We start from the raw sequence: 56,008 nt of genomic DNA on the forward strand, positions 1-56,008 counted from the left end.
ACTCGCCGCCCCCGCCGTGGCGAACGCGGACGCACAGGACGGCGGCTTCAGCGCCGCACGGCTGGCCTCAGCCGGCGCATCCGTCCTGCGTGCCGACGTCGCCGGCACCGCCTGGCACGCCGACCCCGCCACCGGGACCCTGGTGGTCACCGCCGACTCCACCGTCTCGGACGCAGACCTCGCGAAAATCAAGCGCGAGGCCGGTGCCGACGCCGGCGCCCTGCGCATCGAGCGCACCCCCGGCAAACTGACCAAACTGCTCTCCGGCGGCGACGCGATCTACGCCTCCAGCTGGCGCTGCTCGCTCGGCTTCAACGTGCGCAGCGGCAGCACGTACTACATCCTCACCGCCGGTCACTGCACCGACGGTGCCGGCACCTGGTGGAGCAACTCCTCCCACACCTCCACCATCGGCACCACCGTCGGATCCAGCTTCCCGACGAACGACTACGGCCTGATCAAGTACGCCAGCAACTCCCCGGTCCCGCCGGGCACCGTCGGCAGCCAGGACATCACCAGCGCCGTCAACGCCACCGTCGGCATGTCCGTCAAGCGGCGCGGCTCCACCACCGGCACCCACAGCGGCTCGGTGACCGGCCTCAACGCCACGGTCAACTACGGCGGCGGCGACATCGTCTACGGCATGATCAAGACCAACGTGTGCGCCGAACCCGGCGACAGCGGCGGCCCGCTCTACTCGGGCACCCGCGCCGTCGGCCTCACCTCGGGCGGCAGCGGCAACTGCTCCTCGGGCGGAACCACCTACTTCCAGCCGGTGGTCGAGGCCCTCAACGCCTACGGGGTCAGCGTGTACTGACCCGCCTCGCCTGCGGCACAATCGTGAGCCCCCGCCCAACTCCCGGGCGGGGGCTCAACGTTGGCGAGGGGGAGGCACGCATGACCAGTGCACCGTCCGGTCGGGGAGGCTCCGCGGCCGATGCGCAGCGGCGGATCCGCCGCAACCGCTGGCTGTTCACCGCACCCCTGGTCCTGCTGTGCGTGCTCGGCGCCGTCCTCGTCTGGGAGATCGTCCGCGGCAACATGCCCGAGGCCTCCCGGTCCGCGTGGCCGTGGCGCCTTCAGCTGATGAGCGCCGAGCCCCTCGCGAGCCTGCTGGCCGTCTCGGCGGGTGCCGTCCTGGCGCGGGCCCAGTACGCCCGTACGGTACGGCCCGCACTGGGATGGCGGTCCGAGTTCGTGGCGGGACAGCTGCCGGGCACCGCCAAGGCCTGGAGCGTGGGGGTCCTCAACGGGGGCCAGCACAACGTGGTGGTGGACCACGTGGACTACCGGGTGGTCCTGGCCGCAGACCCCGCCGCAGACCCCGCCGACGAGCCGGACCACGAGCCGGCGCGCGGCTCATTCCTTTCCGCGAGTTCGTGGTCAAGGTGCACAGCAGATGCGATCTCGCATGCGACCACTGCTACGTCTACGAACACGCGGACCAGAGCTGGCGGCAACGGCCCGCGGTGATCTCCGAAGCGGTGGCCGAACGGATCGCGGAGCGGCTGGCCGAGCACGCCGCCGCCCACGGCCTGCCCTCGGTGACGGTCATCCTCCACGGCGGCGAGCCGCTGCTGGCCGGCCCCGCCCGGCTGCGCAGGCTGTGCGAGGCGCTCGAGCGGGGCCTCGACGGGGTGGCCGCCCTCGACCTGCGCATCCACACCAACGGCATCCGGCTGAACGAGGCCTTCCTCGACCTCTTCGGCGAGTACGGGGTCAAGGTCGGCGTGTCGCTCGACGGCGACCGCGCGGCCAACGACCGGCACCGCCGCTTCGCGAACGGCCGGACCAGCCACCCCCGGGTCCTCAAGGCTCTCGGGCTGCTCGGCCGGGAGCGCCACCGGCACTTGTACCAGGGCCTGCTCTGCACGGTGGACGTGGAGAACGACCCGCGCGCGGTGCTCGACGCGCTCACCGCGCTCGCACCGCCGCGCGTCGACTTCCTCCTGCCGCACGCGACCTGGGAGACGCCCCCGGCCCGGCCCGGAGGACGCCCCGACGCCTACGCCCGGTGGCTCCTGCGGGTCTTCGACCACTGGGACGGGCAGGGCCGGCCCGTGCCCGTCCGGCTCTTCGACTCCCTCCTGAGCACCCTGCACGGCGGGCCGAGCCTGACCGAGTCCCTGGGCCTGGCGCCCACGGACCTGGTCGTCGTCGAGACCGACGGAACCCTGGAGCAGGCCGACTCGCTCAAGACCGCCCACGAGGGTGCCGCCGCCACCGGCTTCGACGTCTTCGGGCACAGCTTCGACGAGGTGGCCGCCCACCCCGGCATCCGCGCCCGCCGGCTGGGCCTCGCCGGCGTCAGCGCGCAGTGCCGCCGGTGCCCCGTGGTGCGCTCGTGCGGGGGAGGCCTCTACGCGCACCGCTACCGGGCCGCCAACGGCTTCGACAACCCCTCCGTCTACTGCACCGACCTGAAGGCGCTCGTGGAGGGGGTCGAGCAGCGCATCGCCCCCGCCGCCGACGTGTTCGGGCCCGCCGGTACCGCTGCGCCCGCCCCGCTCGCGGCGGCACAGCAGGAGCTGACCCGGCTCCTGCTGGTCCGGCTGCACGAGGATCTGGCCGGCTCCGGCGACGAGGACTGGCAGCGTTCCTGGGAGCTGGTCGAAGCCGTCGAGGCCGAGGCGCCCGACGCGCTCGATGCCGTACTGGACCACCCGTACACCCGCACCTGGCTGCTCGGCACCCTCGACTCCCTGCGCCGGGGGTGCCCGCCGGACGAGCCGCCTGCCTCCCGGCTGGCCGCGCTGGCCGCGGCGGCCGTGGTGCGCGGGCGGCTGGACCTCCCCGTGAGCGTGGTCCTGCGGGGCGGTGAGCTGTACCTGCCGACCCTGGGGCTGCTGCGCACCGGCGGGAGCGCGGCCCGCGTCAAGGCCGCCGACGGGGGGTTCTGCGTACGGGAGGGAGAGGCCGAACGGCGTTTCGCGCGGTCCGATGCCGCTCCCGGCTGGCAGCCCGTACGGATCTGGCCGGGCGCCGAAGCGGGCGGTGCGCCGGTGGCCCTCGACGACCTCGACCCCTTCCGCGACTGCTACTCCCGGCCGCCGCGGCCGAGGCTGGACGCCGCCGGGGCGGCGGCGTGGCGGCGCCGGCTCGACGCGGCCCGGGCGCTGCTGCACCGCACGGTGCCGGATCCGGCGCGGGAGACCGCGGCCGGGCTGACCACGCTCACCCCGCTCACCGGGCCCGGGGGACCGGGCCGGTGCGGGCCCGGGGCGCTGGGCGTGCCCTACGGGGCGGGCGTCCGGGAGACCGCGCTCGCGCTGCTCGCCGGGCGCCGGCGGGCCCGGCTGCGCGAGCTGACCGAGGTGTCCGACCTGTACGTACCGGACGGGGAGCGGCTGCACGACTCCCCGTGGCGGGAGCGGCCGGTGCCGGTGTCGGAGCTGCTGGCCGATGTGGACGCGCAGGTGGCGGCCGAGGCCTACCGGCGGGCCGCCGGGGACGAGCGCGACGGCGACGCGATCGCCCGCGCCCTGGACCGGCTCTCGGACGCGCCGGAGCTCACCGTGACGGGCAGGGCGGTGGTGGCCGGACTGCGCCGGGAGTTCGAGTCGGGAGCCTGAACCGGGAATCATCCGCAGGAGGGGGCGGGCTTGTGGCCCCCTAGGGCCTGTCGTCACACTCCCGTCGTCGCCCGGAGGGCGGCGCCGCGGCGTCTGGTGCGTGCTCTCGGCGTGCCGGGGTACCGGACGTACATTCCGCCCGGTGCGGCGAGAGCACGCACCAGACGTCGCGGGGCAGACGGGAGTTTGACGACAGGCCCTAGAGCTGCGGGACGAGGAGGGCCGCCGCCGAGCGGGCCTGGGCCAGGGCCCGGGCGCGGTCCGCGCCGCGCTGGCCCAGCACCACCCGGGTGCTCAGCCCGTCCAGCAGGGCCAGCAGTTCCGAAGCCCGGGCGGGGACGTCCACGGGGGCGAAGCGGCCCTGCTCCACTCCCTTGGCCAGCAGCGCCTCCAGGTCCTGCTGCCAGCTCTCGTCGATCTCCTCCTGGGCCGCCTTCAGCGGTTCGTTGGAGGCCGTACGGGCCCACAGCTCGATCCACAGCGTCCAGCGCGGGTCCCGCGGCCCCTCGGGGAGGTAGAGCTCCAGGAACTGGTCGAGTTTGCGGGCGGCCGTCACCCGGCGGCCGAGCAGGGCCCGGCGCTCGCCGGTGAGCAGCTCCTCGCTCCAGCGCAGGGCCTCCAGCAGGAGCCGGTCCTTGCTGCCGAAGTAGTACAGGATGTGGCCGCCGCTGGTGCCGAGGCGCTCGGCCAGCGCGGACATGGTGAGCGCCGCCAGCCCGTTCTCGGCGATCGCCGCCATGGCCTCTTCCAGCATCCGCTCCTGGGCGATCTGCCCGTCGCGCCGCCGTGCCGCCCCAGCTCCCGCTCGCGCCACCGGTCCCACCCTCCGTCTCACCTGGCCCGACTTTATCCCGGCGGGGGTCTTGACGGGGGCGGGGTGCGGCCCTCATCTTGAATGCCGTTCAAGAATTTAGAACGCCGTTCAAGATCAGGGGTGCACATGGCTCAGCAGGACACGGCCGACGTCGACGAGGTGTTCCAGGTCGAGACCCACGGGATCGACCCCATCCCCGACGCGGAACGCCACGGCAGCGCCAAGGACCTCTTCTGGCTCTGGTTCGGCTCCAACCTCACCTTCACCTACGTGATCAACGGCGCCCTGGCCGTGGCCTTCGGGCTCTCCTTCTGGCAGGCCGTCGCCGTGGTCGTGATCAGCGGCCTGTCGTTCTTCGCCGTCAGCGCCGCCGGGCTCAGCGGCATCCGCACCGGGACCGCCACCCTGGTCATCTCCCGCGCCGCCTTCGGCGTCCGCGGCAACTTCCCGGCCGGCGTCCTCAACTGGGTGGTGAGCATCGGCTACACCATCGTCAACACCGTCGTCGGGACCCTCGCGCTGGAGGTCTTCTTCGCCGAAGTGGGCCTGGGCAGCGGCCGTTTCGCACGCGGCCTCGCGCTCGGCATCACCCTCGCGCTCACCTTCGCCGTCGCCATGTGGGGCCACGCCACCGTCCAGTTCGCCGAGCGCTGGATGGCCTACCTGCTCGCCGCCGGCTTCGGCGCGCTGCTCGTCTTCGTCCTGCCCGGCGCGCACACCTCCGCCACCGACCCGGCCGCCGCCCCCGGGCTGTCCGGCTGGAGCCTGGCCTTCGTCGTCATGCTCGCCGGGCCGTTCTCGTACCTGCCGATGCCCGCCGACTACACCCGCTACCTGCCCCGGACCACCTCCCTGAAGTCGATCACCTGGACGGGCGCCCTCGGCGGTTTCATCTCCTCCGTGGCCCTCGGCATCGCGGGCGTCGCCGCCGCGACCCAGACCGACATGACCGACGCGGTCGCGGGGGCCGAGAGCCTGCTGCCCGGCTGGTTCCAGCCGCTGTTCCTGGCCCTCGTACTCGGTGGCTCCGTCACCAACTCGATCATCACGCTCTACTCCTCCAGCCTGAACCTGCAGGTCCTCGGCATCCCGTGGAGCCGTGCCCGGGCCATCGTCATCAGCGCCGCCGTCACCGCGCTCGGCTCGCTCGCCGCGCTCTTCCTCACCGACTTCACCACCTCCCTGCTCTCCTTCCTCTCCCTCCTGATCATCGTGTTCGCTCCCTGGGGCGGGGTCTTCCTCGCCGACATGCTGCTGCGCCGCTGCCACTACGACTCCGACGCGCTGCACGCCGGGAGCGCGGGCGCCTACTGGTACCGCGCCGGCTACCACCCGGCCGGGATGGCCGCCCTGCTCGCCGGCATGGCCTTCGCCGCCCTGATCTGCGACTCCGAGCTGTGGACCGGGCCGCTGGTGGCCCCGCTCGGCGGCGCCGACCTCACGCTGCTCGGCTCGGCCGTCTCCGGGCTCGTCTACTGGGCCCTGGCCCGCGGCCGAGTCCCCGCGTACGCCCCCGCCGCCGCGCCCGCGGCCTGACCCTCGGCCCGACCCGACGGGCCCGACCCGACCAGCACCCCGCCCCCCGCCGCAATGGAGCACCTTCACATGGCACCCCGCCCCTTCCCCGCCGACCTGCTGCTCACCGGCGCCCGGATCCACACCGTGGACCCGCACCTGCCCGAGGCCGAGGCCCTCGCCGTCCACGAGGGGAGGATCGTCTGGCTCGGCCCGGACGCCGAGGCCGCCGCCTGGGCCGGACCGGACACCGAGCGGATCGACGCGGGCGGCAAGCTGGTCCTGCCCGGCTTCATCGACGCGCACAACCACGTACGGCTCGGCTCCGACGACGCCTGCGTACAGCTCGCCGGGGTGCGGACGCTCGACGCGGTCCTCGACCGGATCGGCGCATGGCGGGAGGCCAACCCCGACGCGGAATGGATCGAGGCCGAGGCCTTCGACTACTCCGCGATCCCCGGCGGGCGCATGCCCACCGCCGGCGACCTCGACCCCGTCACCGGGGACACCCCCGCGATCGTGCTCTCGTACGACGTGCACACGGCCTGGCTGAACACGGCGGCGATGCGGCGGCTCGGGGTCGCGAAGGACCGTACCGACCTGCCCTTCGGCACGGCCGCCGTCGACCCGGAGACCGGCGAACCCACCGGCTTCGTCAAGGACTTCGCCGTCAAGGGCCTCTCCCGCGACGGCCACCGGGCCCTGCGCGACCTCGGCGTCCCGTGGGCCTCACCGGACCGCCAGTACGGGCGCCTCGCCAAGAGCCTCGACGACGCGATCCGCTTCGGCATCACCACGGTCGTGGAGCCGCAGAACTCCCTGGACGACCTCGAACTGTACGAGCGCGCGCGGGCGGAGGGCCGGCTGCGCTCGCGGATCGTCGCCGCCCTGTTCCACCCGCGCGGCACCGGCGAGGCCGACCTGGCCGCCTTCGAGGAGGCGGCCCGGCGGTTCTCCGGGGACCGGCTGCGGGTGGGCCCGCTGAAGCTGTACATCGACGACGTGGTGGAGCCGCGCACGGCTGCGCTGCTGGAACCGTACGCGGGCTGCGGGCACCACCGGGGCGAGACCTTCTACCCGGCGGAGGAATTCGCGGAACTCCTCACCGGGCTGGACGCGCGGGGCTTCCAGTGCTTCGTGCACGCCACGGGCGACCGGGGCATCCGTACGGTCCTCGACGCCGTCGAGCACGCGCGGGCGGTCAACGGCCCGCGCGACGCCCGCCACCAGGTGGTGCACGTGGAATGCCTGGACCCCGAGGACGTACCGCGCTTCGCCGAGCTGGGCGTGGTGGCCTGCATGCAGCCCAGGCACTGCGCGCCGGAGATCGCCGGTCCGGGGCAGGACTGGGCGGAGAACGTGGGCGAGGACCGCTGGCACAAGGCGTGGCCGATGCGGAGCCTCTCCGAGGCCGGGGCGGTGCTGGCGTTCTCCAGCGACTGGAACGTGGCCGAGATGGACCCGATGATCGGCATCTACACGGCGCTGACCCGCCGCCCGCTGGACGGCGGCGACCCGTGGCAGCCGGCCGAGACGGTGTCCGTGGAGACGGCGGTGTACGGCTACACGATGGGCTCCGCCTACGCCAACTTCCTCGAGGAGGAACGCGGTTCCCTCACGGTGGGCAAGGCGGCGGACTTCGTGGTCCTGTCCCGGGACATCCTCACCGTCCCGGCGGAGCGCATCCCGGGCACGGTGGCCGAAACGGTGGTGGTGGCCGGCGAGGTGGTCCACCGGGCCGCCTGACCCCACCGGGGGCTCCGCCCCGGACCCGCGCCTCAAGCGCCGGCGGGGCTGGATGTGCCCGGCGATGGCTGAGCCGGGGCTGAACGTGCCGGGCCGGGGTCGGGGCCGGGGTGGGTGTCGTCCGGGACGGGCTTCGATGTTCGGCGCCTGATCCGAGCCGAGTTGTCGGGCGGTACCCGGCGCCGAAGTCATCTCGTTTTAGTCCCGGACGACACCCACCCCGGCCCCGACCCCGACCCTGCGCCGCCCCCGCCGCCCCCGGCGCACGGGCAGGGGTTCACCGGGCGGTGTCCGGGCCCTCGGGTGCCCCGGCCGTGAAGCGGGGGACGGACGGTGCGTCGTCGGGGAGGCCGCTGCCCACGGCGGCTCCTGGCCGGCCCCGGCGCACCACCGAGCAGGCCAGCGTGACCGCCGCGCCCGCCACCGCCCAGGCGGCGAGCACCAGCATGGGGCCGGCCGCGCCGTTGCCCTTGAAGTACGCGACCGAGCGCGCGGCGTAGGTACCGGCGCCCGGTGGCAGTGCCGGGCCGATGGCCCTCCAGAACGGCGGCAGCAGCGGATACGGGTAGGCGCCGCCCGCGCTCGGGTTGCCGAAGACCACGACCAGCAGGATCGCGAGGCCGATGCCGACCACGCCCGCCAGCCCCTGGAAGGCCAGGGTGGTCGCGCCGACGGCGAAGACGACCAGGGTGCCGAGCCCCCACAGGGCGGGGAGGGAGCCGGGCAGGGCGCCCAGGACCGGGCCCGCGATCACGGCGCCGAGCAGCCCGGCGGCGAGGGAGTACACCAGCAGGGTGCCGAGCCGGATGATCGCCCGGTGCATGTTGCCAGGCCGGGCACCGGCGCTGATCGCGAGGATCGCGGCGCACAGGTAGCCGCCCACGCACCAGCCGACGACCAGGTAGAAGGAGCTCAGGCCGCGCGCGTCGCCCGCGTCGGCCGGAGCCACGTCGGTGATCCGCAGGGTCCGCCCCTGCGCCTTCTCGGCCAGGCCGACGATCTGTTCCAGCGCCTGGGAGAGGGAGGCCCCGGCGCCGCTCGCGACCAGCAGCCGGTCGGTCGTGCCGGCCGGGTCGACGATCAGCGCGCCGTCCACGTCCCGCTCCCGGACCTGCCGGAGGGCCTCGGCCTCGTCCTTGGCCACGCGGGTGTCGAGCGGTTCGCCGCGCAGCGCGCCGAGCTGCTGCGCGGTCCGCTCGGCGACCGGCGCGACGGGGGCGGCCACGGCGATCGGGATCCGGCTCGGTTCCGGGTGGTGGAAGGCCCCGATGTACGAGGTGATGAAAGCCAGCTGCAGGGCCAGCACCCCCAGGACCAGCAGGGCTGCCCGGGTGGTCACGGCGTCTTTGATCTCGGCGAGGAAGCCGCCGGACGGTGTGGCGTGCGGGTTCCGGGCGGGCGGGGTGGGCTGGGTCATGCCTCTCACGCTCGACGCGGTGGCGGCGGGGCGCAGCAGGGGTGGGCCGGATGGATGATCGAACAAGTGTTTCGCACGGGTATTCGAATTGCTCTATGGTGGAGACGGGGGAGGTGTTGTAACGAGCGAAGCAGGAGGCCGCGGGTGCCTGGTTTTACGCATCTGCACACCGTTTCGGGGTTCTCCATGCGCTACGGAGGCTCGCACCCGGAACGGCTGGCGGAACGTGCCGTCGAGCGGGGCATGGATGCCCTCGCCCTGACCGACCGCGACACCCTGGCGGGTGCGGTGCGGTTCGCGAAGGCGGCCGCCCAGGCGGGGATCCGGCCGCTGTTCGGCGTCGACCTGGCGGTGTCACCGCCGGCCGGGCCGGCCGCATCGCCTCCCGGGTCGGGGTCGGCCGGGTCGGGGGGCTCGGCCGGCTCCGGGACGGCCGGCGCCGGCGAGGCCTCGTACCGGCGGCGCACCCCCGTCAAGGGTGGCGCCTTCATCGACGAGTCCGCCCCGCGGGCCGTGTTCCTGGCCCGGGACGGGGCCGCCGGCTGGGCCGAGCTCTGCCGGATGGTCACGGCCGCCCACGCCGGGGCCGGGCCGGAGGGGGCCGGCGGGGCCGCGCCGGCCGGGGGCCACCAGCCGGTGGTTCCCTGGGAGGCCCTGCGCGGGGAGGGCGTCTTCGTGCTGCTCGGACCCGGTTCCGAGGTGGGCCGGGCGCTCGCCGCGGGCCGTCCGGACCGGGCCGCGCGGCTGCTCGCGCCCTGGCGGGAGGTCTACGGGGACTCCCTGCGCCTGGAGGCCGTCCACCACGGCCGCACCGGCACCGGCCCCGGCTCGCTGCGGCTGGCCGCCCGTACCGTCGGCTTCGCCGCCGAGCAGGGCGTCCCGGCCGTGCTGACCAACGCCGTCCGCTACGCCGACCCGGGCCAGGGCCCGGTCGCCGACATCCTCGACGCGGCCCGCCGGCTGACCCCCGTCCGGCCGCCGTTCGACACCGGCGAGCGCTGGCTCAAGGATCCCGGCGCCATGGCCGAGACCGCCGACCGGATCGCCCTGGCCGCCGGCCTGCGCCCCGCCGACGCGCGGGGGCTGCTCGCGGAGACCCGGCGCACCGCCGAGGCCTGTGCGGTGGACCCCGAGGACGACCTCGGCATGGGCTCCGTGCACTTCCCCGAGGCCCGGCTCGTCGGCGCGGCCCACCGCACCGCCCAGCGGGTGCTCACCTCCCGCGCCACCGCGGGCATGGTGCTGCGCGGCTACGCGGACGACCCCGCGTACTGGGAGCGCATGCACCACGAGCTCGACATCATCGCCTACCACGGCTTCGCCTCCTATTTCCTGACGATCGCTCAAGTAGTGGACGATGTACGGGAGATGGGCATCCGCGTGGCCGCCCGAGGCTCCGGTGCCGGCTCCCTCGTCAACCACCTGCTCGGCATCGCGCACGCCGACCCCGTCGCGCACGGGCTGCTGATGGAGCGCTTCCTGTCCAAGCGCCGCCGCGTCCTGCCCGACATCGACATCGACGTGGAGTCCGCCCGCCGGCTGGAGGTCTACCGGCGCATCATCGGCCGGTTCGGCGCCGAGCGCGTCGCCACCGTCTCCATGCCCGAGACCTACCGGGTCCGGCACGCCATCCGCGACGTGGGCGCCGCCCTGTCCATGGACCCGGCCGTCACCGACCGGCTCGCCAAGGCCTTCCCGCACATCCGGGCCCGCGACGCCCGCGCCGCGCTGGAGGAACTACCAGAACTGCGCGGCGTACGGGGGGAGTCGTACGGGCGGCTGTGGGAGCTCGTCGAATCGCTCGACGCGCTGCCGCGCGGCATCGCCATGCACCCGTGCGGCGTCCTGCTCTCCGACGCCTCCCTGCTCGCCCGTACGCCCGTCGTCCCCACCAGCGGCGAGGGCTTCCCCATGTCCCAGTTCGACAAGGACGACGTAGAGGACCTCGGGCTGCTCAAACTCGACGTGCTGGGCGTGCGGATGCAGTCCGCGATGGCCCATGCGGTCGCTGAGATCCGGCGCGGCACCGGCAAGGAGCTCGACCTGGACGATCCGGCGCAGGTGCCGCCGGGCGACCGGGCCACGTACGAGCTGATCCGCTCGGCCGAGACGCTGGGATGCTTCCAGATCGAGTCCCCGGGCCAACGCGACCTGGTGGGGCGGCTCCAGCCGTCCACCTTCCACGACCTGGTCGTGGACATCTCCCTCTTCCGGCCGGGGCCGGTGGCCGCCGAGATGGTCCGGCCGTTCATCGAGGCCCGGCACGGGCGGGCGCCGGTGCGCTTCCCGCACCCCGACCTGGCAGACGCGCTGCGCGAGACGTACGGAGTGGTGGTCTTCCACGAGCAGATCATCGAGATCGTGCACGTCATGACCGGCTGCGGGCGGGACGAGGCGGACCGCGTCCGGCGCGGACTGTCCGACCCGGATTCGCAGGCGCGGATCAGGGTGTGGTTCGCGGCGAAGGCGGGCGAACGGGGCTACTCGGCGGAGGTGATCGGCCGGACCTGGGAGATCGTGGAGGCCTTCGGCTCGTACGGATTCTGCAAGGCGCACGCGGTGGCCTTCGCGGTGCCGACGTACCAGTCGGCGTGGCTGAAGGCGCACCACCCCGCGGCCTTCTACGCCGGGCTGCTGACCCACGATCCCGGGATGTACCCGAAGCGGCTGCTGCTGGCGGACGCGCGGCGGCGCGGCGTGCCGGTGCTGCCGCTGGACGTGAACCGGTCGGCGGTCGCCCACCGTATCGAACTGGTGTCCGATCAGAGTGTCCCGGGTGTCCCCGCCGCCGGGACGTGGGGACTGCGGCTGGGGCTGTCGGACGTCCACGGCATCAGCAAGGCGGAGGCGCTCCGGATCGCGTCCGGGCAGCCGTACGCCTCCCTGCGCGACTTCTGGGACCGGGCGCATCCGGGGCGGCCGGTGGCCGAACGGCTCGCGCAGGTCGGGGCGCTGGACTCCTTCGGCGCCAACCGGCGGGATCTGCTGCTGCACTTGACGGAACTGCACGGCGCGCAGCGCGCGGCCGGGGTGCGCGGACCCCAGCTCCCCCTGGAGGGGGGCCGGTCCACCGCCTCCGTCGGGCTGCCGGACCTCTCCGAGGCGGAACGGCTCAGCGCCGAGCTGGGCGTCCTCGGCATGGACGCCTCGCGGCACCTGATGGGGGACCACCATGACTTCCTGGCCGAGCTGGGCGTGGTTCCCGCACGGCGGCTGCGGGATGCGGGGCACGGGCAGACCGTGCTGGTCGCGGGGGCCAAGGCGGCCACCCAGACCCCGCCGATCAGGTCCGGGAAGCGGGTCATCTTCACGACGCTGGACGACGGCACGGGCCTGGTGGACCTGGCGTTCTTCGACGACAGCCACGAGCGGTGCGCGCACACCGTCTTCCACTCCTTCCTGCTGCTGGTACGGGGTGTCGTGCAGCGGCGGGGGCCGCAGAGCCTGAGCGTGGTCGGGGCGGCGGCGTGGAACCTGGCGGAGCTGGTGGAGCTCCGGGCGGCGGGCGGCCTGGACGCGGTCGCGGCCCGCCTGGCCGCCGAGCCGGTCGCCTCCGGCGGGGGAGGGGCCGGTTCCGGCTCTGATCCTGCTTCCGGTTCCGGTTCCGACCCGGACTCCGGCTCCGGCTCCGGTTCCGGGAGCGGCAGTGGGCGCCGGATCCGTATGTCCACGGGGTACGAGATGAACCCCTGGGCCGACCTCCAGCCGCCGGGCGCCGGTCCCGCGACCGGGCGCAAGCTGTGGCACTCCAGTCCGGGGAGCGCGGGATGAGCACCACCGACAGGCGAGCCGTGATGTGCCTGCGGCTGCACCCCGCCGACGGGGGGTCGCTCGGAGCCGAGGCCTACGCCGGGGTGCTCGCGCTGCTCGACGGCCTCACCCCGGCCGTGCAGGCGCTGCCGCCCGACGGGGCCCTCGCCGATGTCCGGGCCGCGCTGCGGTACTTCGGCTGCGACGCCGGCCGGCTGGCCGCCGTGGTCCGGGTCCGGTCCCTCGCCCTGTACGGCGTGGACTGCACCGTCGGCGTGGCCGGCAACCCCATGCTGGCCCGGGCCGCGGCCCGCGAGGCCCGGCCCGCGGGGACCCTGGTGATCCCCGACGAGCCCGCCGCCGTCGTGGGGTTCCTGGCCGACAAGCCCGTCACCGCCCTCGACGGGATCGGCCCCAAGGCCGCCCGCACGCTGTGCTCCTACGGCCTCGACTCCGTCGGCCGGGTCGCCGCCGCCCCGCCCGCCGCCCTGCGCCGGATCCTGGGCGCCCGCCTCGGCCGTGAGGTGCAGGAGCGTGCCCTCGGGATCGACCGGACCCCCGTCCGGCCGGGGCAAGCCGCCCGGGCCATCGCCGCGGAACGGGTTTTCGACCGGGACGAGCTGGATCCCGTACGGCACCGGCGGGCGCTGCTCTCGCTGACGGAGGAACTCGGTGCGAAGCTTCGTACACAGGAACAGGGCGGGGGGCAGGTCTGCCGGGCCCTCTCGCTCACCGTCCGCTGTGCGGACCGCACCACCCTCACGCGTACCCGCACCCTGGCCGAACCCACCGCGCATTCCGACGCGTTGACGGCCACGGCCTACGCCCTGTACGCGGCCCTGGGGCTGCAGCGGGCCCGGGTGCGCGCCCTGTCCCTGCGCGCCGAGGACCTGATCCCGGCCGAACGGGCCGCGCGGCAGCTGAGTTTCGACCCGCAGGACGACAAGGCCCGCCGGCTGGAGGCCGTCACCGACCGCGTCCGCGCCCGCTTCGGGCCGCACGTCATCGCCCGCGGCACGCTCGCGGCATAGCGGACTCCCGCACGACACGCGAGATTTTTACCGACGCGTAACTTCCCAGTTTTGCTACCCACCCGTAATTTGACGGGCAGCAGCACCCCCTTGTGATCCGGATCACGGGACGAACCCCCACCGCCCCATCCCCTTGAGTCACAACCGCAAGGAGATCACACGATGCTGCCCTGGAGACGCCTGCTCCGCCCGCTGGCCGTCCTCACCCTCGCCGCCGCCGCGCTCGTCGCCCCCACCGGCGCCGCGCAGGCCGCGTCCGCCCCCAGCAGCGGCTGGAACGACTGGTCCTGCAAACCGTCCGCCGCGCATCCGCGCCCCGTCGTCCTCGTCCACGGCACCTTCGGAAACTCGTGGGACAACTGGCTCGGCCTCGCGCCGTACCTCGTACACCGCGGGTACTGCGTCTACTCGCTCGACTACGGACAACTGCCCGGCGTCCCCCTCTTCAACGGGCTCGGACCCATCGACAAGTCCGCCGGCCAGCTCGACGTGTTCGTCGACAAGGTGCTCGCCGCCACCGGCTCCGCCAAGACCGACATCATCGGCCACTCGCAGGGCGGCATGATGCCGCGCTACTACCTGAAGTTCCTCGGCGGCGCCGCCAAGGTCAACGCCCTGGTCGGACTCGCCCCCGACAACCACGGCACCACCCTGCTCGGGCTCACCCAGCTGCTCCCGTACTTCCCGGGGGCCGAGGACCTGATCAGCAGCGCCACCCCGGGGCTGGCCGACCAGATCGCCGGATCCGCCTTCCAGAACAAGCTGAACGAGGGCGGCGACACCGTGCCCGGCGTCGCGTACACGGTCATCGCGACCAAGTACGACGAAGTGGTGACCCCGTACCGGAGTGCCTTCCTGAACGGGCCGAACGTACGCAACGTCGTACTCCAGGACCTGTGCGTCCTGGACCTCTCGGAGCACGTGGCCATCGGGCTCACCGACCGGATCGCCTGGCACGAGGCGGTCAACGCCCTCGACCCGGCGCACGCCGAACGGACCACCTGCGCCTCGGTCTTCGACTGACGCGCGGGTGGTCCGCGTGGGCGTGCGGTGAACCGGGTGAACCGGGTGCGCCGGGTGAACTAGCGGCCGTGGCGGCCCGTCGTCGAGCGGCGGCGGGCCAGCCCGAACAGCACGGCCGCGCCCGTGGCCAGGACGCCGGCCCCGGCGATCGCGATCACCGGGGTGGCGCTGCTGCCGCCCGTCTCGGCGAGGTTGGGGTTCTGCGCGGACTGCGACGGGACCGGGGCGCCGGCCTGTGCGTTCGTCTTCGGGTCGTTGTCGCCGTGGCCGTTGTGCTCCACGCTGGACTTGCCGGCGCCCGCGGCGATCTGCTGGTCCGTCGGGGCCTGGGGCCGCGCCTCGGCCGGCTTGCCGGTGGACGGCTCGGCGCTCGGCTTCGCGCTGGGCTTGCCGCTCGGGACGGTGGCCGTGCCGCCGTTGCCCCCGTGACCGCCAGTGCCGCCGCTGCCGCCCCCGTTGTCCTTGCCGAAGACCACGTCCGAGCAGGTGTAGAAGGCCTCCGGGCTGTCCGAGCGCTGCCAGATGCTGTAGATCAGGTGGCGTCCGGACTTGTTCGGGACCGTGCCGGAGAACACGTAGTCGCCGTTCTGCATGCCCGGGTCGGTGACCTTGGCGAAGGGGGCGGGCTCCAGGTCGGACCACTTGAGCGGCTGCGTCGGGTCGTAGCCGTCCTTCGTCACGTACAGCTCGAAGGAACCCCTGTGGGGAGCGGTCCCCTTGTAGCGGAAGGTGTGCGCGCCCGCCGTCATCGGGCTGGCCGGCCAGTCGGCGCGCGCCAGGTCCAGTCCCTGGTACTTGTCGTTGCCGGCGGAGCAGAGCTGGCCGTTCGGGATCAACGCCCGGTGGTTCCCGGCGGCGTTGGCGATGTTCACCGCGTTCCAGTCGTAGAACGCCTGCGCCCCGCTCGCCCCGACGGCCGCCTTGCACGCCGCCGACTTCGGCGACTCCGGGCCCTCCGCGTAGCACGCAGCCACCCGGCTGACCGGGTCCGTCATCGAACCGTGTGCCACCGCGGGCGCGGCGGCGTACGCGGCCACCGCGAGGGGGGCGAGGCCGGCGGAGGCGATACGGGTCAGCGTCACGGTGCGGCGGCGTGCGGGCATGGAGTGACTCCTTCGGGCGCAAGGCAGCTGTGCGCCAGCGGTCGGAGCGGTGCGGCGCCGCCCCCCGGCGGCGCCGTTCCCGGCCCCCCGCTGGCCCCGCCAAGCTAGCTGCCCGGAACCCGTGTTCCGCCCGCTTCGGGCCCCGGAAGCTGATCCTTAGGGTCCGCTTAAGGAAGGGCTAAGCGGGCCCACAGGAAGGGCGTCGCCGTCAGCGGAGGAGAGCGGCCAGGCCGGCCGGGGTCCGGGCCTGGTCGTCCAGGGCGTCGAGGGCCCGGACGGCCTGGGCGGCGGCCTCGGGGTCGCTGCCGGCGAGGCCGCTCGCCGCGAACTCGTCCTCGTCGAGGCGCAGGACGCAGGAGCCGTCCGCCGAGACCCACAGGTCCAGGTCGAGGTCCTCGATCAGGATCTCCCCGCTCCGCACCAGGGCCGGGCGCGTGACGTCGCAGTACCAGCCCTTGAGGACCCCGTCGCCGGTCCACACCTCCTTGACCGCGTACCAGCGCGTGCGCCAGAAGTGCTCGACGAACACGTCGCCGGGCTCGAAGCGCACGAAGCCGAAGTCCCGTACGCCGTCGGCCGCCCAGGGGGCGCGGACGGAGATGCGGTCGCCGTCATCGGCGACCTGCGCGGCCGGATAGCGGATCTTGAGCTTGCCGGCCTTGGTGAGGACCACGGTCAGCTGCTGCTCGGGCACACTGCCTCCATTTTCTTCGTGAAGCGCGTTGCGGGCGCAGATCTCTTCGCGCACCGAAACGGTCATGCGGCCCACGCTACGGGCGCCGTTGTGTCCGGCGCCTCCCCTTTAACCGGCGATGGGGGACAATCACCCGCGTGACCTCGACGAACCTGAAGATCACCATCAGCGGCGCGACCGGCTCGCCCGCCCCGTACGAACAGCTGCGCGCGCAGATCGCGGACCGGGCCCGGTCGGGCCGGCTGCCGGTGGGCTTCAAACTGCCGACCGTGCGGGGCCTGGCGGAGGAGCTGGGTCTGGCCGCGAACACCGTGGCGAAGGCGTACCGGGCGCTGGAGGCGGACGGGGTGATCGAAACGCGGGGCCGCAACGGGACGTTCGTGGCGGCGGCGGGGGAGGGCGCGTCCCGCGAGGCCGCGGCTGCTGCGCAGGTGTATGCGGAGCGGGCCCACCGGCTGGGCCTGACGGAGCCGGAAGCCCTGGCCGCCGCCACCGCCGCCCTCCGGGCCCGGTACGCCGCCGGGTAACCTCCGCCGTGCGCGGGTCCGGGCGGCGCCCGGACGGCCCGGCGCAGCCGACTGACCCGCAGGACACCCCTAGAGGTAGAGGCCCGCCTCCGCCGTGTGCGGCTGGGGCGGGAGGACCGCCGCCGGTCCCGTGCCGCGGCGCAGGGCGAAGAGTTCCGCCAGGCTGGCGCCCTCGCGGGAGACGCCCTCCTCGGTGCCCAGCCAGTCCACCGCCTCCCGGTGGGTCAGCCGGCCGACCTCGATGCGGGCCAGGCAGCGCCCCGGCCGGACCACCGCCGGGTGGAGGCGCTCGAGGTCCTCGTTGGTCGTCACCCCGACCAGTACGTTGCGGCCCTGGCCCAGCAGACCGTCCGTCAGGTTGAGCAGGCGGGACAGTGCCTGACCGGCCGTGTGCCGGGCCTCGCCGCGGATCAGCTCGTCGCAGTCCTCCAGCAGCAGCAGCCGCCAGCGGCCCTTCGCCGTGCCCTCCTCCTCGCCGATCGCGATGTCCATGAGGTAGCCCACGTCGTTGAAGAGCCGCTCCGGATCCAGGACGCAGTCCACCTGGCACCAGTCCCGCCACGACCGGGCCAGCGTCCGCAGGGCGGAGGTCTTGCCCGTCCCCGGCGGCCCGTGCAGCAGGAGCAGCCGCCCCGCGATGTCGTCGGGGGTCACCTTCATCAGCCGGTCCATCGCCCCGGCCACCGGCGCGGTGTAGTTCGACCGCACCTCGTCCCAGGTCCCGGCCGCGATCTGGCGGGTCGTCCGGTACGGGCCGCGGCGCGGCGAGACGTACCAGAAGCCCATCGTCACGTTCTCCGGCTGCGGTTCGGGCTCGTCCTGCGCACCCTTCGTGGCCTCGCCGAGCACCCGCTCCGCGAGTTCGTCGCTGACCGCCGTCACCGTGACGTCCGCGCCCCGGCTCCAGCGGGAGACGAGCATGGTCCAGCCCTCGCCCTCGGCGAGGGTGGCGCTGCGGTCGCTGTCGCGCGCCGAACGCAACACGGCGGCCCCGGTTGGCAGCAGGCTGACGCCCGCCCTGACCCGGTCGATGGACACGCTGTGCGAGTACGGCTGCTCGCCGGACGCGAACCGGCCGAGGAACAGCGCGTCGACCACATCCGACGGCGAGTCGCTGTCGTCGACGTTGAGCCGGATCGGCAGCGCGTCATGCGGGTTGGCTGGCATGGCGCCCATGATCCGGCACAGCGTGCCCTCGCGCACCCGTGTTTCGCCGGATCGGGCGCAAGGTTCCCTCTTCACGGTTCCCTCTTCAAACACATCGGGCGTGAAGATTCCGGCCACAACTCTGCGCGGAATATTCTTGGCATGGACACTTCCAGTGGCCCTCGGCTCCTTGTACCACGGACTCAGCAGTAACTCCGGAGTAACCCCCACAAGGAGCCGCACCCCCATGAGCACACGTCTCGCGCGCTTTGCTGCCCTCACCTCCTCCGTCTTACTCGCCGCCGGCGCCGCCCTGCTGGGCGCGGGCCAAGCAGCCGCCGCCCAGGCCGACTTCGGCTACGTCGCTCTCGGCGACTCGTACTCCTCCGGCGTCGGCGCCGGCGGATACGACAGCGGGAGCGGCGACTGCAAGCGCACCACCCGGGCCTACCCCGCCCTGTGGGCCGCGGCCCATTCCCCGCAGAGCTTCGCCTTCACCGCCTGCTCGGGCGCCCGTACGAACGACGTCCTCGCCAACCAGCTCGCCCCGCTCAACTCCGGCACCGACCTGGTCTCCCTCACCATCGGCGGCAACGACGCCGGATTCGCGGACGTCATGACGACGTGTGTGCTGCAGTCCGAGTCCACCTGCATCAACCGGGTCAACCAGGCCAAGGCGTACGTGGACTCCACCCTCCCCGGCCGGCTCGACCAGGTCTACGACGCCATCGACAGCCGCTCCCCGAACGCCCACGTCGTCGTCCTCGGCTATCCCCGCTTCTACAAGCTGAACGGCTCCTGCGTCGCGGGCCTGACCGAAGGCGAGCGCAGCGCCATCAACGGCGCCGCCGACTACCTCAACGCCGCCATCGCCAAACGCGCCGCCGACCATGGCTTCACCTTCGCCTCGGTCGCCGGAGCCTTCACGGGCCACGAGATATGCTCCGGCGACGCGTGGCTGCACAGCCTCAACTGGCTCAACATCGGGGAGTCCTACCACCCCACGGCAGCCGGCCAGTCCGGCGGCTACCTGCCCGTCTTCACGAACGCGGCCTGACCGGGCCCCGCCGTCGGCGGGGTCGGTGACACGCTCGTGCCAGGGGAGGAGGCCCCGCCCGTCGGGGTCGCCTCCCGGCACTCCACGGAAGTCCCCACCCAGTCGGTGGTCACCTCCACCGGTCCCCGCACCTCCAGCCGGACCGCGTCCTCGAAGACCGCCCCCGGCACGTGCGTGAGCTCGGTGTGCTCCAGCCGCCGGCTCCTGGGCCCGGCCTCCTCGTACGTGACGGACTGCCAGCCGGGGCCGGACGTCTTCCCGCTCCGCGTGGCCCAGCGGTACTCCAGCACGGCCGGGAGCCGTTCCATCTCGACCGTGGCGGTGAAGGAGGGCGCACGCTCCGCGGGCGGCGGGCAACTGCCGGTGTAGACGGTCCGCACGGCATCGACGTACACCGACACGTGCTGCCCGGAAGCAGCCGAAGCCGAAGCCGAGACGGACGCCGAAGCCGACGCCGACGCCGACGCCGAAGCGGACGGGCCGGCGGAAGGGGGCGTGGTCGCGGACCGGGCGGTGGTGGTCGCCGAACCGCTCGGGCCGCCGCCGCCCCCGCCGCTCCCCTCGCCCGCACGGTCCTTCAGCAGCAGCCACCCCAGCGCGACCAGCGCCAACAGCAGCAACGCGATCCCGGCGGCCAGCACCAGCCCCGCCCCGCCGCGCCGGTCCCCGGGCGAGTGCGGCGGCCCGGCCGGTGTCGGCATCGGCGGCGTGGGCGCCCCGTACGGTGATCCCACCACGCCGTGCCGGTGGTCGCGCCGGTGGTCGGGCCCGTGGTCGCGGCGGTGGTCCTGCGCGGTGACCGCCGGGGAGTCCGGCCCCGACGCCGCCCCGCCGAAGGCCCGTACGGCCCCGCCCGCACCCACCACCCGCAGCATCCGGGCCGCCTCCGCCGCGGACAGCCGCTCGGCCGGGTCCTTGCGCAGCAGCCCCTCCAGTACGGGCTCCAGCGGCCCGGCGCGCCGCGGCGCGGGCGGTTCCCCGTCCACCACGGCCCGCAGCGTGTCCAGCGGGGTCGCCCGCCGGAAGGGCGAGACCCCCTCGACGGCCGCGTACAGCAGCACCCCCAGCGACCACAGGTCCGACTCGGGCCCCGGATCGCTCCCCAATGCCCGCTCGGGCGCCAGGAATTCGGGGGAGCCGACCACCTCGCCCGTCATGGTGATCGCCGAGGAGCCCTCCAGGCTCGCGATCCCGAAGTCGCTCAGCACCACCCGGCCGTCGTTGGCGATCAGCACGTTCGCGGGTTTGACGTCGCGGTGCAGCACCCCCGAGTCGTGCGCGGAGCGCAGCGCGGCCAGCAGCTGTTCGCCGAGGTGCGCGGCCCGCTGAGGGGTCATCGGACCCTCGGCCTCGAGCACGTCGGCCAGCGTGAGCCCGCGGACCAGTTCCATCACGATCCACGGCCGGCCGCCCTCGGAGGCCACGTCGTAGACCGTGACGACCCCGCGGTGCGAGACCCGGGCCGCCGCCCAGGCCTCCCGCTCCAGGCGCCGGTACATCCGCCGGAGTTCCGCGGGCTCCATTCCGGCCGGCGCCCGCACCTCCTTGACGGCGACCTCACGCGCCAGGACCTCATCCCTGGCGCGCCAGACGATGCCCATCCCGCCGCGGCCGAGGGGTTCCAGCAGCCGGTACCGGCCCGAGATGACACGATCGGGGCTCGATTCCCCGCTCGCACCCGACACGTTCCCACTCACACGAGCCCCCCATGTGTGTGCGCATGCGCCCCTATGTCATAAAGCGGTCACTCCAAGTTAGCGCAGAGTGCGACAAGTGGCCCCTGTCGCGACGTTGCTCGTGCCGCGAACCCCAACTGTGCCGTTTTTGTGCGGAGAGTAACGGTCGACTCCGCTGAGTAATCGTCAACTACCCGTCGCCACAGGGGTAATTCACACCACCGGGATACCCGAGCGCGGCGCGGGGGCGATAGGGTTAACCTGCCCGGGCCGGGTGCCCTCGTACGGGTGGGGAGAGAACATGGAACAGATAGCAATGCGCAGCAGGCCGCCCCGCGTGCCTGCCATCACCTGCGGCAGCGGCGCGACCAGCTCGCGCCTCGACCGTCATCTCGCCGTGCTGGGCGGTCCCGCCGTCCCGCACCGGGAGACCGCCGAGGCGACCCTGCTGATGCGCGAGCTCACCTCCCGCGACCACACGCACCGCCTGCGGAGCCGGAGCGCGCGCGTCTCGCTCTTCGCGCCGCTGCGCCGCCTGCGTCGCACGCTCTTCGGCAGCCGCCGCTCGTAACCGTCCCCGACCGAGGCCCTCCGGCCCCGGTCCCGGCCCCGGCTCCCCGGCCCCTACGCGATCACACCGTCCCGGCGAAGCTCCGAGATCTGCGCTCCCGTCATCCCCAGGGAGCGCAGCAGGGGTTCGGTGTGCTCACCCAGCGCGGGCACCGCACCCATGTGCGGTGCCGCGCCGCCCGGCAGCCCGATCGGCGGCAGCAGGGCCCGCAGCGGGCCGGCCGGCGATCCCACCTCCCGCCAGCGGTCCCGGGCCGCCAGCTGCGGATGCGCTGCCAGCTGGGCCACCGAGTTCAGCCGCGCGCAGGCGATGCCCGCCGCCTCCAGCCGGCCGATCGCCTCGTCCGCGCCCAGCCGGCCCAGCGCCTCCGCGACCACCGCATCGGTCTTCTCCCGGTTGCCGGTGCGCGCCGCGTTCGTCGCGTAGGCCGGATCCTCCGCCAACTCGGGGCGCTCCAGCACCTGTTGCGCCAGCCGCCGCCACTCCCGGTCGTTCTGCACCGACAGCAGCACCCGGTCCCCGTCGGCCGTCGGGTAGGCGTCGTACGGCGCGATCACCGCGTGCGCCAGACCGGTGCGCACGGGCTGCTCCCCGCCGTGCATCGTGTGGTGCAGCGGATGCCCCATCCACTCGGCCAGCGCGTCCAGCATGGACACCTCCACCCTGCCGCCGCGCCCGGTGACCCCGCGGCGCAGCAGGGCGGCGAGCACCCCCGAGAAGGCGTACATGGCGGCCGCGATGTCCGCCGCCGGGATCCCCGCCTTGACGGGCCGCTCCGGAGTGCCGGTGACCGAGACCAGCCCCGCCTCGCACTGCACGAGCATGTCGTAGGCGCGCTTGTGGGCGTACGGGCCCTCGGCGCCGTAGCCCGAGACGTCGACGGCGACCAGCCGCGGGTAGCGCGCGCACAGCGCCGCCGAGTCGAGCCCGAGCCGGGCCGCGGCGCCCTGGGCGAGGTTCTGCACGAAGACGTCGGCGCCGTCCAGCAGGCCGTGCAGCACCTCCCGGCCGCGCGGGTCCTTCAGGTCCAGCGCGATCGACTCCTTGCCGCGGTTGGCCCACACGAAGTGCGAGGCGAGGCCCTGCGCGGTGGTGTCGTAGGCGCGCGCGAAGTCGCCGCCGTCGGGGCGCTCGACCTTGACCACCCGGGCGCCGAGGTCGGCGAGCTGGCGGGTGGCGAAGGGGGCCGAGACGGCCTGTTCGACGGCGACGACGGTGATGCCGGCGAGGGGGAGCGGTTCGGTAGCCATGGGGTCTGCCTACCGGGTCGGACCATGATCTGTCACCCGTGCGGAGTGAAGAGATCCGCCCGGACCATCCGATTCAGGAGGAGCGTGCCGGCCGGCTCAGCCCCGGCCCCGCGCGAACCTGCGGGTGGCGAGCGGCGCGAACACGGCGAGCAGGACCACCGACCACAGCAGCGCCCCGGCGACGGGATGGGCGGCGGGCCAGGCGGCGCCCGCCGCGGACCCGCCGGCCTCGCCGCCGGCGTTTCCGCACAGTACGCGGACCGCCGTGGCCACGGCGCTGATCGGGTTCCACTCCGCGACCGTGCGCAGCCACCCGGGCAGCCCGGCGGTCGGCAGGTACGCGCTGGACAGCATCGGCAGCACGAAGGTGGCGCTGCCGAGCTGGCCCGCCGCCTCCTCGCTCCTGCTCAGCAGCCCGAGGTACGTGCCCACCCACGCGGTGGCGAAGCGGAACAGCAGCAGCACGCCGAGGGCCCCCAGCGCGCCCGGCAGGCCGTTCTCGATCCGCCAGCCCATCGCCAGCCCCACCAGCATCAGCGGCACCATGGAGACCGCCGTGGTGAACAGGTCTGCGGCGGTCTGCCCGAGCGGCACGGCGCTGCGGCTCATCGGCAGGGTCCGGAAGCGGTCCATCACCCCCCGGTGGGCGTCCTGCGCGGCCGTGAACATGCCGGTCATCAGCCCGTTCGCGGCGGTCGCGGCGAGCAGTCCCGGGAGCAGGAACTCGCGGTACTCGGCGCCCGGCATGGCGAGCGCGCTGCCGAAGACGTAGCCGAAGAACAGCAGCATCGTGATCGGCATGGTCTGCGTCAGGATCAGCAGGGCGGGGGCGTGCCGGGCCTTCTGGAGCTGGCGGGTCAGGACGGCTCCGCCGTCGGACAGCAGGGTGCTCATGCCGCGTGCTCCTTCTCGGCGGGGACGGTCGGGGTGCCGGTGAGGCGCAGGAACACCGCGTCCAGGGTGGGCGGCCGCAGGGCGGCGTCGGTGACCGGGACCCCGGCCCGGTCGAGCTCGCGGATGATCCGGGGCAGGGTGAGCGCGGTGTCGAGGACGGTGACGCCGACCGTGAGGCGCTCTTCGTCGAGCACCGGCCGGCCGCCGGTGAGCTGGTCGAGTACGACGGCGGCGCCGGTCAGGGCCTCGCGTGCGGTGACCGCGACCTCGGCGTAGGAGCCGATCCGGGCCTTCAGCACGGCCGGGGTGCCGGTGGTGACGGCCCGGCCGCGGTCCACGACCACGATGTCGTCGGCGAGCCGGTCGGCCTCCTCCAGGTACTGGGTGGTCAGCAGCACGGTGGTGCCCTCGGCGGCGAGGTCCCGTACCGCCGTCCAGATCTGCTCGCGGGCCGCCGGATCGAGGCCGGTGGTGGGTTCGTCGAGGAAGAGCACGCGGGGCCGGGTGATCAGCCCGGCGGCCAGGTCCAGGCGCCGCTTCATGCCGCCCGACCAGGTGGAGGCCACCCGGTCGGCGGCCTCGCCCAGCCCGAAGCGCTCCAGCAGTCCGTCGGCGCGGGACCGGCCCGCGGGGCCGCGCAGTCCGGCGAGCCGGGCGAAGAGGCGCAGGTTCTCACGGCCGGTCAGGTCCCCGTCGACGGAGGCGTACTGGCCGGTGACTCCGATGGCGCGGCGCACGACCGCGGGCTCGCGGGTGACGTCGTGGCCGGCGACGAGGGCGCGGCCGCCGGTGGGTGTGGTGAGGGTGGTGAGGATCCGGACGGCGGTGGTCTTGCCGGCGCCGTTGGGGCCGAGGAGCCCGCAGACCGTGCCCTCGGGCACGGCGAGGTCAAGGCCGCGCAGCGCGTGGACCTGCCCGTAGCTCTTCTCCAGCCCCTCACTAAGTACGGCGTACGTAGTTGTCATGTGCGGCACCCTACCTCACTACGTACGGCGTACGTAACCAATACTGGGGGCGAGACGGACGAGGTGATGTGAGCGATGGCAGCCGGTGGGCGACCCGCCGAACCCGAAGTGATCTGGGCCCGCCCGCAGCGGGCCGGCCGCGGCCCCCGGCCCGCGCACAGCCGCGAGTCGATCGCCGCGGAAGCCGTGCGGATCGCGGACGCGGAGGGGATCGATGCCGTCTCCATGCGGCGCGTGGCGGCCGGGATCGGCGCCGGGACGATGTCCCTGTACAACTACGTGCCGCGCAAGGAGGACCTGTACGAGCTGATGGTCGACGCGGTCAGCGGGGAGTACGAGTTCACCGCGCCGACCGGCGACTGGCAGGCCGACCTGCTGGCGCTCGCCCGCCAGACCCGGGCGCTCATGCACCGGCACCCCTGGGTGCCCCGGCTGCTGAGCCCGGTGTACGGCTTCGGCCCCAACGCCCTGCGGTACCTGGAGCACAGCCTCGCCTGCCTGGTCCCGCTGGACGCGGCCGGCCCCGAGAAGCTGGAGCTCGTCGCGGCCGTCAACGGCACGGTGGCGACCTACGTGACGGGTGAGCTGGCGCTCGCCGAGCGGGCCCGGACGCTGCCCTGGAGCGAAGCCGCCGAACAGCGCGTACGGACGGCCTGGCTCGGCTCGCGCCTGGCCACCGGGGAGTACCCGCTGCTGGCCGGGGCCCTCGCCGGCGGCATCGAGCCGGTCCCCGGGGCGGGGCTGGACATGGCCGCCGTGTTCGAGCGGACGGTGTCGAGGCTGCTGGGGGCCTGGGCTCCGTAGCGCCCCGGCTTTCCGTGCGCCGGGTCAGAGCAGGGCGAACTGGCCGCCCGGCCCCTCCTCCTGGTGGTCCAGGACCGAGGCCGGGCGCCTGCTCCAGGCCGGCGGCGGCAGCACCCCGGCGGCGCGCAGTTCGCCGGCGGACAGCGCGGGACCCGGCTCGAAGGCGGCCCGCTCCGGGGCCAGATCGGCCAGCAGCGCCAGCGTCGTGACCAGGGCCAGCAGCTCCGAGGTCCAGCTCTGGGGCCACTCGGCCGGACCCAGCGCCTCCAGCCCGTCCGCGTCCGGGGCGCGGTGCGCGCTGCGTGCGGCGAACCAGGACTCCAGCACCCGCACCCCCTGGACCTCGTACTCCCAGGCGCCCGCCGGGACGGGCGACACGGTCCCGCCGCCGAAGCCCAGCGTCTCGCTCCCGGCCTCGTACGTCACCTCGTGCGGCCACGCCACGAGCGCGGAGCGGACGTACGGGCGCCGCCCGCCGGGCAGCCGGGGCGGCTCGCCGCCGCGGGCTCCGCGCAGCCGGACGGTGAGCAGCCGCCGGCCCAGCTCCAGCCCGGCCCGCCAGCGCCCGGGATCCGCGGCGAGCGGGACCTCGTACCCCCGCGGACCGGGGCGGCCCGCGGCGAGGGCCCAGCACAGCACGTCCTCGGGGGTGACCCGGCCGCCGTACCGCTCGCCCAGCAGGGTCAGCAGGCCCGGCGCGAGATTCGGCTCGGCGCCTGCGGGGCGGCGGTGCAGCGGACGGATCCGGCCGAGCCGGCCGGCCGGGAGGTGCGCCGTGACCACCAGATCGGCGCCCGGGGCTTCGACGGTGAACAGCTGGTGGTCGTCCCGGACCCGCCACAGCTCGGGGCGGGCGGTGTCGATGAGCCGCTGGTCGGGCAGCAGCCACTGCTCGTCGAAGGGGTCGCGCAGGACGCGTACGGGATCGGGGCAGGGGCCGGGCTCGTCGGCGAAGCGGGCCGTGGAGGCGGAGCGCCGGCCCGGCAGCGCGGCCGCGCCGGCGGCGGGGGTACGGCTGCGGCTCGGGCGGAACAGCCGCTCCCGCTCGGCCCCTTCGGCGCCGGTCAGGGCGGCCCAGCGGGTGCGCAGGGCCGCCGGATCGGGTGCGGCCACCCAGTCCCGGCCCAGGCGCAGGCCGCCCACGGCCCAGGGCATCAGATCGTCCAGCAGCGGTACGTCTTCGCTCACGCCGCCGATGGTAGCGACGGCCCCGGTGGCCGGGCTCCGGTCAGGCCGAAGCGCTACGCTCCTTATGTACGTGTACGTACCGTATCGACCGAGGAGACGGTCATGAGTCAGTACGACGAATACTCGACTCCGTCGCAGGCCGAGGGGGAGCGCCTCGACGAGGACATGGACGAGAAGCAGAGGGCGCAACGGCACCACCCCGACACGATGCGGACCACGCCGTCGCAGGCGGAGGGCGAGCGCTCCAAGGACGACGAGGAGCGGAAGCAGTAGGCGGTCTGGCGATCGGCGGTCCGGGGGTGGGCGGGCCGCCGATCGGTGGTCCGGCAGGCCGGAGCTCCGGTGGGCGTCAGTGCGCGTCGACCGTCACCGTGAAGGAGAACCGGTCGCCGCGGTAGCGGATGCGCGCCACGTCGACCACCCGCCCGTCCTCGTCGTAGGTCACGCCGGTGTAGTGCAGGATCGGACTGAGCAGGGGGACCTGGAGCAGTTCGGCCGTCTCCGGGTCCGCCAGCCGGGCTTCGACCGTGTCCGTGATGCGGCTGATCCGCACCCCCACGACGTCCCGCAGCACCTTGGTCATCGGCCACCGTTCGAGATCGGCGAGCGCCACCGCCTCGGCGAACTCCGGAAGGACCGCGTTCTCCACCCAGTTCGTCGGCTCTCCGCTCTCCCGGTCGAGGCGCAGCCGGCGGTACGTGACGACCTCCGGCGTGTCCGGGAAGTGGTCCAGCAGCTCCCCGGACACCGCCGTCCGCCCGTGGCCGAGGATCGTCGTGACGTCGCCCGACTGCTGGGCCACGATCGCGTCGACCGAGCCCAGCAGCCGGACCGGGGCGCTGCGCCGTGCACCCGGCTCGATGAAGGTGCCGCGCCGCCGGTGCCGGCTGATCAGCCCCTCGCCCTCCAGCTCCTTGAGCGCCTGCCGCATGGTCAGCACGCTGACCCCGTAGTGCTCGGCGAGCTGCTCCTCCGTGGGCAGGCGCAGAGAGGCGTCCGGGGTGCGCCCGAGTATCGAGGCGCGCAGCGACTGTGACACCTGGTACCAGAGCGGAAGCTTCCGGTTCAGCACCAGCGAGTCGGGGGCGAAGGCGGTCACGGGTGGTTCTCCGTACGGCTGGACGGGGGCGGCGTGCTGCGCATATTAGGCGCGGAAGTGGCGCTGGAGACCCTGCCAGACGTCGTCGTATCCGCGCTGGAGGTGCTCCGCGCCGGCCGCCTGGGCGGTGGCGGTGATCGGCCAGCGGGTTTCGAACATGAAGGCCAGGCCGTCGTCGATCTTCTGCGGCTTCAGCTCGGCGGCGCTGGCCCGGTCGAAGGTCTCCCGGTCCGGGCCGTGCGCCGACATCATGTTGTGGAGCGAGCCGCCACCGGGGAGGAAGCCTTCGGCCTTGGCGTCGTAGGCGCCCTCGATCAGGCCCATGTACTCGCTCATCACGTTGCGGTGGAAGTAGGGCGGGCGGAAGGTGTCCTCGCCGACCAGCCAGCGCGGGGCGAAGACCACGAAGTCCACGCCCGCGAGGCCGGGGGTGTCGGAGGGCGAGGTCAGCACCGTGAAGATCGACGGGTCGGGGTGGTCGTAGCTGATCGAGCCCAGGACGTTGAAGCGGCGCAGGTCGTAGACGTACGGGACGTGGGTGCCGTGCCAGGCGACGACGTCGAGCGGGGAGTGGTCGTAGGTGGCCGCCCAGAGGTTGCCGCAGAACTTGTTGACCACCTCGGTGGGGCGCTCGACGTCCTCGTACGCGGCGGCCGGGGCCCGGAAGTCCCGGGCGGCGGCGAGGCCGTTGGCGCCGATCGGGCCCAGGTCCGGCAGCTCGAAGGGGCGGCCGTAGTTCTCGCAGACGTACCCGCGGGCGGCGCCGTCGCCGGCGGCTTCGCCGTCCAGCAGCTCGACCCGGAAGCGGACGCCGCGCGGGATGAGGGCCACTTCGCCGGGCCGGGCGGCGAGCAGGCCGAGCTCGGTGCGCAGGAGCAGGCCACCGCGCTCGGGGACGATCAGCAGCTCGCCGTCCGAGTCGCTGAACACCCGGTCGGTCATGTCCGCGTTGGCGGCGTAGAGGTGGATGGCCATGCCGCTGCGCTGGGCGGCGTCGCCGTTGCCGCCGAGGGTCCACAGGCCGGCCAGGAAGTCCGTGCCGGGGGCCGGGTCGGGCAGGGGGTTCCAGCGCAGCCGGTTCGGGTCCGCGACGGCGTCGGTGAAGGGCGCGGTGCGCAGGGTCCCGTTGTCGATGCGGGTGAAGGGCGGGTGCGCCGCCGAGGGGCGGATCCGGTACAGCCAGGAGCGGCGGTTGTGGCTGCGCGGCTCGGTGAAGGCGCTGCCGCTGAGCTGCTCGGCGTAGAGGCCGAGCGGTGCGCGCTGGGGCGAGTTCCGGCCGTGCGGCAGCGCGCCGGGTACGGCCTCCGAGCTGTGCTCGTTGCCGAAGCCGGTGAGGTACTCCAGCCCCTCCGCCGTCTTCCTGGCCTGCTCGGTCATGTGGTGCTCCCGCTCCGTCGAAGGAATCCTATGGTCGACAGTAGGATTCCGCGGCCCGCGCGTCAACGGCGCATCGAAGGAAGCGCGGGCGGAGCGGGGGAGGGGCGGGACGGGGTGGGTGCAACGGATTCGCGCATGAGGGGATCCCAAAAGATGAACAATGCTCTACTCTCACGCGCATGTCGTGGACCCGCAGGTTCCCTGCCGTGCCGGCGGCTCTCCTCGCCGCCCTCCTCGCCCTCCTGTCCCTCTTCGCCGCCGCGCCCGCCGCCCACGCGCACGAAGAGCGCCCCGTCACCCTCCCCGACGGCTCCGGATCCGTGCCCGAGTACCGCAGGGCGGAGCCCGACCTCGTGGTCTGCAAGACCGACCGCCCCGCCTTCGAACGCCGGATATCCGCCTTCCCGGAGGAGCTGCGGCAGCGCAACCTCGCCCTCTACGAGCGGTGCGAGAAGAGCGGATACCGGCACCTCCAGGAGGCCGTCGACGCCGTCGACCGGCCGGGCATGAACATCGCGATCCTCCCCGGCCTGTACGAGGAGGAGCCCTCACTGCCCAAGCCGACGGGCGAGTGCGCGGAGTTGAAGGCCCCCAACTCGTCGCTCGGCTACCAGATCCTCACCTACGAGCAGCAGGAGCGTTGCCGGCACAACCAGAACCTCGTCGCCATCCTCGGCAAGACGAACCTGCAGATCGAGGGGACCGGCGCGTCCCGCCTGGACGTGGTCATCGACGCCAAGTACCAGAAGCTCAACGCCATCCGCGCCGACAAGTCCAACGGCATCTACTTCCGCAACTTCACCGCCCAGCGCACCACCTTCAACTCGCTCTACGTCCTGGCGGGCGACGGGTTCGTCATCGACGACGTGCTGACCCGGTGGAACGACGAGTACGGCTTCCTGACCTTCGCCAGCGACCACGGGCTCTACAAGAACTGCGAGTCGTACGGCAACGGCGACTCCGGCATCTACCCGGGCAGCGCCTCCAACATCAACGACGGCCGAGGCTACGACGTCCCCCGCTACTCCATCGAGATCACCGGCTGCCACAGCCACCACAACATGGTCGGCTACTCCGGCACCGCGGGCGACTCCGTCTGGGTCCACGACAACGAGTTCGACCAGAACATGGGCGGCGCCTCGATGGACAGCGCCTTCCCCGGCCACCCCGGACTCCCGCAGAACCACGCCAAGTTCGAGCGGAACCTCATCCACGACAACAACCAGGACTACTACGGGTACGTCGCCGACGGCACCTGCGCCAAGCCGCCGATCGAGCGCGGCTACGAGCGGGGCGTCGTCTGCCCGCAGATCTCCATGCCGCCGGGCACCGGCATCATCACCGCGGGCGGCAACTGGAACCTCTACGAGAACAACTGGGTGTACGGGCACCGGCGCGCGGGCTTCTTCCTCTCGGCGGTACCGGCCTTCATCCGCGGCGAGGAGGCGTGGTCCAAGCAGGCGGACACCTCCCACCACAACCGCTACGCCGGCAACGTGCTCGGCAAGGACAGGTCCGGCGCCGCGCGCCCCAACGGCATGGACGTGTGGTGGGACGGCCAGGGCCGCGGCAACTGCTGGCAGGAGGGCCCCGACGGCTCCACCCCGGGCACGCTGCCGCAGTGCGGGGGCGCCCGCGGCGAGGTCTCGGGAGCCTCGGCGCGACTGGTGGGCGAACCGGTGAAGCTCGTCCAGCTCCTCGTCTGCGCCGACTACAACGTCCAGGCGCGCAAACTCCCGGCCGGCTGCGATTGGTACGGCGCCCGGGGTCTGGAGCGGGTCGAGACCCAGATCGCCCTCGCCGTGGCGGGGGTCCTCCTCCTGGTCGGCGGCGTGCTGTGGTGGCGCCGCCTGCGCGGCTCCCGCCTGGGCACGGTGGCCTCCCTCCTGGGCCTGGCGGGCCTGGCCCTGGACGTGGCCGGCTCCACCGCGGGCCTGACCGCCACCGCCGTCCCGGCGCTGGCGCTGACCCTGCTGGGCCTGTGGTGGACGGGCGTGGGCCTGGCCCTGCGCCCCACCCGCCCCTGGCTGGCCCGCCTCACCCTGCTGCTGGCCGCCCTCACCCTGCTGGACGCCTTCGACAAGGCGGTCCTGATGATCCCCTGGACCCCCGTGAGCCCCGCCTGGGCCCGCGCCCTGCTCGCCGTCCTCTGGCTCCTCTGGGCAGCCACAGCCTCAGCCCGCCCCACCACCCCACCCAACCCCCCAACCGAAACCCCCACCCCCACCGGCGCGAGCACCGCCCCTGCAACCACGGACGGTCCCGCTGCCGCAGACGGCGCTCCCGCCAACGCAGGCACCGCCCCCGAAGCAGCGGACGGCGCTCCCGCCGACGCGGTCGCCACCCCCGCCGGCACGGTCGCCAACCCCGCCGGCGCGGGCACCGACCCCTACGCTCGGGCGGCCACCCCCACCAACGCAGGCACGGCACCCCACGCCCTGGCCGCCACCCCCGTCGGCACGGGCCCTGACCCCGACGCCGCCGCCACCCCCGCCGACGCGGGCACCAACCCCTCCGCTCGGGCGGCCACCCCCGCCAACGCAGGCACGGCACCCCACGCCCTGGCCGCCACCCCCGCCGGCACGGGCCCTGACCCCGACGCCGCCGCCACCCCCGCCAACGCAGCCACGGCACCCCACGCCGGGGCCGCCACCGCCGGCACGGGCCCTGACCCCGACGCCGCCGCCACCCCCGCCGACGCGGGCACCGGCCCCCACGCCTCGGCGGCCACCCAGGCCGGCGCAGGCACCGACCGTTTCTCCGCGGACGGTGCTCCCGCCGGCGACCGGGCCCCGAGTTCGGACGGCCTCCCGACCCCACCCCACCCCGCCCCGGAGTCCACCGGAGGGCAGCCGTGAGCGGCTGGGCCGGGGACCGCAGCCGGTGCGACGACTGCGGTACGCCGCCCCGCCCGCGCCGGAGGCCGGGCACGCGCGGCCGGGGCGGTCGGGGCGGTCGAGCGGCGCCCCTGCTCGTCGTGGCCCTGCTGCTCGCCGGGGGAGCGGCGACGGGCTGCGGGGGGCGGGCCACCACCCATCACAAGCCCGGCACCAGCCACGAGCAGGCCTCCGGCAGCGTCGGCACTCTGCTCACCGCCGACGACGGCGCGGGCCACCGGCTCCGCGAGGTACCGGCCGAAGGGGCACCGGAGGTCCAGCTCACCACGCGCCCGGACTCGGAGGACGGCTGGAACCTCCAACTGGCCGTGAAGAACTTCCGCTTCACCCCCGACAGCACCGGCGGCGCCGCCCTCCCGGGCGCCGGCCACGCCCACCTGGAGCTCGACGGCCGCAAACTGGCCCGGCTGTACGGCCCCTGGTTCCACCTGCCCGCCGCGCAGGTCCCCGAGGGCACGCACACCCTGACCGTCCGGCTGTACGCGGACGACCACACCGCCTGGGCGGTGTCCGGCAAACCGGTCGAAACCGCCGTCCCGCTGATCGCGGGCCCCCCGGGCCAGGCCGCCCACAGTCACCCCGAGCCCACCCCGACCGGCCCCCCGGAGCCCCCGCAGGCCCCGCAGGCCGACCGGACGGTCACCATCACCGTCCGGGACGGCAGGGTCAGCCCCACCCCCGCCCGCACCGAGCTCAAGCGCGGCGAGCGCGTCGCCCTGCGCGTCACCAGCGACCGCGCGGACACCCTGCACGTCCACGGCTACGACAAGGAACTCGCCCTGCCCGCAGGCCAGGAGGCCACCCTGATCCTGACGGCCGACCGCACGGGCCTCTTCGAGGTCGAGACCCATGAGTCCGCCCTCGTCCTGACCCAGCTCCTCGTCCGATGACACCTTCCGTGCCGCCGCCCCTGCCGCCGCACGCTCAGGCCGGCGGCGGGGGAGGCCAGGGCGTGGTCCCACTCCTGGCCGATCCGCTCACCACCCTCGCGCACGGGATCGGGTCCCAGCACGATCTGCCGATCTCTCCCTTCTACGCCTTCGCCGGGGCCTTCACCGCGCTGTTCGTCTCCTTCCTCGCGCTCGCACTGCTCTGGTCCACCTCCCGCTTCCGCGGCGACCGCTCCGGACTCGCCCTGCCCGCCGTCCTCCAGCGGGTGGCCGACGCGCCGGCCACCCGCACCGCCCTGCGCGGACTCGGGTTCGCCCTCGCGCTCGCCGTGCTCCTCCACCTCCTCCTCGGTCCCGACGACCCCGCGCGCAACCCCGCCGCCGGCGCCGTCTACGTCCTCTTCTGGGTCGGACTCGTCCCCGCCTCCCTCCTCCTCGGCCCCGTCTGGCGCCTGCTCAACCCGCTCCGCACCCTGCACCGCCTCCTCTCCCGGGCCCGGCCCCGGCGGGGTGGCGGCGGCCCCGACCGCCCCCTCCCCGACCGGCTCGGCCAATGGCCCGCCGCCGTCGGGCTCTTCGGATTCACCTGGCTCGAACTCGCCGCTCCCGACCCCGCATCGACCACCACCCTCCTCATCGCCCTCGCCGCCTACACCACTGCCCAGCTCCTGCTCGCCGCCCGCTTCGGCGAGCGCTGGTTCGACGACGGAGACGCCTTCGAGACGTACTCCGCCCTCCTCGCCCGGCTCTCCCCCCTCGGCCGTCGCAGCGACGGCCGCCTGGTCCTCCGCAACCCCTTCCACGGACTCGACGCGACGCCCGAGCGGCCCGGACTCGTCGCCACCGTCTGTGTCCTGCTCGGCTCCACCGCCTACGACGGTTTCTCCGACCACCCGTCGTGGATCAACGTCCTCCAGACCTCCCCCCTCGGCCGCACCCCCACGGCCACACTCGGAATCCTCGGTTCCATCGCCCTCGTCGCCACCCTCTACTGCCTGTGCGCCGCGGCCACCCGCTTCGTCAGCGGCCCGCACCCCGGCCCGCTGACCGCCTTCGCGCACTCACTCGTGCCGATCGCACTCGGCTATCTCGTCGCCCACTACTTCTCCCTCCTCGTGACTGAAGGACCACGCACGGTAAGCATGGCACTCGGCACTGACAACGGCCCCGAACCCTTGTCCCCACTGGATCCCGGGGCCCTCGCCGCCCTCCAGGTCATCGCCGTCGTCACCGGCCACGTGCTCGGCGTCGTCGCGGCCCACGACCGCTCCGTACGCCTCTTCCCGCCCGCCAGAGCGGTCGCCGGCCAGCTGCCGCTGTTCGCGCTGATGATCACCTACACCGTCGGCGGGCTCGGCCTCCTGCTGAACTGAGGCCGCCGCCGTCACGAGAACCCCGGAGCGGCATGATGGACCCCGTGCCTCCCGCCCCCTCCCTGCGCCGTACTCCGATCCAGCAGCGCAGCGCCGACCGGCTCGCCCGGATCCTCGACGCCTGCGCCGAGCTGCTCGACGAGACCGGCTACGAGAACCTCAGCACCCGCGCCGTCGCGCTGCGCGCCGGAGTCCCGATCGGCTCCGTCTACCGCTTCTTCGGCAACAAGCGGGCCATGGCCATCGCCCTCGCCCATCGCAACCTGGACCGCTATGCCGACGGCATCGCAGACCGGCTCGCCGGTCTCCCCGCCACCCACTGGCGGCCCGTCGTGGACGCCGTACTGGACGAGTACCTGGCCATGAAGCGCAGCGTCCCCGGCTTCGCGCTCGTCGACTTCGGCGTGCCCGCGCCCCCGGCCGAGGGCCCCGAGGCCGACCCCAACCACGTGGTCGCCGCGCGTCTCACCGAACTGCTCTGCGCCCACCTCGGTCTGACTCCCGACGCCACCCTGGGGCGGGCGGTCCTCGTCTCCGTCGAGGCCACCGACGCGCTGATCCAACTGGCCTTCCGCGCCGACCCCGCAGGAGACCCCGACATCGTCGCCGAGACCCGGGCGATGATGCACGCCTACCTCGCCCGCGTACTGGACTGAACCCGGCGGCGGCATCCCGCTCCGGCCGGCTCCCGCAGAACCCTCGCGCCCGTCCCTACCGGTCGGTATGCTCGGGGCGCTCCGTGTGCCCGCGCCGCAGTCCGCCGCCCCCTGGAGGGCCCATGCCCCGCACCGCCCTGCGCATCTGCCCCCTCTGCGAAGCCACCTGCGGCCTCACCCTCACCATCGAGGGCACCGCCGTCACCGCCGCCCGCGGAGACCGCGACGACGTCTTCAGCCGCGGCTTCATCTGCCCCAAGGGCGCCGCCTTCGGTGCGCTCGACGCCGACCCCGACCGGCTGCGCACCCCTCTCGTCCGTCGCGACGGCCGGCTCCGGGAGGCCACCTGGGAGGAGGCCTACGAGGCCATCGCCGCTGCCGTCCCCGCCCTCGTCCGGGAGTACGGGCCCCCATCGGTCGGCGTGGTCCTCGGGAACCCGAACGTTCACACCATCGCCGGGGCCCTCTACCCGCCGCTGCTCCTCAAGGCCCTCGGCACACGCAACCTCTTCACCGCCAGCACCCTCGACCAGATGCCCAAGCACGTGTCCAGCGGCCTGCTCTTCGGGGACCCCTTCGCCATCCCGGTCCCCGACCTGGACCGCACCGACTTCCTGCTGCTCCTGGGCGCCAACCCGCTCGAATCCAACGGGTCCCTGTGCACGGCCCCCGACTTCCCCGGCCGCCTCAAGGCCCTGCGCGCCCGCGGCGGGACCCTCGTCGTCGTCGACCCGCGCCGCACCCGCACCGCCCGGCTCGCCGACCGTCACCTCGCGCCCCGCCCCGGCAGCGACGCACTGCTGCTCGCAGCCCTCGCACACACCCTCCTCGCGGAGAAGCTCGCCGACCCCGGCCCGCTCGAGGAAAAGGCGCAGGGCCTCGGGGAACTCGCCGCCGCCCTCGGGAGTTTCACTCCTGAGGCCGTAGCACCCGCCTGCGACCTCGCCGCCGAGGACATCCGCACCCTCGCCCGTGACCTCGCGGCCGCCCCGACGGCCGCCGTATACGGGCGGATCGGCAGCTGCACCGTCGAGTACGGCACGTTGGCCAGCTGGCTGGTCGACGTACTGAACATCCTCACCGGCAACCTCGACCGGCCGGGCGGAGCCCTCTTCCCGCTCTCCGCGACCGCCGGCGCGCCCCGGCCGGCCGGCCCCGGCAAGGGCTTCGCCCTCGGCCGCTGGTCGAGCCGTGTCAGCGGCCACCCCGAAGCCAAGGGTGAACTCCCCACGGCCGCCCTGGCGGAAGAGATCGAGACCCCGGGCGAGGGCCGGATCAGGGCGCTGATCGCCGTCGCCTCGAACCCGGTCCTGTCCGCACCCGACGGCGACCGGCTCGACCGGGCCCTGGCCGGCCTCGACTTCATGGTCTCCGTCGACCCCTACCTGAACGAGACCTCACGCCACGCCCACGTCGTGCTGCCCCCGCCGCCGCCCGCGCAGAGCGCGCACTTCGACTTCGCGTTCAACGGGTTCGCCATACGCAACCAGGCCCGCTACTCACCCGCCGCCATCCCCCTGGAGGCCGGCCGGATGGACGAGTGCGAGATCCACGCGCGGCTGATCCTGGCCGTCTCCGGCCTGCACGGCGCACCGCCCGAGGCCGTCGACGAGCGCGTCATCGCCGACACCCTCTCCCGCGCCGTCACCGAACCGCACTCACCGCTCTTCGGCGCCGACCCGCAGGAGCAGGCGCGCCTGCTGTCGGGCCGCACCGGTCCCGAGCGGCGGCTGGACATGATGCTGCGCCTGGGCCCGTACGAGCTGACCCTGGAGGATCTGCGGCAGAGCCCGCACGGCATCGACCTGGGCCCGCTGCGGCCCAGGCTCCCGGGCGTGCTGAGGACCCGCAGCGGCAGGATCGAGCTGCTGCCGGACCCGATCGCGGCCGAGCTCCCCAGGCTGCGCGCGGCGCTCGCCGACCGCCCCGCCGGCCTGGTGCTCGTGGGCCGCCGCCATCTGCGGTCCAACAACAGCTGGTTGCACAACGTCCCGGCCCTCACCGGAGGTTCCAACCGCTGCACCCTCCAGATCCACCCGCAGGACGCGGGCCGGCTGGGCCTCACCGACGGCGGCCGGGCCAGGATCACCGCCGACGGCGGCGCCCTGGAGGTCCCCGTCGAGGTCACCGACGCCCTGCGCCCCGGCGTGGTGAGCCTCCCGCACGGCTGGGGCCACGACCGCGTCGGCACTCGGCTCACGGTGGCGTCCCGCTCGCCCGGCGCCAACGTCAACCAGCTCCTCGACGGCTCCCGGCTCGACCCGCTGTCCGGTACGGCCGTCCTCAACGGCTTCCCCGTCGAGCTGACGCCCCTGCCCTGAGCTGGGGTTTTGCTCGTATTGCTCACGCGTGGACGTCTTGTTGGCGCAAGGAGGCGACCCCTACCTTCCCAGCATGCTGACCTTCCTCGGCTTCGCCATGATCGCGACATTCCTCGTCCTGATCATGCTGAAGAAAATGTCGCCCATCGCGGCGCTCGTCCTCATCCCCGCGCTCTTCTGCGTGTTCGCAGGCAAGGGCGCACACCTCGGCGACTACGTCATCGACGGCGTCGGCAAGCTGGCCCCGACCGCCGCCATGCTGATGTTCGCCATCGTCTATTTCGGCGTGATGATCGACGTCGGCCTCTTCGACCCGATCGTGCGCGGCATCCTGCGGTTCTGCAAAGCAGACCCGGTCCGCGTCGTGGTCGGCACCGCCGTCCTCGCCGCGATCGTCTCGCTCGACGGCGACGGATCGACCACTTTCATGATCACGGTCTCGGCCATGTACCCGCTCTACAAGCGGCTCGGCCTGAGCCTCGTGGTCATGACGGGCGTCGCCGCCACCGCCAACGGCGTCATGAACACCCTCCCGTGGGGCGGCCCCACGGCCCGCGCCGCCACCGCCCTCAAGCTCGACGCGGCCGACATCTTCGTCCCCATGATCCCGGCCCTGGCGGTCGGCCTGCTCTTCGTGTTCGTCCTCGCCTACGTCCTCGGGCTCAAGGAGCGCCGCCGCGTCGGCCTCCTGGTCCTGCCCGGCGGGGAGACGGAGGCGGAGGCCGAGTCCCTCTCGCTCGTCGCCGCCGGCTCCGGCACCACTGCCGCCGGCAGCACTGGCACCACCGGCTCGGCGCCCGCCGCCGGTTCCACCGGTTCCACCGGTTCCACCGGATCCACCGGTTCCGCCGCCTCCGCCTCCCCCTCCGGCGAGGGCCACGGCGACGGCGACGACGGCTTCCAGGGTCTCGACCCGCAGCGCCCCACCCTGCGCCCGCGCCTCTACTGGTTCAACGCGGGTCTCACCCTCGCCCTTCTGACCGCCATGATCATGGAGCTGCTGCCCATCCCGGTGCTGTTCCTGCTCGGTGCCGCCCTCGCCCTCACCGTCAACTTCCCCCACATGCCCGACCAGAAGGCCCGGATCGCCGCCCACGCCGACAACGTCCTCAACGTCGCCGGCATGGTCTTCGCCGCCGCCGTCTTCACCGGCGTCCTCAGCGGCACCGGCATGGTCAAGCACATGGCCGACTGGCTCGTCGGCGCCATTCCCGAGGGCATGGGCCCGTACATGGCCCTGGTCACGGGCCTGCTCAGCCTGCCGCTCACCTACTTCATGTCGAACGACGGCTTCTACTTCGGCGTCCTGCCCGTCCTGGCCGAGGCCGGCGCCGCCCACGGGGTCTCCCCGCTGGAGATCGCCCGCGCCTCCCTCGTCGGTCAGGCCCTGCACATGTCGAGCCCGCTGGTTCCGGCCGTCTACGTCCTCGTCGGCATGGCCAAGGTCGAGTTCGGCGACCACACCCGGTTCACCGTGAAATGGGCGGCCCTCACCTCTCTGGTCGTCCTGGCGGCAGGGATGCTTTTCGGCATCATCTGAGCCCGGCCGCCTCTGGCGCACGGAAAACTACCGACGCTAGTTTGTAGGGTGTTGGCGAGGTCAGGTCTACGCGCTCGTGCGTGCTCGGGAGGAATGACATGAAGGCCCACGACGGGATGTACATCGGCGGGGAATGGCGGCCCGCCGTCGGACAGGACCGGATCGAGGTGGTCAACCCGGCCGACGAGCAGGTCATCGGCTCGGTTCCGGCCGGCACCGCCGAGGACGTGGACGCGGCCGTACGCGCGGCCCGCGCGGCCCTGCCCGGCTGGGCGGCCACCGCTCCGGCCGGGCGGGCCGCCCTGATCGGGGCGCTGCGCGATCTCCTGGCCGCCCGCAAGAGCGAGATCGCCGAGACCATCACCGCCGAGCTCGGCTCCCCGCTCGGCTTCTCGGAGCTGGTCCACGTCGGATCACCGATCGCCGTGGCCTCCTCGTACGCCGAGCTCGCGGCCTCGTACGCCTTCGAGGAGCGGATCGGGAACTCCACCGTCCTGCTGGAGCCGGTCGGTGTGGTCGGCGCGATCACACCCTGGAACTATCCGCTGCACCAAGTCGTTGCAAAGGTGGCGCCCGCTCTCGCCGCCGGCTGCACCCTCGTCCTCAAGCCGGCCGAGGACACCCCGCTGACCGCACAGCTCTTCGCCGAAGCCGTGCACGACGCGGGCATCCCGGCCGGAGTCTTCAACCTGGTGACCGGGACCGGTCCGGTCGCCGGCCAGGCCCTGGCCGCGCACGAGGGAGTCGACCTCGTCTCCTTCACCGGCTCGACCGCCGTCGGCAAGCAGATCGGCGCCACCGCCGGCGCCGCCGTCAAGCGGGTCGCCCTCGAGCTGGGCGGCAAATCGGCCAATGTCATCCTGCCCGGGGCCGATCTGGCCAAGGCCGTCGCGGCGGGCGTGGGCCACGTCATGAACAACACCGGCCAGAGCTGCAACGCGCTCACCCGGATGCTCGTCCACCGGGACCAGTACGAGGAGGCCGTCTCCCTCGCGGCCGCCGCAGTCGCCAAGTACCCCACCGGCGACCCGACCGACTCGGCCACCCGCCTCGGCCCGGTCGTCAACGCCAAACAGCACGAGCGCGTGCGCGGTTACATCGCCAAGGGCATCGAGGAGGGCGCCCGCCTCGTCGCCGGGGGCCCCGACGCGCCGCACCCCCGGGGCTACTTCGTCGCCCCGACCGTGTTCGCCGATGTCACCCCCGACATGACCATCGCCCAGGAGGAGATCTTCGGCCCGGTGCTGTCGATCCTCCCGTACGAGGACGAGGAGGACGCCCTGCGCATCGCCAACGGCACCGTCTACGGCCTGGGCGGTGCCGTCTGGGCCGCGGACGAGGAGACGGCCGTGGCCTTCGCGCGCCGTATGGACACCGGACAGGTGGACATCAACGGCGGCCGCTTCAACGTGCGCGCGCCCTTCGGCGGTTACAAGCAGTCGGGCGTCGGCCGGGAGCTCGGCCCGCACGGGCTGGCGGAGTACCTCCAGACCAAGTCCCTCCAGTTCTGAGCCGTAGGACAGTCCTGCCCGCCCCGCGGCTCCGAGCCGCCGCCCTCGCACACCAGACGGAGAAAACGATCATGGTCCGCGCCGCCATCCTGCCCGCCGTCGGAGCCCCGCTGGAGATAGGGGAGATCGTGCTGCCCGATCCCGGCCCCGGGCAGGTCCGGGTGCGGCTCGCCGCAGCCGGGGTCTGCCACTCCGACCTCTCCCTCACCAACGGCACCATGCGCGTGCCCGTGCCCGCCGTCCTCGGCCACGAGGGGGCGGGCACGGTCCTCGCCGTCGGGGAGGGCGTCAGCCACGTCGCGCCCGGCGACGGGGTGGTGCTCAACTGGGCCCCGTCCTGCGGAGAGTGCCACCACTGCACCATCGGCGAGGTCTGGCTGTGCGCCAACGCGCTCACCGGGGTCGGGGCCGTCTACGCGCACGACGCCCAGGGCGCCGAACTGCACCCGGGGCTGAACGTGGCCGCCTTCGCCGAGGAGACCGTCGTCGCGGCCAACTGCGTGCTGCCCGCGCCCGCCGGGATCCCGCTCGCCGAGGCGGCCCTGCTCGGCTGCGCGGTCCTCACCGGCTACGGCGCCGTCCACCACAGCGCCCAGGTCCGCCCCGGCGAGTCCGTCGCCGTCTTCGGCGTCGGCGGTGTCGGGCTCGCCGCCCTCCAGGCCGCCCGGATCGCCGGGGCGGGCCCGGTCGTGGCCGTCGACGTCTCCCCGGCCAAGGAGGAACTGGCGCGCGCCGCCGGGGCCACGGACTTCGTGCTCGCCTCCGACACCACCGCCAAGCAGATCCGCGCCCTCACCGGCGGGCAGGGCGCGGACGTCGCCGTCGAATGCGTCGGCCGGGCGGACACCATCCGCGGAGCCTGGGAGTCCACCCGCCGCGGCGGCCGCACCACGGTCGTGGGCATCGGCGGCAAGGAGCAGCAGGTCACCTTCCATGCCCTGGAGATCTTCCACTTCGCCCGGACCCTCACCGGCTGCGTCTACGGCAACAGCGACCCCTCCCGTGACCTCCCGGTGATCGCCGAGCACGTCCGCGCGGGCCGCCTGGACCTCGGTGCCCTGGTCACCGACCGCATCACCCTCGACGGCATCCCGGCCGCCTTCGACGCGATGCTGGCCGGCAAGGGCGGGCGCTCGCTCGTCGTCTTCTAGAGCTTCCGCCCACCGGTTTCCGAGATTCCGCCCATCGACCGATCAGTCCCGGCCGGTGGGCGATCACGTCCCGGGCAGGGCCTCGTACTGGAGGGCCAGGCCGTCCAGCAGCGCCGCCAGGCCCGTCTCGAAGGCGCCCTCGTCCACCTCCTGCCGGCGCTCGGCCAGCAGGTGGGCCTGGCCCAGGTGGGGGTAGTCCGACGGGTCGTACGCCGTCTCGTCGTCCACGAAACCCTGGGCGAACGAGGCCACCGCCGAGCCCAGGATGAAGTACCGCATCAGCGCGCCGATCCGGGTCGCCTGCGCCGGCGGCCAGCCCGCCGCCGTCATCGCGCCGAACACCGCGTCCGCCAGCCGCAGGCCCGCCGGGCGGCGGCCCGGTCCCCGCGCCAGCACCGGCACGATGTTCGGATGGTCGGACAGGGCCTCCCGGTACGAGTGCGCCCACGCGTGCAGGGCCCCGCGCCAGTCCCGCCCCGACCCCGGCTCGAACATCGACAAGTCGACCCGGGCGCTCACCGCGTCCGCGACCGCCTCCAGGATCTCGTCCTTCGTGCGGAAGTGGTTGTAGAGGGACGGTCCGCTGACCCCCAGCGCCGCCGCCAGCCGCCGCGTCGACACGGCCTCCAGTCCCTCCGCGTCCACCAGGGCGCCGGCCGCCTCGACGATGCGGGCTCGGCTGAGGAGGGGCTTGCGCGGTCTGGCCATGCGCCACATAGTAGGGCCTGCCCGCCATAAACTACCGGTGCTAGTTAATGGCCCCGATGACCCGCCCGGAGGTGCCCGGTGAACCTGGAGCTGAGCGAGGAGCAGGCCGCCGTACGCGCGCTGGCCCGCGAGTTCACCGAACGCGAGGTCGTCCCGTACGCCGCCGAGTGGGACCGCGCCGAGAGCGTGGACCGGGCCATCGTGAAGAAGCTCGGCGCCCTGGGCTTCCTCGGCCTCACCGTCCCCGAGGAGTACGGCGGCTCCGGCGGAGACCACCTCGCCTACGTCCTCGTCACCGAGGAACTCGGCCGAGGCGACTCCGCCGTGCGCGGCATCGTCTCCGTCTCCCTCGGTCTGGTCGCCAAGACCATCGCCGCCTGGGGGACCGAGGAGCAGAAGCACGCCTGGCTGCCCCGCCTGTGCTCGGGGGACGCGCTCGGCTGCTTCGGCCTGACCGAGCCCGGCACCGGCTCCGACGCGGGCAGCCTCACCACCCGCGCGGTGCGCCAGGGGGACTCGTACCTCGTCAGCGGCAGCAAGATGTTCATCACCAACGGCACCTGGGCCGATGTCGTCCTGCTCTTCGCCCGCACCAACGACGCGCCCGGCCACCGCGGCATCTCCGCCTTCCTCGTGCCCACCGACACGCCCGGCCTCACGCGCCGCGAGGTCCACGGCAAGCTCGGCCTGCGCGGCCAGGCCACCGCCGAAATCGCCCTCGACGAAGTCCGCGTCCCCGCCTCCGCGATGCTCGGCCCCGAGGGCAAGGGCTTCTCGGTCGCGATGTCCGCGCTGGCCAAGGGCAGGATGTCGGTCGCCGCCGGCTGCGTGGGCATCGCCCAGGCCGCGCTCGACGCGGCCGTCTCGTACGCCGCCCAGCGCGAGCAGTTCGGCAAGCCGATCGCCCACCACCAGCTGGTCCAGGAGCTGATCGCCGACATCTCCGTCGACGTGGACGCCGCCCGGCTGCTGACCTGGCGGGTCGCGGACCTCATCGACCGCGGGCAGCCCTTCGCCACCGAATCCTCGACCGCGAAGCTCTTCGCCTCCGAGGCCGCCGTCCGCGCCGCGAGCAACGCCCTCCAGGTGCACGGCGGTTACGGCTACATCGACGAATACCCGGCCGGGAAGCTGCTGCGCGACGCCCGCGTGATGACCCTGTACGAGGGCACCAGTCAGATCCAGAAGCTGCTCATCGGCCGCGCCCGCACCGGGGTTTCCGCCTTCTGATCATCTGAGTACGCGGATGAGTACGAGCGCGGATGTGGGCCCCGCCACACCGGCCGGATGCTGGGGCCATGAACGACACACCGGTCAAGCAGCAGAGCACGGGGGCGTACTACGGACAGGCCATCGCCTCCTTCGGCATCGCCATGGGCGCCGTGGCCGTGGGGATCTACAACCTGGAGACCGACGGCTGGGTCCGCGCCTTCCTCGGCATCGCGGTCCTCTACCTCACCACCTCCGCCTTCACGCTCGCCAAGGTGATCCGCGACCGGCAGGAGGTCACCCAGATCGTGAGCCGGGTGGACCAGGCCCGGATGGAGAAGATCATGGCGGAGTACGATCCCTTCGCGCCGAAGTAGCGCGTCCACGACTGCTAAGCGCTTGCTCACCCTCCGGTAGGCTGTGCAGTTCCTACAGGGCCTGCGAAGAGGGTGAGCGAGCGATGGGCAGCGCGGAGGAGACGGCCGGCGGCTACCGGCCGTGGTCGGAGGTCACCCCCGACGCCGCACGGCGGCTGCTCGTCGCCGCCGTGGACGCCTTCGCCGAGCGCGGGTACCACGCCACCACGACGCGGGACATCGCGGGCCGGGCCGGCATGAGCCCGGCCGCGCTCTACATCCACTACAAGACCAAGGAAGAGCTGCTCCACCGGATCAGCCGGATCGGCCACGACAAGGCGCTGGAGATCCTCACCTCCGCCGCCGACGGCCCCGGCTGCGCCGCGGAGCGGCTCGGCGCCGCCGTACGGTCCTTCGTGCTGTGGCACGCGGCGCACCACACCACCGCCCGCGTGGTCCAGTACGAGCTCGATGCTCTCGCTCCGGAGCACCGCTCCGAAATCGTGGCACTGCGCCGGCAGAGCGACGCCGCGGTACGCCGCATCCTCGTCGACGGGGTAGCGGCGGGCGAGTTCGACGTCCCCGACGTGCCCGGCACCACCCTCGCGGTCCTCTCGCTCTGCATCGACGTGGCCCGCTGGTTCAGCGCGGCCGGACCGCGCACGCCCGACGAGGTCGGCGCGCTCTACGCCGACCTCGTGCTCCGCATGGTGGGCGCGCGCCCTCAGAAGTAGTAGCGCGACACCGACTCCGCCACGCACACCGGCTTGTCGCCGCCCTCGCGCTCAACCGTGACCGTGGCCGTCACCTGTACGCCGCCGCCGGCCTCCGTGACCTCCGTGATCACGGCGGTGGAGCGCAGCCGCGAGCCGACGGGCACCGGCGCCGGGAAACGCACCTTGTTCACCCCGTAGTTGATGCCCATCTTCATGCCCTCGACCCGCATGGTCTGCGGCACCAGGCTGGGCAGCAGGGACAGGGTCAGGTATCCGTGGGCGATCGTGGAACCGAAGGGCCCGTCCGCCGCCCGCACCGGGTCCACGTGGATCCACTGGTGGTCGCCGGTGGCGTCCGCGAAGAGGTCGATCCGCTTCTGGTCCACCTCCAGCCACCCGCTGGGACCCAACGGTTCGCCGATTCCGGCGTGCAACTCCTCGGCGGACGTGAAGACCCTCGGCTCGGCCATGCCCTGCTCCTGCCTCTCACTGACACACTCACGGATGCGCGAACCCACGAAGGCACGGGGCGAATAAGCGCTTGCTCAGCATGCTGGGGCCGTATGGGTATGTCAACGGACCCCCGACTACCCTCGGCCGGGTGCCGCAGATTCCCGAGAACGTCCACGAACTCACCGTCGGCCAGCTGTCCGCCCGCAGCGGCGCGGCCGTGTCCGCGCTCCACTTCTACGAGTCCAAGGGCCTGATCAGCAGCCGCCGCACCTCCGGCAACCAGCGCCGCTACACCCGCGACGCCCTGCGCCGGGTGGCGTTCGTACGGGCCGCGCAGCGGGTGGGCATCCCGCTCGCCAGCATCCGCGACGCCCTCGCCCGGCTCCCCGAGGAACGCACCCCCACCCACGAGGACTGGGCCCGCCTCTCCGAGGCCTGGCGCGCCGAGCTCGACCAGCGGATCTCCCGCCTCAGCCGGCTGCGCGACCACCTGACGGACTGCATCGGCTGCGGCTGCCTCTCCCTCGAGACCTGTGCGCTGTCCAACCCGGACGACGCCTTCGGCGAAAAGCTCACCGGCTCGCGCCTGTAGCCGCCGGTCCGCCGACCGCGTGTCCGCCGTCCGCGTGTCCGCCGCGCCCCGCCCCGTCCAGCACGGCCCGGGCCGCCGCCACCAGTTCCGCGTTCGACCGGGCCGGCCGCCCGTCCGGCAGGTGCAGTACGTCTCCGACGCCGGTCCGCGCTCCCGTACTGCACCGCGCGGCCAGCCGCAGCACCGGCCACGCGGCGGCCTCGCGCCCGTACAACAGCACCTCCACCGGCGGCAGCCCCCGCAGCCCCGCCACCAGCGCCGGATCGGCCGACGCGAGCTCGGCCGCCAGCCGGACCCGCCCGGGCTCGCGTACCGGCCAGGCCAGGAAGCGCGCCATCGGCTCCGGCCCGGCCGGACCGCCCAGCGGAACCACCGCGTCCACCGCGACCCCCCGCGCCAGCAGGGCCTGCGCCAACTCCGCGGCCGCCGGCTCCCCGAAGTCCACCACCGCCCGGTCCGGCAGCACCGTCCAGGACCGCACCCGCTCCAGCCGCCCCGCCGGATCCGGCTCGGCCCCCACGCTCACCGCCACCGAGAGCGGTACGAGGACCCCCGCACCCCGCATCGCCCCGAGAACCGGCCCGACCACCCGCGCCGACAGGCTCTCCCGCCCGCACGGGGTCCGCGGATGGACGAGCACCTCCCCGGCCCCGGCGGCCACCGCGGCCCGCGCCGACTCGGCCAGGTCCGCGGGGGACATCGGCACGGCCGGCCCGTCGGCACCGCTCCGGGCCCCGTTCAGCGACACCACCGGCGACACCGCGCACGACAGCGGCAGCGGCACCGGCCGCGGCACCGGCACCCTCACGCCGCCCCCGCCGCCGGAACGTCCGCCAGCGCCGGTCTCGGCACCACGATCCCGCAGCCCCCGCACACCGGCCCGTCCCAGGCCCACGCCCCCTCCCAGGACCCGACCGCAGCGGCGGGCGCCACGTCCGGCCACCGCAGCTCCCGCTCCCCGCAGACCGGGCACGCCGTCCCCGGCTCCGACTCCAGCGCCCGCACCAGCCGCCGCAGCACCTCGCCCAGCGCCCCCTCGGGCCGCACCCCCGGATCCGCGCACCGCACCACCGCGTCGCCGCTGCCGCCCCACGCCCACTCCGGCCGCCGCAGCCCGTGGTACTTCTCCCGGCGCCGCCGCTCCGCGAAGTGCCGCTCGTACTCCAGCCAGACCGCCCGCGCGTCCTCCAGCTCCTCCAGCGCGGCCACCAGCCGCAGGGGATCCGCCCCCCGGTCCTCGGGGGCGATCCCGTGCCGGTCGCACAGGTGCCACCACGTGGCCCGGTGCCCGTACGGAGCGAACCGCTCCAGGCAGCGGCGCAGGGAATGGCGCCGCAGGGCCCGGTCATTGCGCGCGTCGCGCACCTGGTAGGCCAGACTCCGGAATCCCGCCATCACACCTTCACCTCCGCCGATGTGCCCAACATGCCCGGCAGACGGCGGGCGCATGCGGGGGCGGACGAGGCGTGCGGGTGGCACATGGCCGGAACTCAGCGCCCCATGCGCCCCGCGGCCACCACCACCCGGGCCAGCTCCTCGTGGCAGATGTCGCTGTGCGCCCCCGAGGGGGCGCCGCCGCGCCGCACCACCGAACCCGCGTCCACGCTGACGCAACCGCTCGCTGGCACCCCCTCGCGCAGCGCCGCGTCGAGGGTCAGCCGGGGCGCACCCGGCACCGCCTGCACCCCGTCGTGCCCGATCGCTCCCCACCGCTCGTCGAAGCCCAGCAGTCCGGCCGAATCCCCCGCCATCCGGGAGGCCAGCGGATAGAACACCTTGAGGGAGGTGTCATGGGGGGAGTGGCAGGCCACCACCGGGCCGTCGACCCTCCGCTGGAGGCCGGCGAGGGCGCCGCCGCGGCCGCGGTCGTGCGGCAGCCGGTCGCAGAACGCGTAGTGGGAGAAGGCGCCCTGGAGCAGGGTCACGGAGGCCACGTGCCGGGCCCCGTCCGGTACGGCGCGCAGTGAGAAGGACACCACGCGCGCGCCGAAGCTGTGCCCGATCAGGTGGATCCGCAGCCCCGGACGGCGGCGCGCCAGCTCGGCCAGCACCGGCCCGAGACCGCGTTCGCCGACGACCCCCGCCCGCTGCTTCATCCTGTAGTACGCCGCCTGCCGCAGCAGCTCCTTGGCGCCCTTCCACAGGCCCCGCAGCCCGCCCCCGACCGAGAGGTCCCGCGCGTCGTCGCCGCCGGGCGGGGCGCCCGCCTCGGCCAGTGCGAGGGTGAGGGTGCGGCAGACGTCCAGGACGTCCTCCGTGAACAGGGCGGGCACCGCCGGAGCGACCGCCGCGGGCACGGCGTCCACCCCGGCCAGCTCCCGCACCAGCGCCCCGAACTCGACGAAGGCGGCAACCGACTCCGGCCGTTCCTCCAGCAGTTCGGCCACCCGGTCCAGCTCCGCCCCGTGCCCGGGCCAGAACTCCCCCAGGGCCTGCCGGGTGCCGCGGTCGAGCGCCGTCCCGAAGCCGGGCTCGGCGAGCGCGCCGGGCGGCTCGAAGTCCGGTATCGGCTCGTCCGAGAAGCGGATCGACGGCCATACGACACCCACGTACCCCAGCCGTACCTGCGACCCCACCAGCCTCGGGAAGGGGGCGAAGAACCGGTCGTAGAGCCGGGTCGCCGTGGACCGGTCGCTGTTCCAACCGTGGGCGAAGACCAGCAGGTCCGTGGCCTCGATCCGGCCCACCGCCTCCTGCGTGGCCCGGTCCACGTCCCCGTCCGCGTCGAAGGTCAGCTCCGCGTACGGCCCGACCCCGATCCCCGCCACACCCGACATGACGTCCCCCTCCCCGCCGCGTCCATCCGGTGCGACCAGCATCCTGCCGCGCACCCCGCCCGGCTAGAGGTGTCCACGCATCAGGCCGGCCGGCTCACTCGTACAGCAGGTATTCCCCGCGCACCGCCTCGAAGCGGGCCAGGCCCGCCGCCCAGTCACCCGCGATCTCCTCCACCCCGGCTCCCGCGTCCACCAGCGTGCGCACCCGGTCCGAGCCCGTCAGCCGGTCGATCCAGTGGTCCTCGCGCCAGGCGAAGCCGCTCCACGTCCGCCGCGCGGTCACCAGCAGGCCGATCCCGGCCCGGACCGGGTCGAAGGCCTCCCGGTCGTGCACGATCAGCCGGATCCCGCCGCAGACCTTGCCCACGTGCTTGGAGAACGTGGGCGTGAAGTAGGCCTCCCGGAACCACACCCCGGGCACGCCCAGCGCGTTCGCGGCCTCGGCCCACCGGCGGTCGATGCCCTCGGCGCCCACCACCTCGAAGGGGGTGGTCGTCCCGCGCCCCTCGGACAGGTTCGTCCCCTCGAACAGGCAGGTGCCGGCGTAGGCGAGCGCCGTGTCCGGGGTGGGCATGTTCGGGCTCGGCGGTACCCACGGCAGCCCGGTCCCGCCGAAGAACGACCCCCGCCGCCACCCGGTCATCTCCACCGTGCGCAGCCTGGCGGGGCGTTCGGCCAGGAACTCGCCGTTGAACAGCCGGGCCAGCTCCGCCGCCGTCATCCCGTGCGCGAGCGCGATCGGCTCCCGGCCCACGAAGCTCGCGTACGGCCGTTCCAGCACCGGCCCCGCCGCCCGCCGGCCCCCCACCGGGTTGGGCCGGTCCAGCACCACCACCGCCTTGTCCGCGAGGGCGGCGGCGCGCATGCAGTCGTAGAGCGTCCAGATGTAGGTGTAGAAGCGCGCCCCGACGTCCTGGATGTCGAAGACGACGGTGTCGATCCCGGCCGATGTGAAGACGTCCGCGAGCCGCTGGCCGCTCTTGCCGTACGTGTCCCACACCGGCAGGCCGGTCGCCGGATCCCGGGAGGCCCCCTCGGAGTCCCCGGCCTGCGCCGTCCCGCGGAACCCGTGCTCGGGCCCGAACACCGCGACCAGGTCCACGCGTTCGTCCGCGTGCAGTACGTCGACCAGGTGGCTGGCGTCGGCGGTGATCCCGGTGGGGTTGGTGACCACCCCGACCCGCTGCCCGGCCAGTACGGCGTACCCGTCCGCGGCGAGCCGCTCGAAGCCGGTGCGCACCCGGTCCGCGCGCCCGGCCGGCCCGGTCGGTGTCGCGGAGGGCGCCGAGGTCGCCGAGGTCGCGGAGGCCCCCACCGCTCCCACCGCTCCCGCCGCCCCCATGGCCCCCGCCAGTCCCAGCACCCCGCGTCGCGACAGCGTCATCCGGCCACGCTAGGAGGCAGACCCCTTCCGTCCCGACATACCGACTGGTTAGTCTGCCGGATGTCGGTGCACGACCCGAGCCGCCATCAGGCCACGAAAGGTGATCCCCGTGAGCGCGTACCAGGACCAGCGAGTCGTCGTCACCGGAGCGGGCGGCGGCATCGGCGCGGCCCTCGCCCGCCGCTTCGCCGCCGAGGGGGCGACCGTCGTCGTCAACGACCTCGACCCCGCCAAGGCCGCCTCCGTGGCGGGCGGCATCGGCGCCCGCGCGATCGCGGTGGCCGGTGACGCCTCGGAGATCGTGGACGAGGCCCGCGAGGCACTCGGCGGCAGGGTCGACATCTACTGCGCCAACGCCGGACTCGCCTCCGGCGGCGACGCGTTCGCCGACGAGGCCGTCTGGGAAGCGGCCTGGGACACCAACGTCATGGCCCACGTCCGTGCCGCCCGGCTGCTGCTGCCCGACTGGCTGGAGCGGGGGGACGGCCGCTTCGTGTCCACCGTCTCCGCCGCCGGACTGCTGACCATGATCGGGGCGGCCCCGTACAGTGTCACCAAGCACGGTGCGCTCGCCTTCGCCGAATGGCTCTCGCTGACCTACCGCCACCGCGGTGTGCAGGTCCACGCCATCTGCCCGCAAGGGGTGCGCACCGACATGCTGACCGCCGCGGGCTCGGCGGGCGAACTCGTCCTCGCGCCGACCGCGATCGAGCCGGAAGCGGTCGTGGACGCACTGTTCGACGGCATGGAGAAGGGCCGGTTCTTGATCCTCCCGCACCCCGAGGTCGCGGACTTCTACGCTGCCCGCGCCACCGAGCCGGACCGCTGGCTGAGCGGCATGAACCACCTCCAGCAGAAATGGGAGACCAGGTGACCCCGCCCTCCCCGGTGCCCCCCACCTCCCCGTCCTCCCCCTCACCGCAGCCGGCGGCGTCCCCGGCCGCCGGTTACGCGGCCCGGCCCTGGCTCGCCCTGCTCAGCCCGGCGCAGCGCGCCCCCGTCGAGCCGCCGCCGACCGTGCTGCACGCCTTCCGCGCCGCCGTGGCCCGCGCCCCCGAGCGCACCGCGTTGGCCTACTTCGACGGCCGCACGAGCTACGCCGAGGCCGACGCGCTCTCCGACTCCCTCGCCGGCCACCTCGCCGCGCGGGGCATCCGGCCCGGGGACCGGGTCGCCGTGATGCTCCAGAACACCCCGCACTACCCCCTGGCCGTCCTCGCCGCCTGGAAGGCCGGGGCCGTCGTCGTCCCGCTCAACCCCATGTACAAGTCCGGCGAGGTCGGCCACGTCCTGCGTGACTCGGGGGCCGCCGCGCTGGTCTGCGAGGGCGGCACGTGGGAGGCGTACCTGCGCGAGACGGTGCGGGGGACCGGCGTGGGCACCGTACTGACCGCCCGCAACGAGGACTTCCAGACCCGTAACGACCCCCGTGTCTTCAAGGGTCCGGGGCTCCTGCCCGGACCCCGTACGGACGCCGCACTCCCCGCGCCCCACACCCCGGCGGCGCTGGACCTGCTCACCGTGGCCCGCCAGGGCCACCCCGCGCCGCCCGACGCGCACCTCACCGCTGCCGACACCGCCCTCATCAGCTACACCTCCGGCACCAGTGGCACCCCCAAGGGAGCCATGAACCCGCACGGCGCGCTCACGTACAACGCGGTACGACAGGTCACCGGTCACCCGCTTCCCGAGGGCGCCAGGTACTTCGCCCTCGCCCCGCTCTTCCACATCACCGGCATGGTCTGCGAGCTCGCGGCCTGCTTCGCCAACGCCGGCACCCTCGTGCTCGCCCACCGCTTCGACGCCGGGGTCGTCCTCGACGCCTTCCTCGAACACCGCCCCGCCTACACCGTCGGCCCGGCCACCGCCTTCATGGCCCTCACCGCGCACCCCGGCGTCACCCGCGACCACTTCGCCTCCTTCCAGGTCATCTCCTCCGGCGGCGCCCCGCTGCCGCCCGCCCTCGTCGAGCGCCTGCGCGCCGACTTCGGGTTCTACCTGCGCAACGGCTACGGCCTCACCGAGTGCACCGCTCCGTGCGCCTCGGTCCCCCCGCACCTCGAAGCCCCCGTCGACCCCGTCTCCGGAACCCTCTCGGTGGGCCTGCCCGGCGCCGACACCGTCGTGCGCATCCTCGACGAGCGGGGCGCCGAGGTCCCCTTCGGCGAGACCGGCGAGATAGCCGTCCGCGGCCCGCAGGTCGTGCCCGGCTACTGGGGCCTGCCGGCCGACACCGCCAAGGCCTTCCCGGACGGCGAACTGCGCACCGGTGACGTCGGTTTCATGGACGCGGCCGGCTGGCTCTACGTCGTCGACCGGAAGAAGGACATGATCAACGCCTCCGGCTTCAAGGTCTGGCCGCGCGAGGTCGAGGACGTGCTCTACACGCACCCCGCCGTCCGCGAGGCGGCCGTCGTCGGCGTCCCGGACCCCTACCGCGGGGAGAGCGTCAAGGCGTACGTCAGCCTGCGCCCCGGCACCTCGGTCGAACCGGCGGAGCTCTCCGCGTACTGCGCCGCGCGCATCGCCGCGTACAAATACCCGCGCGAGGTGGAGGTCCTGCCTGTCCTTCCGAAGACGACCAGTGGCAAGATCCTGCGACGGGAACTGCGCGACCGCGGCTGAAAACAGTCGGACGGTCGTACAGCTGGGAATGGGAAGGGAAGGTCGGCGCCATGGCTGCGAGGACCACGGAACCCGAAGGCACGCACGAGGCCCCGGTACCGCAGCGGCTGCTCGCCGTCGCCACCCGGCTCTTCGCCGAACGCGGCTACGACCGCACCTCCGTGCAGGAGATCGTCGAGGCGGCCGGGGTCACCAAGGGTGCGCTCTACCACTACTTCGGGTCCAAGGACGACCTGCTGCACGAGGTGTACGCGCGGATGCTGCGCCTCCAGCAGCAGCGGCTCGACGCGGTGGCCGATTCCGACGCCCCCGTCGAGGAGCGGCTGCGGGCGGCCGCCGCCGACGTGGTCGTCACCACCATCGAGAACCTCGACGACGCGATGATCTTCTTCCGGTCGATGCACCAGCTCAGCCCGGAGAAGTTCAAGCAGGTGCGGGCCGAGCGCCGGCGCTACCACGAACGCTTCCGGGCCCTGGTCGAGGAGGGCCAGCGTACGGGGGTGTTCTCCAGCGCCACCCCGGCCGACCTGGTGGTGGACTACCACTTCGGATCCGTGCACCACCTGTCCACCTGGTACCGCACGGACGGCCCCCTCACCCCGCAGGAGGTCGCCGACCACCTGGCCGACCTCCTGCTGCGCGCGCTGCGGCCGTAGTAGCCGGTCACACCGACGCGGTCGCGAGTGCCGGGTAGTCGTTGTACCCCTCCGCCCCCTGTACGTGCATCATCAACTCGGGGCGGAGCTCGTTGAGGGGAGCGTCCACCCGCAGGCGTTCCACGAAGTCGGGGTTGGCGAGGAAACCCCGACCGAGCGAGACCAGGTCCGCGCCCTCGGCCAGGAGCCGTTCGGCGACCCTCTTGCCGCCGTCGGCCTCGAACTGCTCCCGGGTGAGGAGCTGGTTGGCGATCAGCGTGCCCGGCCAGGCCTTGCGGTACTCCTGGAACCGGGGCCGCTCCTCGGCGGTGTAGAGGACGTGGAGGTAGACCGGGTCGATCTCGGCCAGGGCGGCCAGCAGTGCCGGGTAGATGTCCTCGGTGTCGCCCTCCTCGATGCCGTTGACGGTCACTCCGGGCGAGATCCGCACGCCGACCCGCTCCCGGCCGATGGCCTCGGTGACGGCCCGGACCACCTCGACGGTGAACCGGATGCGGTTCTCGACGGAGCCGCCCCACTCGTCGGTCCGCAGGTTTGTGTTCTTCGCCAGGAACTGGTGGGGCAGGAAACCGTTGGCGGCGTGCACCTCCACCCCCGCGAAACCGGCTTCCACGGCATTGCGGGCAGCGGCCGCGAAGTCGGCGATCGTGGACCGGATGTCCTCGGCCGTCATCGCGCGGGGGGTGACGGCGTCCCGCAGCCCCCGCGGGGTGTGCAGCTGCTCGGGCAGCCGTACGGCGGACGGCGCGAGCGGGACGTGCCCGCTGGTGTCGGGGTGGCCCACCCGGCCGCCGTGCTCGAGCTGGAGGAACATCGCCGCGCCGCCGCCCCGGCCGTCGGCGCCCGCGCGCACCGCGTCGGTGACCCTCCGCCAGCCGGCTGCCTGGTCGGCGGTGTGGATGCCGGGGATGTTCGGGTACGCCTGCCCCACGGCGCTCGGCGCGGTGCCCTCGGCGATGATCAGACCGGCTGTGGCGCGCTGCGCGTAGTGGACGGCCATCAGTTCCCCGGGGACCCCGTCGGCGCCGGCCCGGTGGCGGGTCAGGGGCGCCATCACCAGGCGGTTGGGGAGCTCCAGGGCGCCGAGCGCGGCGGAATCGAAGAGGCCGGAGGTGGCGGGAAGGACCTGCTGCGTGTTCGTCATGCCCGTAACCTAGAAGCTGACACCAATGTCAGATTCAAGTCCGGAGACGGCGGGGGCGGGGCATGCGGATCGGCGAACTGGCGGCGCGCACCGGGGTCAGCGAGCGCTCGCTGCGCTACTACGAGAAGCAGGGGCTGCTGGTCTCCGACCGGACCCCCGGCGGCCACCGCGACTACGCGGAGCGGGCGGTGGACCGGGTCATCCGGATCCAGGAGCTCTACGCGGCCGGCCTGCACAGCGCGAAGATCGCCCAGATCCTGCCGTGCATGCGCGACACGGACGGCGGGCCGAACGTACGGGCCACCCCTGCGCTGGTCGCCGAGCTGAAGACGGAACGGGAGCGGATCGACCGGATGATCGGCGATCTGATCCGCTCCCGCGAGGTGCTCGACGAGGTCATCGAGGTGGCGGCCGGCCACACGACGGCTGCCCAGGGGGTGTCTCCCTCGGCCTGACGGGGCCTACTGGTAGGCCTTCAGCTCCCGCCGCGCCAGCGACCGCTGGTGCACCTCGTCCGGGCCGTCGGCCAGCCGCAGCGTGCGCGCCGCCGCCCACAGCTCCGCGAGGGGGAAGTCCTGGCTCACCCCGCCCGCGCCGTGCAGCTGGACCGCGTCGTCCAGGATCCGCACCACCGCCCGCGGGGTCGCGATCTTGATGGCCTGGATCTCGGTGTGGGCGCCCCGGTTCCCGGCCGTGTCCATCAGCCAGGCCGTCTTCAGCACCAGCAGCCGCAGCTGTTCCACCGTCACCCGGGCGTCCGCGATCCAGTTCTGGACGACGCCCTGCGCGGCCAGCGGCTTGCCGAAGGCCGTACGGTCCAGGGCGCGCCGGCACATCAGCTCGATGGCCCGCTCGGCCATGCCGATCAGCCGCATGCAGTGGTGGATGCGGCCCGGGCCGAGCCGTGCCTGCGCGATGGCGAAGCCGGTGCCCTCCTCGCCGATCAGGTTCGCCGCCGGGACCCTGGCCCCGTCGAAGACGACCTCGGCGTGGCCGCCGTGGTCGTGGTCCTCGTACCCGTACACCGTCATGGCCCGGCGCACCTCGACCCCGGGGGTGTCGCGCGGGACCAGGATCATCGACTGCTGGCGGCGCGGATCGGCGCCCTCCGGGTCCGTCTTGCCCATGACGATGAAGATCTTGCAGTCCGGGTTCATCGCCCCGGAGATGAACCACTTGCGGCCGGTGACCACGTAGTCGTCACCGTCGCGCTCGATCCGGGTCTCGACGTTGGTCGCGTCCGAGGAGGCCACCTCGGGCTCGGTCATGGCGAAGGCGGACCGGATCTCCCCGGCCAGCAGCGGCTCCAGCCACTGCTTCTTCTGCTCCTCGTTCCCGAACTGGGCGAGCAGCTCCATGTTCCCGGTGTCCGGAGCGGCGCAGTTGGTCGCCATCGGTGCCAGGTGCGGGCTGCGGCCGGTGATCTCGGCGAGCGGCGCGTACTGGAGGTTGGTCAGCCCGGCGCCGTGCTCCGCGTCCGGGAGGAAGAGGTTCCACAGGCCCTGGCGGCGCGCCTCGGCCTTCAGTTCACCGAAGACGGCCGGGGTGTCCCAGGGCGAGGCCAGCCGCGCGCGCTGCTCGGCGGCGAGGGCTTCCGCCGGGTAGACGTACTCCTCCATGAACGCGAGCAGCCGCTCGCGGAGTTCCTCGGTCCGGGCGTCGAATGCGAAGTCCATGCTGATCGGCTCCTCAGCCTTCCTGGAGGGTGGTCAGTCCGTGCTCGATGAAGACGGGCACCAGCTCGCCGATCCGGTCGAACCCGGCGCCGACGGTCTGCCCGAGCGTGTAGCGGTAGTGGATGCCTTCGAGGATCACCGCGAGCTTGAACCA

The 56,008-nt window shown here is 73.7% G+C and carries 49 protein-coding genes and 1 pseudogene (2 of these 50 only partly in view); 29 read left to right on the forward strand and 21 right to left on the reverse strand.

The window, feature by feature from the left end; genetic code table 11:
• The 3 genes from ACIP5M_RS33255 to fxsBH all read left to right on the forward strand — a co-directional run.
• On the forward strand, positions 1–817 hold the 3' portion of the coding sequence (locus ACIP5M_RS33255) for a S1 family peptidase (RefSeq protein WP_401203966.1). The gene continues 68 nt to the left of window position 1, outside the view; only the last 817 of its 885 coding nucleotides appear in the window; the start codon falls outside the window, past its left edge; it ends in the stop codon at positions 815–817.
• 80 nt (positions 818–897) lie between these two features.
• Positions 898–1,473, forward strand: a complete 576-nt coding sequence (locus tag ACIP5M_RS33260) for a hypothetical protein (protein WP_401203969.1) — start codon at positions 898–900, stop codon at positions 1,471–1,473.
• Entirely contained in the window at positions 1,380–3,572 is a 2,193-nt protein-coding gene (fxsBH, locus tag ACIP5M_RS33265; protein ID WP_401203971.1) for a radical SAM/SPASM protein FxsBH, inactivated beta-hydroxylase extension form, read from the forward strand. The genes ACIP5M_RS33260 and fxsBH overlap by 94 nt, the downstream gene beginning before the upstream one ends.
• 199 nt (positions 3,573–3,771) lie before the next feature.
• Here fxsBH and ACIP5M_RS33270 read toward each other — a convergent pair whose 3' ends face one another.
• Positions 3,772–4,326, reverse strand: a complete 555-nt coding sequence (locus ACIP5M_RS33270; RefSeq protein WP_401204156.1) for a TetR/AcrR family transcriptional regulator — start codon at positions 4,324–4,326, stop codon at positions 3,772–3,774.
• A 186-nt stretch (positions 4,327–4,512) separates the two neighbouring features.
• Here ACIP5M_RS33270 and ACIP5M_RS33275 point away from each other — a divergent pair, with 186 nt between their 5' ends.
• Positions 4,513–5,922, forward strand: a complete 1,410-nt coding sequence (locus ACIP5M_RS33275) for a purine-cytosine permease family protein (protein ID WP_401203974.1) — start codon at positions 4,513–4,515, stop codon at positions 5,920–5,922.
• A 69-nt stretch (positions 5,923–5,991) separates the two neighbouring features.
• The gene (locus ACIP5M_RS33280) at positions 5,992–7,647 is read left to right on the forward strand and encodes an amidohydrolase (protein WP_401203975.1); all 1,656 of its coding nucleotides are present in this window, start codon (positions 5,992–5,994) and stop codon (positions 7,645–7,647) included.
• 277 nt (positions 7,648–7,924) lie between these two features.
• Here ACIP5M_RS33280 and ACIP5M_RS33285 read toward each other — a convergent pair whose 3' ends face one another.
• Positions 7,925–9,064, reverse strand: a complete 1,140-nt coding sequence (locus ACIP5M_RS33285) for a DUF3533 domain-containing protein (RefSeq protein ID WP_401203978.1) — start codon at positions 9,062–9,064, stop codon at positions 7,925–7,927.
• Between the two features lie 186 nt (positions 9,065–9,250).
• Here ACIP5M_RS33285 and ACIP5M_RS33290 point away from each other — a divergent pair, with 186 nt between their 5' ends.
• The 3 genes from ACIP5M_RS33290 (at position 9,251) to ACIP5M_RS33300 (ending at position 14,868) form a co-directional block, all read left to right on the forward strand.
• Complete coding sequence (locus ACIP5M_RS33290; RefSeq protein ID WP_401204158.1) at positions 9,251–12,835, forward strand: DNA polymerase III subunit alpha; 3,585 nt, start codon at positions 9,251–9,253, stop codon at positions 12,833–12,835.
• Positions 12,832–13,845 (forward strand): hypothetical protein, encoded by a 1,014-nt coding sequence (locus tag ACIP5M_RS33295; protein WP_401203980.1) that lies wholly within the window; start codon positions 12,832–12,834, stop codon positions 13,843–13,845. The genes ACIP5M_RS33290 and ACIP5M_RS33295 overlap by 4 nt, the downstream gene beginning before the upstream one ends.
• Before the next feature lie 162 nt (positions 13,846–14,007).
• Complete coding sequence (locus ACIP5M_RS33300) at positions 14,008–14,868, forward strand: esterase/lipase family protein (protein WP_401203983.1); 861 nt, start codon at positions 14,008–14,010, stop codon at positions 14,866–14,868.
• Between the two features lie 59 nt (positions 14,869–14,927).
• Here ACIP5M_RS33300 and ACIP5M_RS33305 read toward each other — a convergent pair whose 3' ends face one another.
• A complete protein-coding gene (locus tag ACIP5M_RS33305; protein ID WP_401203985.1) occupies positions 14,928–15,971 on the reverse strand; it encodes a lytic polysaccharide monooxygenase in 1,044 nt (347 codons plus the stop codon).
• Between the two features lie 208 nt (positions 15,972–16,179).
• Positions 16,180–16,731, reverse strand: coding sequence for a DUF402 domain-containing protein (locus tag ACIP5M_RS33310; RefSeq protein ID WP_401203987.1), 552 nt, complete (start codon positions 16,729–16,731; stop codon positions 16,180–16,182).
• A gap of 71 nt (positions 16,732–16,802) precedes the next feature.
• Between ACIP5M_RS33310 and ACIP5M_RS33315 the strand changes: the two genes are divergently transcribed.
• Positions 16,803–17,192, forward strand: coding sequence for a GntR family transcriptional regulator (locus tag ACIP5M_RS33315; RefSeq protein ID WP_401203990.1), 390 nt, complete (start codon positions 16,803–16,805; stop codon positions 17,190–17,192).
• A gap of 69 nt (positions 17,193–17,261) precedes the next feature.
• On the opposite strand, the gene ACIP5M_RS33320 is transcribed toward ACIP5M_RS33315, so the two are convergent.
• On the reverse strand, positions 17,262–18,359 hold the full coding sequence (locus ACIP5M_RS33320) for a DUF5925 domain-containing protein (protein ID WP_401203993.1): 1,098 nt from the start codon (positions 18,357–18,359) through the stop codon (positions 17,262–17,264).
• A 226-nt stretch (positions 18,360–18,585) separates the two neighbouring features.
• Here ACIP5M_RS33320 and ACIP5M_RS33325 point away from each other — a divergent pair, with 226 nt between their 5' ends.
• Positions 18,586–19,395, forward strand: a complete 810-nt coding sequence (locus ACIP5M_RS33325) for an SGNH/GDSL hydrolase family protein (protein ID WP_401203995.1) — start codon at positions 18,586–18,588, stop codon at positions 19,393–19,395.
• Here the strand turns inward: ACIP5M_RS33325 and ACIP5M_RS33330 are convergent.
• A complete protein-coding gene (locus ACIP5M_RS33330) occupies positions 19,365–21,092 on the reverse strand; it encodes a serine/threonine-protein kinase (protein ID WP_401203997.1) in 1,728 nt (575 codons plus the stop codon). The two genes, ACIP5M_RS33325 and ACIP5M_RS33330, sit on opposite strands and share 31 nt — an antisense overlap.
• 280 nt (positions 21,093–21,372) lie before the next feature.
• Between ACIP5M_RS33330 and ACIP5M_RS33335 the strand changes: the two genes are divergently transcribed.
• Entirely contained in the window at positions 21,373–21,642 is a 270-nt protein-coding gene (locus ACIP5M_RS33335; RefSeq protein WP_030720225.1) for a hypothetical protein, read from the forward strand.
• A gap of 53 nt (positions 21,643–21,695) precedes the next feature.
• On the opposite strand, the gene ACIP5M_RS33340 is transcribed toward ACIP5M_RS33335, so the two are convergent.
• From ACIP5M_RS33340 to ACIP5M_RS33350, 3 genes are all read right to left on the reverse strand, one after another.
• Complete coding sequence (locus ACIP5M_RS33340; protein ID WP_401204001.1) at positions 21,696–22,892, reverse strand: CaiB/BaiF CoA transferase family protein; 1,197 nt, start codon at positions 22,890–22,892, stop codon at positions 21,696–21,698.
• A 96-nt stretch (positions 22,893–22,988) separates the two neighbouring features.
• On the reverse strand, positions 22,989–23,786 hold the full coding sequence (locus tag ACIP5M_RS33345; protein ID WP_401204004.1) for an ABC transporter permease: 798 nt from the start codon (positions 23,784–23,786) through the stop codon (positions 22,989–22,991).
• Positions 23,783–24,751: an ATP-binding cassette domain-containing protein gene (locus ACIP5M_RS33350; RefSeq protein ID WP_401204007.1), complete on the reverse strand. Its 969-nt coding sequence runs from the start codon at positions 24,749–24,751 to the stop codon at positions 23,783–23,785. The genes ACIP5M_RS33345 and ACIP5M_RS33350 overlap by 4 nt, the downstream gene beginning before the upstream one ends.
• 75 nt (positions 24,752–24,826) lie before the next feature.
• On the opposite strand from ACIP5M_RS33350, the gene ACIP5M_RS33355 reads away from it, so the two are divergent.
• Positions 24,827–25,555 carry a TetR/AcrR family transcriptional regulator gene (locus ACIP5M_RS33355; protein ID WP_401204010.1) on the forward strand — a complete coding sequence of 243 codons (729 nt, stop codon included), beginning with the start codon at positions 24,827–24,829 and terminating at the stop codon, positions 25,553–25,555.
• 24 nt (positions 25,556–25,579) lie between these two features.
• On the opposite strand, the gene ACIP5M_RS33360 is transcribed toward ACIP5M_RS33355, so the two are convergent.
• Positions 25,580–26,710 (reverse strand): type ISP restriction/modification enzyme, encoded by a 1,131-nt coding sequence (locus ACIP5M_RS33360; protein ID WP_401204161.1) that lies wholly within the window; start codon positions 26,708–26,710, stop codon positions 25,580–25,582.
• Between the two features lie 135 nt (positions 26,711–26,845).
• Between ACIP5M_RS33360 and ACIP5M_RS33365 the strand changes: the two genes are divergently transcribed.
• A complete protein-coding gene (locus ACIP5M_RS33365; protein ID WP_401204013.1) occupies positions 26,846–27,016 on the forward strand; it encodes a hypothetical protein in 171 nt (56 codons plus the stop codon).
• Positions 27,017–27,092: 76 nt separating this feature from the next.
• Here the strand turns inward: ACIP5M_RS33365 and ACIP5M_RS33370 are convergent, their stop codons facing one another.
• On the reverse strand, positions 27,093–27,842 hold the full coding sequence (locus ACIP5M_RS33370; protein ID WP_401204015.1) for a GntR family transcriptional regulator: 750 nt from the start codon (positions 27,840–27,842) through the stop codon (positions 27,093–27,095).
• 45 nt (positions 27,843–27,887) lie between these two features.
• Positions 27,888–29,219, reverse strand: coding sequence for a homogentisate 1,2-dioxygenase (gene hmgA / locus ACIP5M_RS33375; protein WP_401204018.1), 1,332 nt, complete (start codon positions 29,217–29,219; stop codon positions 27,888–27,890).
• A gap of 179 nt (positions 29,220–29,398) precedes the next feature.
• Here hmgA and ACIP5M_RS33380 point away from each other — a divergent pair.
• From ACIP5M_RS33380 to ACIP5M_RS33415, 8 genes and pseudogenes are all read left to right on the forward strand, one after another.
• Positions 29,399–31,405 (forward strand): annotated as a pseudogene (locus ACIP5M_RS33380) (right-handed parallel beta-helix repeat-containing protein); the annotation flags it as partial.
• A gap of 782 nt (positions 31,406–32,187) precedes the next feature.
• Entirely contained in the window at positions 32,188–33,006 is an 819-nt protein-coding gene (locus ACIP5M_RS33385) for a hypothetical protein (protein WP_401204163.1), read from the forward strand.
• Between the two features lie 62 nt (positions 33,007–33,068).
• A complete protein-coding gene (locus ACIP5M_RS33390; protein ID WP_401204021.1) occupies positions 33,069–34,379 on the forward strand; it encodes a hypothetical protein in 1,311 nt (436 codons plus the stop codon).
• A 35-nt stretch (positions 34,380–34,414) separates the two neighbouring features.
• Positions 34,415–35,035 (forward strand): TetR family transcriptional regulator, encoded by a 621-nt coding sequence (locus ACIP5M_RS33395; RefSeq protein WP_401204166.1) that lies wholly within the window; start codon positions 34,415–34,417, stop codon positions 35,033–35,035.
• A gap of 122 nt (positions 35,036–35,157) precedes the next feature.
• Entirely contained in the window at positions 35,158–37,356 is a 2,199-nt protein-coding gene (locus ACIP5M_RS33400; protein ID WP_401204023.1) for a molybdopterin oxidoreductase family protein, read from the forward strand.
• 73 nt (positions 37,357–37,429) lie between these two features.
• Positions 37,430–38,896 (forward strand): CitMHS family transporter, encoded by a 1,467-nt coding sequence (locus tag ACIP5M_RS33405; protein WP_401204026.1) that lies wholly within the window; start codon positions 37,430–37,432, stop codon positions 38,894–38,896.
• 98 nt (positions 38,897–38,994) lie between these two features.
• A complete protein-coding gene (locus ACIP5M_RS33410; protein ID WP_401204029.1) occupies positions 38,995–40,407 on the forward strand; it encodes an aldehyde dehydrogenase family protein in 1,413 nt (470 codons plus the stop codon).
• Positions 40,408–40,478: 71 nt separating this feature from the next.
• Positions 40,479–41,558, forward strand: coding sequence for a Zn-dependent alcohol dehydrogenase (locus tag ACIP5M_RS33415; RefSeq protein ID WP_401204031.1), 1,080 nt, complete (start codon positions 40,479–40,481; stop codon positions 41,556–41,558).
• Positions 41,559–41,621: 63 nt separating this feature from the next.
• Here the strand turns inward: ACIP5M_RS33415 and ACIP5M_RS33420 are convergent, their stop codons facing one another.
• Positions 41,622–42,266 (reverse strand): TetR/AcrR family transcriptional regulator, encoded by a 645-nt coding sequence (locus ACIP5M_RS33420; protein ID WP_401204034.1) that lies wholly within the window; start codon positions 42,264–42,266, stop codon positions 41,622–41,624.
• Between the two features lie 78 nt (positions 42,267–42,344).
• Here ACIP5M_RS33420 and ACIP5M_RS33425 point away from each other — a divergent pair, with 78 nt between their 5' ends.
• The 3 genes from ACIP5M_RS33425 to ACIP5M_RS33435 all read left to right on the forward strand — a co-directional run bounded on the left by ACIP5M_RS33425 (position 42,345) and on the right by ACIP5M_RS33435 (position 44,565).
• Complete coding sequence (locus tag ACIP5M_RS33425) at positions 42,345–43,496, forward strand: acyl-CoA dehydrogenase family protein (RefSeq protein WP_401204036.1); 1,152 nt, start codon at positions 42,345–42,347, stop codon at positions 43,494–43,496.
• 68 nt (positions 43,497–43,564) lie between these two features.
• A complete protein-coding gene (locus ACIP5M_RS33430; RefSeq protein ID WP_401204039.1) occupies positions 43,565–43,852 on the forward strand; it encodes a YiaA/YiaB family inner membrane protein in 288 nt (95 codons plus the stop codon).
• Between the two features lie 83 nt (positions 43,853–43,935).
• Entirely contained in the window at positions 43,936–44,565 is a 630-nt protein-coding gene (locus ACIP5M_RS33435; RefSeq protein WP_401204042.1) for a TetR/AcrR family transcriptional regulator, read from the forward strand.
• Here ACIP5M_RS33435 and ACIP5M_RS33440 read toward each other — a convergent pair.
• The gene (locus ACIP5M_RS33440; protein ID WP_401204045.1) at positions 44,556–45,017 is read right to left on the reverse strand and encodes a MaoC family dehydratase; all 462 of its coding nucleotides are present in this window, start codon (positions 45,015–45,017) and stop codon (positions 44,556–44,558) included. The two genes, ACIP5M_RS33435 and ACIP5M_RS33440, sit on opposite strands and share 10 nt — an antisense overlap.
• A 131-nt stretch (positions 45,018–45,148) precedes the next feature.
• Between ACIP5M_RS33440 and soxR the strand changes: the two genes are divergently transcribed.
• Positions 45,149–45,592, forward strand: a complete 444-nt coding sequence (gene soxR / locus ACIP5M_RS33445; protein WP_401204048.1) for a redox-sensitive transcriptional activator SoxR — start codon at positions 45,149–45,151, stop codon at positions 45,590–45,592.
• Here soxR and ACIP5M_RS33450 read toward each other — a convergent pair.
• The 4 genes from ACIP5M_RS33450 to ACIP5M_RS33465 all read right to left on the reverse strand — a co-directional run bounded on the left by ACIP5M_RS33450 (position 45,573) and on the right by ACIP5M_RS33465 (position 49,753).
• The gene (locus ACIP5M_RS33450; protein ID WP_401204050.1) at positions 45,573–46,400 is read right to left on the reverse strand and encodes a 3-keto-5-aminohexanoate cleavage protein; all 828 of its coding nucleotides are present in this window, start codon (positions 46,398–46,400) and stop codon (positions 45,573–45,575) included. The genes soxR and ACIP5M_RS33450 overlap by 20 nt on opposite strands.
• Positions 46,397–46,987: a hypothetical protein gene (locus ACIP5M_RS33455; RefSeq protein ID WP_401204053.1), complete on the reverse strand. Its 591-nt coding sequence runs from the start codon at positions 46,985–46,987 to the stop codon at positions 46,397–46,399. The genes ACIP5M_RS33450 and ACIP5M_RS33455 overlap by 4 nt, the downstream gene beginning before the upstream one ends.
• A 95-nt stretch (positions 46,988–47,082) precedes the next feature.
• Entirely contained in the window at positions 47,083–48,369 is a 1,287-nt protein-coding gene (locus tag ACIP5M_RS33460; RefSeq protein WP_401204056.1) for a serine-threonine protein kinase, read from the reverse strand.
• Positions 48,370–48,463: 94 nt separating this feature from the next.
• Positions 48,464–49,753, reverse strand: coding sequence for an exo-beta-N-acetylmuramidase NamZ domain-containing protein (locus ACIP5M_RS33465; protein WP_401204058.1), 1,290 nt, complete (start codon positions 49,751–49,753; stop codon positions 48,464–48,466).
• Positions 49,754–49,853: 100 nt separating this feature from the next.
• Between ACIP5M_RS33465 and ACIP5M_RS33470 the strand changes: the two genes are divergently transcribed.
• The 3 genes from ACIP5M_RS33470 to ACIP5M_RS33480 are packed head-to-tail and all read left to right on the forward strand — an operon-like array spanning position 49,854 to position 53,034.
• On the forward strand, positions 49,854–50,627 hold the full coding sequence (locus ACIP5M_RS33470) for an SDR family oxidoreductase (protein ID WP_401204061.1): 774 nt from the start codon (positions 49,854–49,856) through the stop codon (positions 50,625–50,627).
• Positions 50,612–52,378, forward strand: a complete 1,767-nt coding sequence (locus ACIP5M_RS33475; protein WP_401204062.1) for a class I adenylate-forming enzyme family protein — start codon at positions 50,612–50,614, stop codon at positions 52,376–52,378. The genes ACIP5M_RS33470 and ACIP5M_RS33475 overlap by 16 nt, the downstream gene beginning before the upstream one ends.
• A 50-nt stretch (positions 52,379–52,428) precedes the next feature.
• Positions 52,429–53,034 (forward strand): TetR/AcrR family transcriptional regulator, encoded by a 606-nt coding sequence (locus ACIP5M_RS33480; protein WP_401204065.1) that lies wholly within the window; start codon positions 52,429–52,431, stop codon positions 53,032–53,034.
• Positions 53,035–53,041: 7 nt separating this feature from the next.
• Here ACIP5M_RS33480 and ACIP5M_RS33485 read toward each other — a convergent pair whose 3' ends face one another.
• The gene (locus tag ACIP5M_RS33485; protein ID WP_401204068.1) at positions 53,042–54,178 is read right to left on the reverse strand and encodes an alkene reductase; all 1,137 of its coding nucleotides are present in this window, start codon (positions 54,176–54,178) and stop codon (positions 53,042–53,044) included.
• Between the two features lie 62 nt (positions 54,179–54,240).
• Between ACIP5M_RS33485 and ACIP5M_RS33490 the strand changes: the two genes are divergently transcribed.
• Positions 54,241–54,633 carry a MerR family transcriptional regulator gene (locus tag ACIP5M_RS33490; protein ID WP_401204071.1) on the forward strand — a complete coding sequence of 131 codons (393 nt, stop codon included), beginning with the start codon at positions 54,241–54,243 and terminating at the stop codon, positions 54,631–54,633.
• A 6-nt stretch (positions 54,634–54,639) separates the two neighbouring features.
• Here ACIP5M_RS33490 and ACIP5M_RS33495 read toward each other — a convergent pair whose 3' ends face one another.
• Entirely contained in the window at positions 54,640–55,854 is a 1,215-nt protein-coding gene (locus tag ACIP5M_RS33495; protein WP_401204073.1) for an acyl-CoA dehydrogenase family protein, read from the reverse strand.
• Between the two features lie 13 nt (positions 55,855–55,867).
• Positions 55,868–56,008: the 3' end of a phosphotransferase family protein gene (locus ACIP5M_RS33500; RefSeq protein WP_401204076.1), read on the reverse strand. Its footprint extends 903 nt past the window's final position; the window shows 141 of its 1,044 coding nt (coding positions 904–1,044); its start codon lies beyond the right edge, outside the window; the stop codon is at positions 55,868–55,870.

Origin of the sequence: Streptomyces sp. NPDC088762 (genome assembly GCF_044750905.1) — a bacterium.
Lineage (GTDB): Bacteria > Actinomycetota > Actinomycetes > Streptomycetales > Streptomycetaceae > Streptomyces.

Bases quoted from the DNA above. Each gene is read 5' to 3' on its own strand.
- ACIP5M_RS33260 (WP_401203969.1), top strand. From the start codon at position 898: ATGACCAGTGCACCGTCCGGTCGGGGAGGCTCCGCGGCCGATGCGCAG.
- ACIP5M_RS33270 (WP_401204156.1), bottom strand. From the start codon at position 4,326: ATGCTGGAAGAGGCCATGGCGGCGATCGCCGAGAACGGGCTGGCGGCG.
- ACIP5M_RS33275 (WP_401203974.1), top strand. From the start codon at position 4,513: ATGGCTCAGCAGGACACGGCCGACGTCGACGAGGTGTTCCAGGTCGAG.
- ACIP5M_RS33280 (WP_401203975.1), top strand. From the start codon at position 5,992: ATGGCACCCCGCCCCTTCCCCGCCGACCTGCTGCTCACCGGCGCCCGG.
- ACIP5M_RS33285 (WP_401203978.1), bottom strand. From the start codon at position 9,064: ATGACCCAGCCCACCCCGCCCGCCCGGAACCCGCACGCCACACCGTCC.
- ACIP5M_RS33290 (WP_401204158.1), top strand. From the start codon at position 9,251: ATGCGCTACGGAGGCTCGCACCCGGAACGGCTGGCGGAACGTGCCGTC.
- ACIP5M_RS33295 (WP_401203980.1), top strand. From the start codon at position 12,832: ATGAGCACCACCGACAGGCGAGCCGTGATGTGCCTGCGGCTGCACCCC.
- ACIP5M_RS33300 (WP_401203983.1), top strand. From the start codon at position 14,008: ATGCTGCCCTGGAGACGCCTGCTCCGCCCGCTGGCCGTCCTCACCCTC.
- ACIP5M_RS33305 (WP_401203985.1), bottom strand. From the start codon at position 15,971: ATGCCCGCACGCCGCCGCACCGTGACGCTGACCCGTATCGCCTCCGCC.
- ACIP5M_RS33310 (WP_401203987.1), bottom strand. From the start codon at position 16,731: ATGACCGTTTCGGTGCGCGAAGAGATCTGCGCCCGCAACGCGCTTCAC.
- ACIP5M_RS33320 (WP_401203993.1), bottom strand. From the start codon at position 18,359: ATGCCAGCCAACCCGCATGACGCGCTGCCGATCCGGCTCAACGTCGAC.
- ACIP5M_RS33325 (WP_401203995.1), top strand. From the start codon at position 18,586: ATGAGCACACGTCTCGCGCGCTTTGCTGCCCTCACCTCCTCCGTCTTA.
- ACIP5M_RS33335 (WP_030720225.1), top strand. From the start codon at position 21,373: ATGGAACAGATAGCAATGCGCAGCAGGCCGCCCCGCGTGCCTGCCATC.
- ACIP5M_RS33340 (WP_401204001.1), bottom strand. From the start codon at position 22,892: ATGGCTACCGAACCGCTCCCCCTCGCCGGCATCACCGTCGTCGCCGTC.
- ACIP5M_RS33345 (WP_401204004.1), bottom strand. From the start codon at position 23,786: ATGAGCACCCTGCTGTCCGACGGCGGAGCCGTCCTGACCCGCCAGCTC.
- ACIP5M_RS33350 (WP_401204007.1), bottom strand. From the start codon at position 24,751: ATGACAACTACGTACGCCGTACTTAGTGAGGGGCTGGAGAAGAGCTAC.
- ACIP5M_RS33355 (WP_401204010.1), top strand. From the start codon at position 24,827: ATGGCAGCCGGTGGGCGACCCGCCGAACCCGAAGTGATCTGGGCCCGC.
- ACIP5M_RS33360 (WP_401204161.1), bottom strand. From the start codon at position 26,710: ATGCCCTGGGCCGTGGGCGGCCTGCGCCTGGGCCGGGACTGGGTGGCC.
- ACIP5M_RS33365 (WP_401204013.1), top strand. From the start codon at position 26,846: ATGAGTCAGTACGACGAATACTCGACTCCGTCGCAGGCCGAGGGGGAG.
- hmgA (WP_401204018.1), bottom strand. From the start codon at position 29,219: ATGACCGAGCAGGCCAGGAAGACGGCGGAGGGGCTGGAGTACCTCACC.
- ACIP5M_RS33395 (WP_401204166.1), top strand. From the start codon at position 34,415: ATGGACCCCGTGCCTCCCGCCCCCTCCCTGCGCCGTACTCCGATCCAG.
- ACIP5M_RS33400 (WP_401204023.1), top strand. From the start codon at position 35,158: ATGCCCCGCACCGCCCTGCGCATCTGCCCCCTCTGCGAAGCCACCTGC.
- ACIP5M_RS33405 (WP_401204026.1), top strand. From the start codon at position 37,430: ATGCTGACCTTCCTCGGCTTCGCCATGATCGCGACATTCCTCGTCCTG.
- ACIP5M_RS33410 (WP_401204029.1), top strand. From the start codon at position 38,995: ATGAAGGCCCACGACGGGATGTACATCGGCGGGGAATGGCGGCCCGCC.
- ACIP5M_RS33415 (WP_401204031.1), top strand. From the start codon at position 40,479: ATGGTCCGCGCCGCCATCCTGCCCGCCGTCGGAGCCCCGCTGGAGATA.
- ACIP5M_RS33420 (WP_401204034.1), bottom strand. From the start codon at position 42,266: ATGGCCAGACCGCGCAAGCCCCTCCTCAGCCGAGCCCGCATCGTCGAG.
- ACIP5M_RS33430 (WP_401204039.1), top strand. From the start codon at position 43,565: ATGAACGACACACCGGTCAAGCAGCAGAGCACGGGGGCGTACTACGGA.
- ACIP5M_RS33435 (WP_401204042.1), top strand. From the start codon at position 43,936: ATGGGCAGCGCGGAGGAGACGGCCGGCGGCTACCGGCCGTGGTCGGAG.
- ACIP5M_RS33440 (WP_401204045.1), bottom strand. From the start codon at position 45,017: ATGGCCGAGCCGAGGGTCTTCACGTCCGCCGAGGAGTTGCACGCCGGA.
- ACIP5M_RS33455 (WP_401204053.1), bottom strand. From the start codon at position 46,987: ATGGCGGGATTCCGGAGTCTGGCCTACCAGGTGCGCGACGCGCGCAAT.
- ACIP5M_RS33460 (WP_401204056.1), bottom strand. From the start codon at position 48,369: ATGTCGGGTGTGGCGGGGATCGGGGTCGGGCCGTACGCGGAGCTGACC.
- ACIP5M_RS33465 (WP_401204058.1), bottom strand. From the start codon at position 49,753: ATGACGCTGTCGCGACGCGGGGTGCTGGGACTGGCGGGGGCCATGGGG.
- ACIP5M_RS33475 (WP_401204062.1), top strand. From the start codon at position 50,612: ATGGGAGACCAGGTGACCCCGCCCTCCCCGGTGCCCCCCACCTCCCCG.
- ACIP5M_RS33480 (WP_401204065.1), top strand. From the start codon at position 52,429: ATGGCTGCGAGGACCACGGAACCCGAAGGCACGCACGAGGCCCCGGTA.
- ACIP5M_RS33485 (WP_401204068.1), bottom strand. From the start codon at position 54,178: ATGACGAACACGCAGCAGGTCCTTCCCGCCACCTCCGGCCTCTTCGAT.
- ACIP5M_RS33490 (WP_401204071.1), top strand. From the start codon at position 54,241: ATGCGGATCGGCGAACTGGCGGCGCGCACCGGGGTCAGCGAGCGCTCG.
- ACIP5M_RS33495 (WP_401204073.1), bottom strand. From the start codon at position 55,854: ATGGACTTCGCATTCGACGCCCGGACCGAGGAACTCCGCGAGCGGCTG.